The organism is Kangiella sediminilitoris (assembly GCF_001708405.1).
Classification (GTDB): Bacteria; Pseudomonadota; Gammaproteobacteria; order Enterobacterales; family Kangiellaceae; genus Kangiella; species Kangiella sediminilitoris.
Genome location: NZ_CP012418.1, coordinates 1,326,445 through 1,384,115, shown reverse-complemented (window position 1 = coordinate 1,384,115; position 57,671 = coordinate 1,326,445). Strand labels below are relative to the sequence as shown.

Below are 57,671 nucleotides of genomic sequence, written 5' to 3'. Positions count from 1 at the left end.
GTAGTATGGCTGTCAACAGTAGAAGGTTATACGCATAGGGAAATTTCTAATACCTTAGATATCAGTGAACAAAACTCTAGAGTGGTATTCAGTAGAGCCATGAAGTCCTTAAAGTCGTTAGCAAGTGACCAGCGCTACAGTGGTCATAAGGTAGGTAACAATTATGAACAATGATTCTGAACGAGAGTTACTTGACTGTCTAAAGCAAGAGTTTGATAAAGTGCCCGCTAAAAGCGTGGATCTTTCTCAAGATGCAACATTCCAGGCCCAGCTTGAAGAGCACTTTTCCGAACGAGAAGCAGGTAAACCTAGAACTGTAAAACAATGGTTTGCTGCTGCTGTGGTTTTAATAGTCATTGGCTTTTCTATTATTATAGGGTACCCAACTACCAGCACCACAGATAACATTGACCGGACGATTAAAAAGTTTATGGTGGAAGCTAATGCAATCGAGCAGGAAATAGCTGGGTTTGAAACCAATCAGTTGAGCTCTACTCAATATATTGAAGCCTTGAAACTTAGAGATGAGATAGGCTTGATTGATGAAAGTATTCAACAAATATACAGTGCAGGCCCAGGCGTTTCTATAGCTCAATTAGAACAGGTTTGGGAAGAAAAGTTGCGCGTAACCAAAAACCTTAAAGCTTTATACATTAACCAATATAAAGTGGCCCGAATTTAACATGAGACATTTATTGCTATTTATTGTCCTTTCCCTTTGCTGCAGTGTAAGTGCATTTCAGATCAAAGATGAGAAAAGCTATGCTCTACTGGAAGATATTAATTCTGATATCAGCCAGACCCTTTCGCGCGTGCTAGAACTGGAAACAGATGTGGGTGAGCATGGGTGGGCCGTATATTTATCAAGCCCAGACGAGGAATTAATCAGGGCAGGCGTAATAGTTGAACCTAAAAATCAACAGGTGCTATCTGTGTCTGCCGAAGGGGTCGCTCATAATCTCGGTTTATTGCCCGGTGATGTTATTAAACGTGTTCAGATTAATGATAAATCAGTCGATGGCAATTTTTCTGAATTGCACTTTAACGAAAATGATGAATTAAATGTTTTTGTTAATCGGCAAGGAGAGGATTTACAGCTTAAGCTCACTGTCTCAAAAGCTTTTACACCTAGATGGGAGTTATATTCAAAGTCTTCGGGCAACTTCCAGGATAATGTTACTTATATAAGAGACAGTGACGAGTTAAGCTCTAGCACCAGCCTGATATACCTTAACCAGTTACAAGAAAGAATCAATTTTAGATTAAGTAAAATTTATCAAATTGAAACTAACCTTGATAACTCTGATTTAAAAATTAGTGTTACTAAAAAAGCTCAAACTTTAGTAGAGCTTGGGCTTCTAATCGATGAAGAGAGTAGGGAAGTTTTGAGCGTTGTATCTGGTAGTAACGCAGATCGAATGGGTTTTGAAATTGGTGATATTATACAGGGCATTGCTGTTAATGGTGAGCTATTTGAGCAGCAATTATCCAGCTTACAACTTAAGACAGGTGATGAGTTAAAATTTAATATAGTAAGAAAAGGATCAGCTTTAGTTTTGTCTTCTACCATTGATAGTAGAGAGGTTCCCAGCTGGCACTTCTCTATTAAAAATGAACAGGACAATAACTCATGTGGTTATGTAACATTTTTGATTAACCCAAGTGAAGTTAGTGAAATATATAGAGTTGATGCAACAAAACTTAATGGTGAAACGGTCAGTCCCTACAAGGTAAATTATGAGTTGGAACCGGGCACTCATAAATTTAAACTTTATGATCACATCCCGGTTAATAAAATAACGCCAATAGTGAGTAAAAGAAGGCCGTTTTCCAGGAAAAGCAAAACGCTAGTCTTGAAGGTTGAGGCTAATAAACGTTATTTCCTGGGAGCACAATATAACCGTACTGACCGATATAAAATACATAAAGGTCTTTATTGGGAGCCTATCGTCACAAAAGTTGAGAATGCTGAATGCTCACTTGAGTAAAAGCACTCTCAGCTCTAATTCAACTCATGCTAGATAAGCTTTAGCCGTTTCAATTATTTTATTTTTTGATAAAAGGAAGTGGCGCTTTTTACCACCAACCTGATGCCATAATACGGCTGCTCTTATAGCTGATAATAGTAGAGCACGTATTTTGGCTTGGTTTGCACTTTGTTGCAGATATTGACTGTTTCCGGAAACCTGAATCTTTGTAGGGTAGGTTGAAATTGTGTCTTTGTATATGTGAGCCAGCTGCTCTATCAAATCTTGATCTATTTTTTCCTGATACTCATAAAGTCGCTTTGCTTGGGCGACCCTAGACCCCATAACTTTTTGCATATTGGCGTCATTTGAGAAGCGCTTTTGCAGACTCAGTATATTAACCAGGTAGCGGCTAAACTCTGCGTCTGTTCTTGGGCCTGATAACTGCTCAACTAGAAAGCGTAGGCCTGTAGTTAGATATTTATGATTTTTGTATATCTCTTCAGTACTATCAGCATCGGTTTTTAGGAGGCTCTCTATCATTATTTCCATATCGACCGGGTCAGTTTGGCCTTTGCGAGAAATATCTTTAACACAATAAATAGCTTGGCTAATAGCTGCCAAGGCAATAACTGAGTCTGAAAAATTATAATTAGTCATATTACCGTTGTATGCTTTCTATTATTCCGCCGCCAAGACATATATCGTCTTGATAAAATACAACTGATTGTCCAGGCGTTACGGCTCTTTGTTTATTGTTGAATTCGACTAACCACTCATCTAACCCCTGACGTTTTACGGTACAGGATACGTCAGCTTGTCGATAACGTGTTTTAGCAGTACAGGTGAATTCATCTGCCGGTGCTTCTCCTGCAACCCAGTCGAGCTGTTTGGTGATAAGCGACTTACTCATTAGCAAGGGGTGCTCATGTCCTTGTACAGCAATAAGGACATTTCGCTCAAGATCCTTTTCAGCAGCAAACCAAGGTTCTTCAGGTGCGTCTTTTAAACCACCAATACCAAGTCCTTTTCTTTGGCCCAGGGTGTGGTACATAAGTCCATTATGACGACCAATGACTTCTCCTTCCGGTGTTTCAATATTTCCTGGTTGCGCAGGTAGATATTGTTGCAGAAAGTCTGTGAATTTTCTTTCGCCAATGAAACATATACCAGTACTATCCTTTTTCTCAGCTGTTACGAAGCCTTGTTCCTCAGCAACTCTCCTAACCTCTGGTTTTTCTAATTCGCCAACTGGAAACAGTGTCTTGCCTATTTGTTCATGACCCACAGCATAAAGGAAATAAGATTGGTCTTTGTTGTTGTCCAGGCCCCTAAGTAGTGTTGCCTTTCCATTTTTCTCGCCGCGACGTACATAATGTCCTGTGGCTATGTAGTCTGCCCCTAGAAGTTTGGCATAATCGAGAAAGGCTTTAAACTTTATTTCCTTATTGCACATTATGTCTGGGTTAGGTGTACGGCCAGCCTTGTATTCAGCTAAAAAATGCTCAAATACATTATCCCAGTATTCTGCTGCAAAGTTTATGGTTCTTAGTTTGATACCAATCTTATCGCAAACGGCCTGTGCATCAGCTAAATCTTCTGCTGCTGAACAGTATTCAGTCCCATCGTCTTCTTCCCAGTTCTTCATAAACAGCCCTTCAACCTGATAACCCTGTTGTTTTAGCAGGTAGGCTGATACCGATGAGTCAACACCGCCGGACATGCCGACAATGACTCTCGTTTCTGAAATGGGTTTTTTACTGTCTAGTTTGCTCATAATTATCAAAGCTGCTGATTTAAAGATTTAATACTTTGCTTTTGCAAGTGAGTTTCATCATTGCTGTGATGAAGAGTGTCCAGAGAATACCTTTGGCCGTTAAGGTAGTCTTCTAGACATTTAACCGTTAGACCGCTTCGATGTAACTCCTGGCAAGCTAAAATTTCATCTAAAGTCATCCAATGGGCCGCTATAATATCAGGGTCCTGGGGTTTGGTTTCAAGGGTTCCCTCTATTTTCCCAGTGAAGCAAAAACGTTGATAATAACGGCCATTGCTCGCCGGGTTGAGTGTATATATTCCAACCAGACTTTCCGGAGTAAAATTCAGGCCCGTTTCTTCTAGAACTTCTCTTTTAACAGCGTGCTCCAGACTTTCGTCAGGGTCAAGGTGGCCTGCCGGTTGATTAAAACCGATACCGATAGATGTGTGCTCTTCGACCATCAGGTACTTACCATCATTTTCTATAACGGCAGCTACGGTGACGTGGACTGGAAGCATAAATATTACCTGTCAAAATAGTGTGCGTATGATAGCTTATTTACGCCCTTTGCTGAACCTTTTAATGCGTTTGGAGGTTGCCCTTTTATTAATCTTATTGGCTTTAGGAGATTCTATTTCCAGAGCCTTAAACTCTCCGGGGCCTAAACCCTCAAGTCCCCATTGGCCAACCTTGGCACGGATTAAACGGAGAGTAGGGAACCCAATAGATGCTGTCATCCTTCTAACCTGCCGATTCTTGCCTTCGCTGATAACAATCTCCAGCCAGCTATCCGGAACGGTTTTTCTCTCCCTTATAGGCGGGATTCGCTCCCAGACTCTTGGTGTATCAATAACTCTGACTTTTGCAGGTTTGGTTTTATATTTTTGAATTACCACACCTTCACGTAAGGGTTGTAAGTCCTCGTTATCGGGCGCGCCCTCTACTTGAACCCAGTAGGTTTTTTCCATCTTGTTTTTCGGGTCAGCAATTTGGTGTTGCAACTGTCCATCATCTGTCAACAGAAGTAGACCTTCAGAATCTTTATCAAGCCTGCCTGCCGGATAGACGTTTTTCACATTTATATAGTCTGCTAAAGTGGAGTCGCCGGCTTCTCCAGTGAACTGACATAATGTATTAAATGGCTTGTTGAATAATATTAGCTGACTCATGTTGATTAATAATTAATCACTCTTCTCGAAAGGTTGGCATTGTAACCTTAAATTTAAGAGTATGCATGGGTTGTTGTTAGTTTGCATAATTGAGAATGCAGGAAACGATGTTTTCGCGTATAATGTCGCGCACTTACAGCCGCTAGGACTCAAGAACCTCTCTGGCTTTCATTAGAATCTGTTTGGATAGCAAAAAGACTCTTAGGAAACAGTATGACAACATCGAAGATTATTTATACCCACACTGACGAAGCGCCAGCTCTGGCAACCAAATCATTTTTGCCAATCATCGAGGCTTTCACCAAAGCTGCTGGCATCAGTGTTGAGACAAGCGATATTTCCTTAGCAGGCCGCGTTATTGCGAACTTCCCTGAATACCTTAAAGAAGAACAGCGTATCCCGGATGCTTTAGGGCAACTTGGTGAAATGGTAAAGAAACCAGAAGCCAACATCATCAAGCTTCCTAACATCAGTGCTTCTATTCCTCAGCTTAAAGCGACAATCAAGGAGCTTCAGGATAAAGGATACGCTTTACCTGAATATCCTGACAGTCCTTCAACTGATGAAGAGCGAGATATCCGCGCTCGTTACGACAAAATTAAAGGTAGTGCGGTTAATCCGGTACTACGTGAAGGTAACTCGGATCGTCGTGCCCCTAAGGCCGTCAAAAATTTTGCGAAAAAGAACCCCCATAAAATGGGCGCCTGGAGCAAAGACTCCAAGTCTGATGTTGCCAGCATGGCTTCTGGTGACTTCCGTTCAAATGAGAAGTCACTAACTGTAGCTGAAGCAACCGATGTAAAAATTGAGTTTGTGGAAAGTAATGGTGACGTCACAGAGCTAAAGCCTGAATTTCCTATTCAAGCCGGTGAGGTTATTGATGCAACGGTCATGAACAAAAATGCATTGGTTAGCTTCTTGGAAGACCAGGTAGCAGAGGCAAGAGAACAGGACGTTTTATTCTCGTTGCACATGAAAGCGACCATGATGAAAGTCTCGGACCCAATTATTTTCGGTCATGCGGTAAAGGTGTTCTTTAAAGAAGTTTTCGCTAAACATGCGGCGACGCTAGAAAAAATTGGCGTAAACGTTAACAACGGCTTTGGCAATTTAGTCAGTAGCTTAGACAAGCTTTCTCAAGAGGAACGTGAAGATATAGAAGCAGATATTAAAGCTGTTTATGAGAAAAATCCTGAGCTGGCTATGGTTGATTCTGATAATGGTATTACTAACTTACACGTTCCAAGTGATGTCATTATCGATGCTTCTATGCCTGCGATGATTCGTAACTCAGGCCAGATGTGGGGTCCAGACGGCGGCACTAAAGATACTTTAGCTGTCATCCCTGACAGTAGCTATTCAGGAGTCTATAAAGCGACTATTGATTTCTGCAAGGAGAATGGGGCTTTTGACCCAACAACAATGGGTACGGTTCCTAACGTAGGCTTAATGGCGCAAAAGGCAGAAGAGTACGGCTCGCATGATAAGACGTTTGAAATCACTGGAAATGGCTCTGTACGCGTGGTTGATTCAGCGGGTAACACACTTCTTGAGCATCAGGTTGAAGAGGGTGACATCTGGAGAATGTGTCAGGTAAAAGACGCTCCGATTCAAGACTGGGTAAAACTTGCTGTTAACCGCGCTCGTCTTTCTGACACCCCTGCAGTGTTCTGGCTAGATAAAGATCGTGCTCATGATGCTGAGTTGATTAAGAAAGTTGAAACTTACTTAAAGGATCTTGATACAGATGGTCTTGAGCTTCACATCATGTCACCGATTGAAGCCACTCATTTCACCCTGAAGCGTGTTAAAGAAGGTAAAGACACAATTTCAGTGACTGGTAACGTATTGCGAGATTATCTGACTGATCTGTTCCCAATTCTTGAGCTGGGAACCAGTGCGAAAATGTTGTCTATTGTGCCTCTAATGAATGGCGGTGGTCTGTTCGAAACTGGTGCTGGTGGTTCTGCTCCAAAGCATGTGCAACAGTTCATGAAAGAGAACCATCTTCGCTGGGATTCACTGGGTGAGTTCTTGGCATTGGGTGTTTCTTTAGAACACATGCATGAGAAGAATGGCAACAAAAAAGCACAGGTTCTTGCCAACGCACTTGACGTTGCAACTGAAGCATTATTGCTTAATGGTAAATCCCCATCGCGTAAAGTGAATGAACTGGATAACCGTGGCAGCCATTTTTACCTGGCGATGTACTGGGCGCAAGAATTAGCCAAGCAAGATGAAGACGCGGACCTTAAAGCCCACTTTGCAGAGCTGGCTGAAGAGCTGACTAACAATGAGCAGGCAATTGTTGATGAACTGAATAAAGTTCAAGGTCAGCCGATGGACATTAATGGTTACTATTTCCCAGACGCAAAGTTGGCTTCTGACGCAATGCGTCCGAGCGCTTTGCTAAATAAAGCACTTGAGCTTATAAGCTAAAAGCTAATTAGTAAGGATGAAAAAGGCACCCTCGGGTGCCTTTTTTGCTTTAAAAGTCGTATCGATTTGACCGTGAGTCTTGGATAGACTATCCGTTTTTCTATCGCTAAGATAGCTTCTAATAATTATTCAAAAGAGTGTCCATAATGATTGACCTAAGAAGTGATACTGTAACGCAACCTACTGAAGCAATGCGTAAAAGAATGGCTGCAGCTGCAGTGGGTGATGATGTGTTTCAGGATGATCCGACAGTAAATAAGCTGGAAGAATTAATGGCTGAAATGTCGGGTAAGGCGGATGCCTTATTTGTACCCTCTGGAACCATGTCCAATCTCGTAGGGTTATTGGCTCATTGCCAACGAGGAGAAGAGTATATTGTGGGGCAGGGCTACCACACTTATTTATATGAGGCAGGCGGCGCTCCCGTTTTAGGAAGCATTGTGCCTCAGCCTGTAGAAGTAGAGCCCGATGGGACATTGGACTTAGCCAAAGTAGAGTCCGTTATAAAAAAAGACGATTATCATTTTGCTCGAACGAAACTGCTGTGTCTTGAGAACACCCATAACGGCAAAGTAATACCTCTAGATTATATGAGTAAAGCGTATGAGTTTGCTAAATCAAAGGGATTAGGTTTGCACCTTGATGGAGCTCGAGCATTTAACGCTGTCGTTGAGCTTGGCTGTGAGCTAAAAGACTTATCTCAATACGCAGACTCAGTATCTATCTGTCTTTCTAAAGGACTCGGGGCTCCGGTTGGTTCTGTTTTGTGTGCTGATAAGGATACTGTTAAATGGGCCCGTCGCTGGCGTAAAATGGTCGGGGGCGGTATGCGCCAGGCTGGTGTTCTCGCCGCTGCAGGGATATATGCGCTAGAAAACCATGTGGAACGTATGGCTCAAGATCATGCTCGGGCCAAAGTTTTAGCTAAACGTTTAGCAGATTTTCCTAAACTTAAGGTTAAACAGGAGCTAGTTCAAACCAATATGGTTTTTATTAAGACTGATATGGAGACAGCCGAGAGTCTTGCAGAGTTCTTATTAGAAAAGGGTATACGCATTATTCCTGGTGAAACCATGCGCTGGGTTTTGCATCTTGATGTCAACCAGGAGCAGCTTGATTATGTCTGTTCGCAGGTGAAAGCTTTCTTTAACTAGCTTCCTTAGAAGTATCTGTTTCCAGCTGTGCTGCTAGCTGTGCACCGAGTGTAATGTAGCGCAGCTGGAGAATTGTTCTTTCTTTTAACGCTTCTCGACCCTCTGGCTTCATATCCAGGGCTTCGGCACCGGCATTAAATACGATAGTGACCAAACCTTCCGCCAAAGTAAAAGCCTGGTCTGGTGCGTACATTGGTTCCTGTGCCAGGTACTCACTGAGCTCTTCTTTAAAGTGTTCTATTTCTCTGGCAATTGCCTCCCGAAATGCTGGTGAGATACCTGTACGTTCACGAAGTAGTAATCTGAATATGTTAGGGTTTCTTTCAACAAATTCCATAAATGTATCAACCGATGTTTTAATGATGCTACCTTTACGTTCGATACGGCTACGAGCCTTACGCATGAGTTCCCGTAAGGTAACACCTGATTCGTCTACAAGTGTCAGGCCAAGTTCTTCCATGTCATTAAAGTGTCGGTAGAAGGAGGTCGGGGCGATTCCTGCCTCTCTGGCAACTTCTCGCAGGCTCATGCTTGAAAAGCTATGATCAGCGGATAGATGGGCCAAGGCAGCATTGATAATTGCTTGGCGAGTCTTTTCTTTTTGCTGTGCGCGAGTGCCAGACATAATAGTGTTTTGTTGGTAATAGTATGCCTAGTATAGAAAACAATAGCTTAAGTGTACAGCTGTACGCTGGATTGCAAATTTTTGTCTTAGTCGTTATACTGTGCTCAGATTTAAGCGTACATGTGTACGCTGTTTTAGAGAGGTAAGTAAATGTCAGATGTTCAAAGTTATGCCAATGAACCTTCAAAAAAGAAAGGTGAGTTAATTTGGGCTAACATTATATTCTTCGGTCTCAGCTTTTTAGCGGCTGTGACATTGGTACCGTGGTACGGTATGGAATATGGCTATCACTGGTCTACATGGATGTGGGGAATTGGCTTATGGCTATTCTCAAGCACCTCAATATCAATGGGGTACCATCGCTTATGGTCTCATAGAGCATATGAGGCGAATGCATTTTTACGTGGGCTTTTAGCTTTTGGTGGCTGTCTGGCATTGCAGAATAGTGCACTTCACTGGTCATCCGATCATCGTATGCACCATAAACACGTTGATCACGATGAAAAAGATCCATACTCGGCCAGTCTGGGGTTTTGGCACTCGCATATTGGCTGGATTCTAAAACGTCGTGACAATGGCCGTTACAATGAGCAATACGATCGTTGTCCAGACCTGAAGCGACAGAAAATTGTTATGTTCCAGCACAAGTATTACTGGGTGCTGAGCATCGGCCTAAACGTAGCTGTTCCGGCTCTACTTGGACTTGCTTATGGTCATTTCTGGGAAATGATGCTGGTCGCTGGTGTGTTCCGCCTGGTATGGTCACATCACCTGACGTTCTTTATTAATTCACTGGCCCACATCTGGGGTTCTCGTCCATATACTGAAGAGAACTCTGCTCGTGATAATTTTATCCTGGCAGTTTTAACTGGCGGCGAAGGTTACCATAACTATCACCATAAATTTCAGCTTGATTACCGTAATGGCATCCGCTGGTGGCACTTTGACCCATCCAAGTGGTGGATTAAGTCTTTAAGTTGGATTGGTGTAACTAAAAACCTTAAAGTTGCACCAGCTCATAAGATTGAAAGGGCAAAGGCTGAGACGCTACTGCTGAAAGCTAAAGAGAAAACGGCGCATTTGCCGAATGCTGAAGAAATCATGCAGAAACTTCATGACGAATATGATCAGTTAGTTGCTCATATGGCAGAGTTCTATGAAGCGAAAAAGGCTTGGATAGAGTCTAAAAAGGCAGACCTGGCTCATGAAATTGCTGAGGAAAAAGCTCACCTTATTGAGAACTATGAGCAGTTCAAGCTTAAGCTCGAGGAGCAGAAGTTAAATTGGATGAAGCTTGCCAGGCAGTATGCTTAATATTTAGAGACGATATACAAAAAAGCCCTGCAATTGCAGGGCTTTTTTATGGAGATATTTCTTATTGGTCTAGAAACTTTTCTGCATCTAGAGCGGCCATACAGCCTGTACCTGCAGACGTAACCGCCTGACGGTAAACATTGTCAGATACGTCACCAGCGGCAAAGACTCCTTCTACTGAAGTAGCAGTAGCGTTTCCTTGAAGACCACTCTTAACTTGAATGTAACCATCTTTCATTTCAAGCTGACCTTCGAAAATATCTGTGTTCGGTTTATGGCCAATGGCAATGAAGACACCCTGTAACTCAATATCTTCTATTGTGTCATCCAGGGTGCTTTTAATACGCATACCTGTGACCCCCATATCATCACCAACTACTTCTTCCAGAGTGCGGTGCCAGTGAAGGATGATATTGCCGTTTTCAACTTTTTCAAAAAGCTTATCCTGAAGAATTTTTTCAGAGCGTAACTCGTCACGACGGTGTACCAGATGAACTTCGCTGGCTAGATTCGATAGGTAAAGCGCTTCTTCAACGGCTGTATTACCGCCACCAATAACTGCGACTTTTTGATTTTTATAGAAGAAACCATCACATGTAGCACAGGCTGAAACACCTTTACCCATAAAGGCTTCCTCTGATGGTAAACCTAGATATTTAGCAGAAGCACCTGTACAGATAATTAGAGCATCGCAGGTATATATGCCACTGTCACCTTTAAGAGTATAGGGTTTATTTTTTAGGTCGACTTCATTGATATGGTCGAAAATCATCTCCGTACCAAATCGCTCAGCATGCTTTTGCATTCGAACCATCAAATCAGGACCCTGAACACCTTCATGGTCCCCGGGCCAATTATCAACGTCCGTAGTCGTCGTCAGCTGCCCGCCTTGCTGAATACCAGTAATAATTGCTGGTTCAAGGTTGGCTCTCGCAGCATAAACCGCAGCACTGTAGCCTGCAGGGCCTGAGCCCAGAATTAAGCACTTAATGTGGCGCGTTTCGCTCATAGGTTATTTCTCCGAAATTCTTTTATAACTCTACCAATTTTGGCTAAATTGTAGGTATTTGTTAGCCATAAATAAACCTTTAATTGATATTCTTATTCTATGAGGTGATAGATTAATGATTCTTATCAGTGTAGCAATTAGCCTTTAATGCAGATATGCATTAAACTTAACCTATATTCTTAAGTTAAAGAATGAGGCAAGATTATGAGCACTAAATATTCTAGCGATAATGCCATGGAGGAGGCTAAAGAGATTGATGAGGTTATTAAGCAGGTAGCGAACGACGCAAGTCTCTATGGCCTTGATGCAAGCAAGGTTCAGGAAATATGGCTTGATGCCTTACTTAGACAAGTGGCCGATAACGAGCTTGATAAGAAAGCACATTGACAGCAAAGCTGGCCTCTTGTCGTCATTCAATTCATCTCACAAAAGATATAATTTTGTCATACATTAAATCGGAACATTGATAATCAACTTCGATCGGTACACTTTGTTCCTCAATTTCCAAGGTCAGTGAAGGGAAGCCTCTGAATGACAGAGAGCGATAAACCTGTATTTGACGCTGCAACTCATTATCGATTCTTTCAGAAACTATAGAGGTTTTAAAGCTCTCTATATTAAGTTTTAAATAATCAGCCAGAAAAACTAATGTATCGAGTTCGGAAGGATTCATGGCCCCTAAGTAATAAGCCTTTTGGATGGCTACTATCATCTCGCTTTCTTTACCTTGTTCTTTAGCAGCAATTACCGCTCGGCAGGCAGGATAAGTTGATCGCTTCGGCTGGCACTCTGTCCAAAAGTTATAATTGAATCGTGTCCCCAGCAGATTTTCGATTTTCTCCCAGTAACCCCGTATGGTTTTTTGCATGTAATGAGGCATTGGTTCGTTGCTATCAGGAGCTAAACCACCGAGTACATATTCAATATCAACAATATTCTTTAGACTTTGATTTAGCTGCTGCCAAGTAGGGGCAAATCCCCAGCACCAGCTACACATAGGATCATGAAAATAATAGAGTTTTGCAGCCATATTTAATAGATAACACTTACGTTAATATACAAAATAATGCTTTACTTCCCGCCAGTATATAGTATTCTGTTTCCGCTGGTTAAAATAACAGCTATACAAGGATACATAAGTTCGATGCTACACCAAGTTGGTCATTGAGATCACTTAATGTCGTACCCTCGCTATTTGTTATCTAAGTTAATGCCGTTTAGTTTTTATCTCAGTAGTACCGCTATCAATTTATCAATAGGTGATAATGAGGTGGCAAACATTAATTTTTAAGCATTTAGCTTTGGAGAAATATTATGTCTAAAATCACTGGTACAGTTAAGTGGTTCAACGAATCAAAAGGTTTTGGTTTCATCGAGCAAGAAGCGGGCGAAGACGTGTTTGTACACTACCGCGCGATTCAAGGTGACGGTTTCAAAACTTTAGCAGAAGGCCAACAGGTTGAGTTCGACATCGAGCAAGGCCCTAAAGGCGCGCAAGCTGCTAACGTTACTAAAGTATAATTTATACTTTAACAGCGTTACAAAAGGCCGCTCTCTGAGCGGCCTTTTTTATTGTCCTGAGTTTCTTTAATCTCAACCGTACTCTTAGAAATATAAAAAAACCGCTCGGTTGAGCGGCTTTTTTATTGTACAGATAAAGAGCTTATAGCGTATCGTAACTGATATCCAGTGCGGCTTTAGGGTCAACGTATTCAAACCCAAGGTTTTCTGCCACAGAGCGCTCTGTAACCTGACCTTTATAAACATTTAGACCATTCAAAAGGTGCGGGTCTTTTGCCAAGGCTTCTTTGTAACCCTTGTTGGCAATATTCAGAATGAAAGGCAACGTGACGTTGTTCAGTGCAAAGGTTGACGTACGTGGTACTGCGCCCGGCATGTTAGCAACGCAGTAGTGAACCACATCTTGTTTGATGAAAGTTGGTTCAGCATGAGTTGTTGCATGTGACGTTTCAAAGCAACCACCCTGGTCAATTGCTACGTCAACGAGAACTGCGCCTGGTTTCATTTGTTTGACCATCTCTTCAGTAACAAGCTTTGGAGCTGCAGCGCCTGGAATTAACACACCACCAATGACTAGGTCCGCACTGGTAACTTCCTGCTCTAAAGATTCTTGGCTAGAAAAAACGGTTTCTACCCTTGAGCCAAACTCTGCATTAATGCGACGTAAGACATCGACATTACGATCAAGTACGACAACACGAGCACCAAGTCCAACAGCCATTCTGATAGCGTTGCTTCCAACAACACCGCCGCCAATAACAACACACTTAGCTGGAGATACACCTGGAACCCCGCCTAATAACATACCTAGACCGCCGCGAGACTTTTCCAGACACTGAGCACCTGCCTGAATCGACATACGGCCAGCAACCTCTGACATCGGTGCCAGTAGGGGTAGGCCACCCTGACGGCCAGTTACAGTTTCATAGGCGATACAGATAGCACCTGAATTAACCAAATCCTGGGTTTGCGGCATATCTGGAGCAAGATGTAGGTAAGTAAATAAGATCTGGTCTTCGCGTAAACGCTTTCGCTCTTCAGCCAGAGGTTCTTTAACTTTAACAATCATCTCGGCTTTTGCGAATATTTCTTCCGCAGTATCCAGAATAGTGGCGCCCGCTGCGATATAATCTTCATCAGTGAAGCCAATACCAGCGCCGGCATTAGTTTCAACAATAACCTCATGACCGTGTGCGATTACTTCGCGAACACTGCCTGGGACCATACCTGCACGGTACTCATGATTCTTTATTTCTTTAGGTACACCGATCAACATATCTTTGCTCCAAATCGACGGTTTTGAGCCCGCTAGTCACTGTATAATAAATAAGCAATTATACACTAGGAAAAGGCTTTTTTGGGGTCAGTAAAAATCGCTATTATAGTGTGCTTTTAGCAGTTTTATTTGCTAAAGTTTGTCTTTTTGTAGTATAAATAACTTTAAATATGATTTTTACTGCGAATATATTCTGTGAAAGTAAAAAGTGCGAGCAAACAAATTTTGGACCGTATTGATCGCCGGATTCTTCGTGAATTGCAGTCAAATGGTCGGATCTCTAACGTTGAATTAGCTAAAGTTGTGGGCTTAAGTGCCACCCCCTGCCTTGAGCGGGTCAGACGTTTGGAGAATGATGGTTTTATTGAGGGGTACTTAGCCAAGCTGAACCCTAAGAAATTATCAGCTTCGCTATTGGTTTTTATTGAAATTCGTTTATTACACACCTCACCTAATGTATTTACAGAATTCAACCAGGCAGTTGCTACAATCCAAGAAATATTGGAATGTCATCTGGTGTCAGGAGAGTTTGATTATTTATTGAAGGCTAGGGTGGGTGACATGCAGGAATACCGGAAGTTACTTGGGGATACACTTTTAACATTACCTGGTGTCAGCGCATCTCGCTCTTACATGGTAATGGAGGAGGTCAAGGAAACCAGTATCCTGCCAGTATCAGACAAACAGGGGACGGATTAGTAACATAATGCTAATCTAGTGACCCTTTTACCGTTTTTGTGTATCACGCTTGAGATAGCTGAAAGTTCAATTAGAATGGTAAGCGAGAAAAATAGGACACAATTTTGAGCAAAACTAAAACAAAACAGGCTGCAACCAAAAAGAAAGATACCCAGTTAGACTCTAAAGCAATTTTGCGTAAGCGTTTAAGCGAAGGCGGAATGATTATTCTTGTCACGATTGCTCTGTTTCTTCTTTTGGCGTTGTTAAGTTATAACCCCAATGACCCGGGCTCGTTCACTAACGGTAGTGGCGCGCCTGTGCAAAATGCTGCGGGTACCGGGGGAGCATGGTTTGCAGACTTTTTCCTACACTTATTTGGGTATCTGGCTTATCTGATTCCTGTCGTTGTCGCCTATTTTGGATACCTTCTTTATAGCGAGAGAACTGAAGAGCATCAGCATCCTAAAAGTTTCTGGCTAATTAAAAGTCTTGGTCTTTTAATGGCGATTGTTGCCGGTGCCGGCCTCCTGTATCAACATTTCGGTGATCGTTGTATCAGCGGGATTCAAGCGTGTCATCAGCAGTCCGAAATAGTTTACTTTTCTGGTGGAATACTGGGTAAGGCAATTATTGGGATGATGATAGGTACTCTAGGATTATATGGCACTACCCTTATTTTACTGGCTTTATTTTTATCAGGCGTAACCTTATTTACTGGTATTTCATGGTTAAAGATTATGGACTCTGTGGGGACCTGGACAATTGATAGTATCAATAAAGTTGTTTACTGGTATCAATCATTTAAGGAACGTAAAAAAGAAGAAAAGGAAGTTAAACAAGTCGTTGTAAAGCGTAAAGAAGCGATAAAACAAGATAAGGTTAAACGGGAAAGCAAAAAGCCAGTAAAAATTGAACCTAAAGTAACTTCAATTCCGCCGAGCCCCAAAGTTGAAAAGAAAACACGGCAAAAGCCTTTGTTCGAAGGGGCAGGTGAGGGGCCTTTGCCACGTATGGAGTTACTTGATGAACCAGAGCCTCCAAAGAACCATTATTCTGAGGAGTCACTTGAGGCAATGTCGAGGCTGGTTGAAATCAAATTGAAAGACTTTAATGTGGATGCTCAGGTGATGGAAGTTCATCCAGGGCCCGTCATTACTCGATTTGAACTGGAGTTAGCCCCGGGAGTCAAGGTCAGTAAAATCTCTAACCTGGCAAAAGACTTAGCTCGCTCATTATCAACTATTTCAGTTCGCGTGGTAGAAGTTATTCCCGGTAAAACTTATATCGGCATTGAAATACCAAACGAGTCACGTGAAATTGTTCGTTTGAGAGAGGTTCTGGCTTGTGATGAATTTGAAAAGTCCAAGTCCCCTCTAAGTATGGCCTTAGGTAAGGATATTGCTGGGCGTCCGGTAGTGGTTAACATGGCTAAAATGCCTCACTTATTGGTGGCTGGTACGACTGGGTCCGGTAAGTCGGTTGGTGTTAATGCCATGATCATCAGTATGCTATATAAGTCTTCCCCTGAAGATCTTCGTATGATCATGATCGATCCCAAAATGCTTGAGCTGAGTGTTTACGAGGGGATCCCACATCTTCTTTGTGAAGTGGTGACGGATATGAAAGACGCTGCCAATGCACTACGCTGGTCGGTCGGTGAAATGGAACGTCGTTACCGCTTAATGTCCGCTTTAGGAGTAAGAAATTTGTCGGGCTTTAATAAAAAAGTTACCGATGCTATTAAGGCTGGTGAGCCGATCAAAGATCCTTTATGGCAGCCGACCGATGGACTTGAAGAGGAGCCACCAATTCTGGAAAAACTGCCTTCCATAGTCATTGTTATTGATGAGCTTGCGGACATGATGATGATTGTCGGCAAGAAAGTTGAAGAGCTTATCGCTCGAATTGCACAAAAAGCTCGTGCTGCAGGAATCCATTTGATTTTGGCGACACAAAGACCTTCTGTTGATGTTATTACCGGCTTAATTAAGGCAAACATCCCTTCGCGTATAGGATTCCAGGTTTCATCAAAAATAGATTCTAGAACCGTTTTAGATCAAACGGGTGCTGAACAGCTACTGGGTATGGGTGATATGCTTTACTTGCCTGGCGGCAGTAATATCCCAACCCGTGTACACGGGGCTTTTGTCGATGATGATGAAGTACATCGTGTGGTTGAAGACTGGAAGCAGAGAGGGGAGCCTGATTATATCGAAGAGGTAATCAGTGGAACCAGCGAAGTTCCTGTTCCTGGTATGCCTGGAATGGATGGTGGTGACAGCGAGCAGGATGAGCTTTTTGATCAGGCCGTAGCTATCGTCACCGAGACCCGTCGCGCGTCTATTTCGGGTATCCAACGTCGTCTTAAAATTGGCTACAACCGCGCTGCAAGAATGGTAGAGGCCATGGAGGCTGCTGGTATTGTATCGGAAATGGGCAGTAATGGAGCAAGAGAAGTATTAGCACCACCACCACCTAAAGATTAAGTCTTTTTTGTTAAGTCCAAATTCAGTCTATGGGCTGTATAACGGTAGATAGTTAATACAGCCGAAAGGTATAGTTATGAAGTTTTTATATCAACAAACAGCAAAAATTATTGTGTTATGTTTTTCTATCATTTTCAGTAGCATGAACGCCTATGCTGACGCAGCTCACAAGCTGGAGGATAAACTGTCCAACATTAACAGTTATAGAGCTAACTTTACCCAGGAAATTCGAGACGAATTTAATACAGTTCTTGACTCATCGTCAGGTTACTTTGAATTGCAGCGTCCAAAACTTTTTCGATGGGTTGTCAGCGATCCATATGAGCAGGAGATCGTAGCAGACGGTCAAAATCTGTGGCAATTCGATCGTGATATAGAACAAATTAATGTGTCAGACTTGGATGAAAGTCTTGAGACGACCCCGGCCGCTATTTTAACTAAAGAGAAAGTGGACATTGTTGATAATTACAATGTCGCGGAAGTCGCTACCGGTAAGGATGATATAACAGCTTTTCAATTGAGCTCTAGAGACGAGCAAGCATTATTTGAGCGGTTACTGATTGAGTTCAACGGTGACGATCTGGTGGCATTGAAGGTTAGTGATAATCTGGGACAAACTACGATTATCGACTTCTCCGAAATAAACCTGTCGCCCGGTTTTGATGAAAAGCACTTCCAGTTTGAAGCACCTAACGGGGTTGATATTATTGATAATCGTAAAAAAGTGGCGGACAATGCTCCACAAGAAGCGATGTAATCCAGATTATTAATGAGTCAACAAAACCAACTATTTGACGATAACCATGTCTACGTACCACTAGCTGATAGGATGCGCCCGCAGCAGCTTGACGATTATGTTGGGCAGGAGCACCTGCTAGCTAGTGGTAAGCCATTATACCAGGCCATCGAGACTCAGAAGCCTTTCTCCATGATCTTTTGGGGACCGCCCGGTACAGGTAAAACAACACTGGCAAGACTCATAGCAAAGACCTCTAACGCACACTTCATTACTATTTCTGCGGTTCTGGCCGGCGTTAAAGATATTCGGGCTGCTGTCGAAGAAGCAAAGCAATACCAGGCTCAAGGCAAACAGACACTGCTGTTTGTAGATGAGGTTCATCGTTTCAACAAAGCGCAACAGGATGCTTTTTTGCCTTACGTAGAAAATGGAACCGTAACTTTCATTGGGGCTACAACAGAAAACCCATCCTTTGAGTTGAATAACGCACTTTTATCTCGGGCAAGAGTATTCGTACTCAAGGATTTATCCAATCAAGCTTTACGTCAATTGGTCAAGAGAGCTATAAACGATAAAGACAAAGGGCTGGGAAATTTAAATTTAACTGTTCAGGAAGATGCTCTGGATGTGTTGGTCCAGGCCGCAGATGGCGATGGCCGTCGCCTGTTAAATTTTCTGGAATTGGCTTCTGAGCTCGCGTTAGCAGAAAATGACGAGAATCCAGTTATTAATAATAAAGTTCTTGAAGAAACTCTTACCCAGTCCCTCAGGCGTTTCGACAAAGGGGGAGAGCACTTTTACGATCAAATTTCCGCCTTACATAAGTCGGTAAGGGGTAGTGATCCAGATGCAGCGCTGTACTGGTACTGCCGAATGCTTGATGGAGGCTGTGATCCACTCTACGTGGCACGAAGAGTGGTCCGAATGGCGAGTGAAGATATCGGTAATGCTGATCCAAGGGGATTGACGCTGGCATTAAATGCCTGGGATGTTCAAGAGCGCCTGGGTAGCCCCGAAGGGGAGCTAACTATTGCTCAGGCTATTATATACCTTGCTTGTGCACCTAAAAGTAACGCAGTCTATAAAGCTTATAACCAAGCACGTAAAGACGTCAGTAATGAACCCACTTATGATGTTCCGATGCACATACGCAATGCACCAACAAGTTTAATGAAAGATTTAGAATATGGGCAGGGCTATAGATATGATCATGATCAGCCGGATGCTTTCTCGGCGGGTCAGACTTATTTTCCCGAAGCTAAACAACCTGAAAGCTATTATCGTCCAGTGGATAGAGGACTTGAGAAAAAAATAGCTCAAAAAATGCAGTGGCTGAAACAGCGTACATTAGAAGCAAGTGATGATAAGTGAGATGATATGAACTGGGCGGTAATCAGTGCGATTGGTATCGGTGGTGCATTTGGTGCAATAGCAAGATTTAAAATTAGACATCTTTCGGAATGGCTTTTAGGAGAGCAGTTTCTATACGGGACTCTGATGGCTAATGTGGTAGGTTGTTTCATCGCAGGTTTTTTGATCACATATTGGCAGAATGCTAACGTTTCTATGACGCTTAAAGAAGGAGTCATGATTGGGTTTCTGGGTGCTTTTACCACCTTTTCAACTTTTTCACTGGAAACCATGTATCTCCTGCAACAGCAGGTATGGCTCAAAGCGGGTATGAATATTCTTGGAAATTTAGTACTTTGCATGCTTTTCGTGTTTGTTGGGGCCTGGCTTGGTGGTAGAATGTCCGGCTAATTATCCATTAACTCCAAATATAGTAATGCTTGATCCTAAATTATTACGTAATGACATTGACGCTGTAGCGACTAACCTGGCTAAAAGAGGTTTTGAGTTAGATATAGCTACTTATCAGAAACTGGAAGATGAGCGTAAAACTCTACAAATTGAAACTCAAGAGTTACAGAGTAAGCGTAACTCAAGTTCAAAGTCGATCGGACAGGCAAAGGCTCGCGGAGAGGATATCCAACCATTATTAGACGAGGTGGCCGATCTCGGTAAAAAGCTTGATGAGGCGAAAGATCGTCTAAGTCAGGTAATGATGGAGTTGGATGACATCCAGTATGGCATTCCTAACTTGCTCGATGACTCAGTTCCTGAAGGTAAAGATGAAAGCGACAACGTCGAAGTGCGTCGCTGGGGTAAGCCAAGAGAGTTTAGTTTCGAGCCTAAAGATCATGTGGAAATCGGAGAAAACCTTGGTGGCATTGATTTCGCCAGTGCAGCAAAAATCTCAGCCAGCCGTTTTGTTGTAAAAAAAGGACTTGTAGCTAAATTACATAGAGCTTTGATACAGTTAATGTTGGATCTTCATAGTAGAGAACATGGCTATGAAGAAATTTATGTGCCATATATGGTCAACTCTGAGAGCTTGATGGGAACAGGCCAATTGCCAAAGTTTGAGGAAGATTTATTTAAAGCCCAAGGCAAAAACCAGGATGGCAAGCAACTTTATATGATTCCAACCGCAGAAGTTCCGGTTACCAACATGGTACGAGACGAGATTATTGAAGCCGATCAGCTACCGTTAAAATTTACTGCACACACACCATGCTTCCGAAGTGAAGCAGGTTCTTATGGACGTGATGTCCGTGGTCTTATTCGTTTACATCAATTCGAAAAAGTTGAGCTGGTACATATGACTAAGCCTGATGACTCGATGAAGGCACTTGATGAGCTTGTTGGTCACGCAGAAAAAGTTTTACAGTTGTTGGACCTACCATATCGTGTTGTTAATCTATGCTCTGGGGATATTGGTTTTGGAGCCACAAAAACATACGATATTGAAGTTTGGCTACCTAGTCAGGACACTTATCGAGAAATATCCTCCTGCAGCAATACTGGGGACTTTCAGGCAAGACGTATGCAAGCCCGTTGGAGAAACCCAGAGACAGGAAAGCCAGAACTACTTCATACCTTGAATGGTTCTGGGCTGGCAGTGGGGCGTACACTAGTCGCGATTTTGGAAAATTACCAAAATGAAGATGGTACAGTTGATATTCCTGATGTGCTGAAGCCTTACTTAAATTAAAAATAAAAGCTGCTTTTTAGCAGCTTTTTTTATACCCAGGAGATTTTCAGTATAAATTTTGATACTTTTTCCTATTTACAATCGACGACAATCATTCTTTTGGTACACTAGTGACAAGATGACCATTAAATAAACAGGGCCACTATAATCCTTACTATGAAGAATTCCACGCTGACTCAACTTCTTTTGTTGTTTTGCCTTACCTTTACGCTTGGCCTCAATCCGGCTCATTCAGCGAGTAGTAATGATCCGCTAAACCTGTTGAAAGAAGAAAAAGAATCAGATGGTCCAGAGGTGCCCAACATCAAGGACATGAGTAGTCGTTGGTGGAATCAATATGCTGAGATAGAAGAAGCTGCTAGTTTTGAAAAACATTTCACTAAGTTCATTGATAAATTAGATCAGGAAGTGCAGGCCGTAGAGGTGACCCGCAAGGGAGAATTCCTGGAACGAATTGCTATAATTCGCAATCTTGCGCAGGAGTATAAAAAGCTTCACTACAAAGCCAAAGAGTATTTTGACGTTCCAGAGGCTGCCATATCTCAAGAAAATTATAATGTAGATGAGTTTTTGGAAATTAATCAGCTGCGTCGACAGGTAGCATTTTTACGTGAACAGACTTTAGAAGAAATCAAGCGTGTTAATCAAAGCATCCAGCAAACCACGAATACTATTGATGTTCTAAAAGTATCCTATCTGAATAGTGAAGAAGGAAGTAATGAGCAACTTGCGATTGTTCTTAATTGGGTAAATAGTCAGCTAAGTAAGGCTATTGAGAATCAGTTATTGTCAAACTTGGAGGCTAGAGAGAACAGCCTTCGGACTGAACTTGATTCGCTGCTTAATACGCTGGATCAAGCTAAGGGAAGAATTAACTTCGAGCCTTTTGCGGAGAAAAAGAGACAGCAGTTAGAAAATCAGAAGTCTGATCTGGAAGAGCAGTTAAAACAATTAAACTTAAAGCTTAGTCGCGATATTTCAGAGACCAGTATTGGTTTCACCAGCTATGAAATTTTAAAGTTAGATCTTTCGTTAACTCTTCTTGCCTACCGTGAAGTTTTATTGAAACTCCAAAGAGCTAAACAACAAGATAAGTTAGCCGAAATAGAGAGTTTAGAATCCCGAGCGATGGCGGATATTGATGAAGTTCGTACCGTTATTGAGGAGTCGCTTGATGTGGTACAGCTCGCTGAGAAAGAGATATCCAAGGCAGAAGCGCTGGCTCGCGATACATTGTTATCCTCTGATATCAACCTGCAGCAACAAGGTGCTGAGACTAATAGGGATTTACAAAAACTTTCTGAGGAACGACGGAAAAAAGCGCAACAATTATTAAAGTCTATGTCTGATGTTCGTGCAAACATTAGTGACAATCAGTTGCTCCTGTCAATATTGAGGGATGTAGAAGATATACAACAGTCAGGCCTCAATAAGACCTGGGACTCCATCAAGGAAGTTACCTTGGATATTTGGGATGCTACAGTAGCTTTAGTAAACCGCCCTCTATTCAGCATTAACGAGCGCCCGATCACGCTGTTACCTTTGATTCAACTATGCTTTATTATTTTAATAGGTTTTCTGGTTTCAAAACTGGTTAGCTTCCTTGTCCACCGTTTTGAAAAAAAACATAAGGTTAAAAATAACTCATCCCTATACCTGTTACACCGACTGATACATTATTTAATTATATTTATTGCTGCGGTTGCCGGCTTTAGCGCCCTGGGACTGAATTTGAGCAACCTAACGCTTATTGCCGGTGCCTTATCAGTTGGTATCGGTTTCGGTTTACAAAACCTCGTCAGTAATTTCGTTTCGGGTTTAACCATCATGTTTGAAAAAACACTGAAGGTTGGTGACTATATCGAACTTGAAGATGGAACAACTGGTCAAGTAAAGGAAATTAAAACTCGAAGTACCAGAATTAATACTAATGACAATATTGATGTCATTATTCCGAACTCTTATATGGTGACGAACATAGTCACTAACTGGACCCTTAAAGAGTCTACGCGCCGTGTCAGAATTCCATTTGGTGTTGCCTACGGTACTGATAAAGAAATTGTCAGAAAAGCCGCGATTGAAGCAGCTAACAACGTGCAGTACACATTGAAAAATATCCCAGGTAAAGAGCCTGATGTATGGCTAACAGACTTTGGTGACAACAGCGTTAACTTCTTAATGTTGGTCTGGGTGGCTCATTATGGAGTACGCCGTCCCACAAGAATTCAGAGTATCTATATGTGGGAGTTGGATACCGCGCTTAAAAAATACGGTATTGAGATACCTTTCCCACAACGGGATGTCCACCTTAATATTGTTAAAGATGAAGATAAGCATACATTACCCTTACAGTCAGTAACAGGGGAGTCATTGCCACTGGATGATGATGAGAAAACTAAAGGAAGCGAATCAAAAAAATAAAGTGAGGTTTTATGTCACGATTCATTTATGCGTTTCTTATGGTCCTATCGGGATTATTAAGCTTTAGTAGTCAGGCTAATGAGTTAAAAGCTTTTGCCGGTGGTACTTTGGTCGATGGTACTGGCGGAAATGTAATTTATGATAGTGTTATTCTTGTAGAGAATGACCGCATCGTAGCCGTTGGAACAGAGAGCAGCCTTGATATTCCAAGTGAATACGAAGTCATTTCAACTGAAGGCATGACGGTTCTTCCTGGTTTGTGGGATATGCATGTACATTTGATGATCAATGGACATTCGGACTATAAACATTGGGATAAAGCTTATATTGACAAGCTTGGAACCGAAATTATGCCAGCATCTGCAGAGCAGCTACTATTGGCAGGTGTAACTAGCGCCAGAGATCTGGGCGCACCTTTAAAGGAATCAAAAGAAATTAAGGATAAAATTCAATCGGGAGAATTAAGCGGGCCTCGAATGTTTATGTCTGGTCCCTTTATTCAGCATAAGCCATATCCGGGAACGGAAGCGTTCCGATGGGGCGTTGAAAGCGAGAGTGATGCTAAACGAAAAGTTCGCCAGTTAAAAGAAGCTGGAATGGATGTGGTTAAACTGATTGATCATGATGTAATGCCGCTTGAGCATGCTAAAGCTGTTGTGGATGAAGCTCACAGGCTTGGTATGAAGGTTGTTGGACACTCCCACAAACCGGACGAAATTCGTATAGGCCTGAAGATTGGAATTGATAATTTTGAGCATACTGGATTAACAACTGCTCCCGAGTACCCAGAGGATATTATGATCCAGCTCAAAGAGAGAACCGCAAAGGGTAGGATCAGTGGTGGCCCTTTATATTGGACTCCGACGGTAGAGGGTTTATGGAATTACGAGTATGTCAGAGAAAATCACGAGGCATTGGACAACAAATGCTGGAAACGCGGTTTGACCAAAGAAACTGTAAAGGATATTAAGCAGTCCATACAGCATCCCGAGCGTATTAGTTACATGCAGCTTACTCCAAAACGTAAGCCTACATTAAAGACTAAATTTAATCAGCTTAGAAAGTCTGGAGCGATCCTCTTGGTAGGTACTGATAGTGGCATTCCAATGAAGTTTCATTGTCAGTCAACCTGGAATGAACTGGATGTATGGGTCAGAGAGTTTGATGTTCCAGTTATGGAGGCAATACAGGCCGCAACTCTTTGGCCTGCAAAGTTTATGGGTGTGGATAAAGACTTGGGAACAGTAGTACCGGGTAAATATGCCGATATCATCGCTGTAAAAGGGGATGTGCTGAAATACATTAACTTACTGCAAGATGTTGATTTAGTCGTTAAAGGTGGTGTTATCTATAAACGGGATGGCAAACCAAACGAAAAAAATCTGACCCGTAAATATCCTGAATGATCCCAAGAGGGAAGAGTAGCCCGCAAGTTTTTTGCGGGCTAATTTAGGCAATGCATACTTCATACTTGAGATTAAGAGCTGCCAGCTCTTATTTCTTTACAGCATAATTACCTTGGTAGCTATGTTGCCTGAATTAATAGCTCTGATAATGAACTTGTCCATCCTCATCACTGTAATTTCTTGCTGAATATAGGTATCCTGTCTCCAAGTACTGTTATCCCTCTATTACTATGACTATATTTTATTACATAGCCTCAATTATTACTTTTGCTTTGGCAGTGTATGCCGTTTATTTACTTTTAAAGGTAAGGAGTCAAAAGCAAAAACTTGAAGAATTGAAAAACTCTATTGAGTTACAAGAGCGAGATAAAATTGCTTCTGTCGTCAGCAGCATTGTTGATATATCTAAAGCCATGCAACAGGAGCAATGCCCGACAATTGAGGGCTGTATACGCTTAAAAGTATTAATCGATCAGCTCAGACTTGATGAAGCTAGCCGAAAGCCTTTTGAAATCTTCTATACCGTTTATGATAAGACCGAGCATATCCCCACCCATCAAGCATGGGCTGACTTAGAAAAACGTGAAAAAATGAGTTTTACAAGGGACATGATGTTAATTGAAGGTGAGCATCAGGATGAAATTAAAGCAGCGGTTGATATAACAGTTGAGCACTTTAAAGGCGCCTCTGAAAACTCTAAGTTTGATTTAGGAAAGGCTATCTAACACTTATTGAATGGCGCACCCGGCAGGAGTTGAACCTACGGCCTTCGCCTCCGGAGCGCTAAGAGTTGGATTTTAAAGGACCGTGTGGAACTGAGTTCTTGTGCTCATTCTACGGCCTCTTTCAATGCGCCAGCTTATTGTGAGGCCACAGATTTTATATCCTCCAGCATCATGTACAGACACGGTACCAGGATCAGAATAATGGCTGTCGAGAAAACAATCCCGAAGCCTAGGGAAATAGCCATAGGGATGAGATATTGCGCTTGTAGAGATGTTTCAAGCAAGATGGGAGACAGTCCACCAAAAGTCGTTAAAGTCGTAAGAATTATAGGCCTAAAACGGCGCAGGCCCGCCTGTTTGATAGCATCATACGGTGTTGTTCTGTTGCTCTGGCTCCGTAATTTGTTCGCATAATCAACCATAATCAGGGATGCATTCAACACAACGCCGGACAATGCGACAAAGCCCATCTTAGAGATGAGGGAAATATCGTAGCCCATGATGATATGCCCGATGACAGCGCCTATGATGCCGAATGGAATCGCGCTCAGGACAATAAAGGGCTGGAAATAGCTACGAAACACGACAGCCAAAAGGGCGTAAATGATGATAAGCGCTAGGCCAAAATAACCGTAAAGCTGCTGCGTTGACTCACGCATCTCGGCGTTCGACCCTTGAAAGGTCCATGTCAGCCCCGGGAAATCCGCACGCAGCTCGGGCAGAACCTCCTGATTAAGTGCATTCACCACCTGCACAATCTCACGTTTGGGCTCAACATCTGTGGACACTGTAACAACACGCATTCCGTTACGGCGGTTGATGGATGAGAACGCTTCGGTATATTCGAACTCTGTCACTTCAAACAAGGGTACTTCCGCACCGTTTGGGGTGCGAATGACAAGATCTTCCAGATAGGATAAATCCTCCCGTTGGCTTTCTGGTAGCTTGACACGGACTTCGGTTTCGTTATTGCCGCGCAACTGGCGGACAGCCAAGGAGCCGAAAAACGCAGCGCGTAATTGCTCCCCGACATATTCCGGTGTGAGACCCAAAGCGCGTCCCTCCGGAAGAAGACGAAAATCAATGCGCTTTTTGCCTTTATCGAAATCGTCATTAATGTCAGCCGTATTGGTAAATGTCTCCAATTCGGCAATTAGGCGTTGGCTGGCCTGCTCTAAAATATCGATATTGTTGTGGCTGAGATCAACACTAATATCAGGTCGCCAACCACCGGGACCACGCTCGGCTTCGAAAGTGATTTGATCCACGCCCTGAATATCGCCGATCTCATCACGCCAGAGCTGAATAATTTCGCGGGCGGTCATATCGCGCTCTTCGGGCGGGCGCAGAACAATTTCAACATCAATAAAACCCTGCCCACGGACATTGGTTTTTATCCCTTCCGCCACTAAGTCTAGATTGTTTTCTTCATACATACGCACCGTAGCATCAGTGAGTTTTATCGCCATCGCCCCAGCTTGTGCAGGCGTCGTACCAGCCGGCATGGAGACGCCAGCCTCGATCTCATCGGCGGCGACTTCCGGCATATTAATAATGCCCATATGCGCACTATTCATATACGAAAAGGAAACAAACAAAAGCGCCAGCGCTGCTGAAATCGTGATGTATCGCGCGCGCAGACAAAGATCGAGAAAACTTTTATACGGCCCTTGCACGAAAGCATCAAACTTAGCAGCAAATTTTACCTGTACATTTTTGATCGGACGCAGGATTGCATTTTCATTGGCGCTTTTTTTCACATGCCCCAAATGGGCTGGCAGAATGTAAAGTGCTTCAAAAAGCGACAAAGCGAGCACTGTCATCACCACAACGGGCAAAGGCCACCAGAAAAGTCCCGTTTCTCCAGGCATAAAGAGCAAAGGCACGAAGGCAATGAGGGTTGTAATGATCGAAAACGTTACGGGCGTTGCAACACTCTTCGTGCCCTCAATCGCGGCCTTCAGGGGATCGTTATGGTTTTTGCGCTCCTCAAACACATTCTCTCCGACCACAATCGCATCATCGACAACAAGGCCGAGTGCTACGAGAAATCCAAAGAGGGAGACCATATTGATACTGACGCCAAAGGCTGGTAGAAACATCACCGATCCGACATAGGAAATTGTCATACCCATCATTACCCAGAATGCCAGCTTCGACGCTAGAAAAAGCGAAAGGATCGTCAGAACAATCAAAACAGACGCTACACCGTTTTCAAGTATCAATCCAAGACGTTCACGAAAATCCTGAGCATTGTTACTGTCAATCCGCCACTCCACGCCGGGTGGTAGTGTGCGCTCAAAATCCTCCATAATTTCGTATACCGTTTGTTCAATATCGAGAGGGGATTCATTGCCTGTCCTGAAAATATTCACTTCAACAGATGGCACGCCATTAAACTGCGAGTGAAAATTACCTTCCTCAAAGCCGTCTTCGATTTTTGCGATGTCGCCCAGTTTAATGGTTGCTCCGTTCTCGCCAGAAATAATATCTATATCGGCAAATTCCTCTGCCCAGACTTTTCGCTCCTGTATACGCAGTAAAATTTCACCATCAAAAGTTCTGACGGCCCCGGCTGGAATATCTTGCGAGGACTGACTGATGATTCGTGCAATATCGGGTAAAGTCAGCCCATATTCGCGCAGCGTATCGGCGCTTATTTCAACATGTGTGATGTAATCCGGAACATTGCCGAGCTCAACAAGCGTCATATTCGGATCGCTCAACAAGCGATCCCGTAAGCGTTCGGCCAGAATACGCAATGTCCAGACATCTACGGAACCAAAAAGGCCAATTTCCATCGCCTCGCGCTGCTGTGCTTCAAGACTTACTTCCGGCTGATCAGCTTCTTCCGGGAAGGTGCGAATACGTGCAATTGCCTGGTCAATATCCTGGAAGGCTTTCATGCGATCAGCACCAGAGACAAGCTCAATCTCTACATTTCCGCTGCCTTCACGGGCGCGAGCTGTGATTTCACGAATACCTTCAAGGCCACGTACCGCTTCCTCTACAGGTTGTAAAACACCAGTTTCCACTTCGCTAGGGGCTGCGCCGGGATAGCCAACACTCACATTAACAATATCCAGTTGAAACTGGGGGAAGACTTCTTTTTGAATATTGAGCGCTGTAAAAATCCCGCCCAAAAGCAGGATTATCATCAACAAATTCGCGGCGACAGGGTTCTGCGCCATCCATGTTATTGCGCCTTTGCCATATTTCGTTTTGGGTTCGCTCATTCTTGCGTCTCCGCTTCGGCCTCTGTTCGCAGGCCAATCCCCTCAGCCACAGCCGCCAGATTGCTAATCACAAGTAAGTCACCATCCTCCATGCCTTCGGAGATATAGGCATAGTCTTTATCTTTGAAAACGACTTTAGCCTCTGTAATGGTTAACTTTCCATCGCGTTTGAGCCAGAGTCGGTCGTCTTCACGCAGGAAATCACGGCCAATGCGAAAAACATTTTCTAGTTCGCGTCCTGCAATCTCGGCCTGAACAATCGCGCCAACTAGCATTTGCGGACCTTGCGTTTCAGGATTAAGGGCAAGCGGGTCTTTCACGCTAACCAGCACGCGCGCTAAACGTGTTTGTGCATCCAACGCGCCGATTAACCGCATAACCTCACCTTTACGGCTCGTGCCAGCCGGCCAGGCTGTTCGGTTGCGAATAATGACCCGCGCGCCAGGTTGTCCTTTTTCAGGGAAAGTAATCCGGTCAAGTCTTGCTACCGGTACGCTCACAGTCACCCAATATTCATCAACCCCGACAAGCCGCGCCAATTCCGTATTGGTATCAATCTCTGAACCTACATTGGCATTTCTGGATAAAATTTGAGCATCAAACGGTGCACGAACATATGTACGCTCGAGTTCCAGCTTGGCTTGGTTCAGCATACTTTCAGCCGATTTTAAATTGGCCTCGGTCGCAGCCAGTTGCGGTTTCCTTAAGACAAGAGATTTGTTCTTTTCATCAATATCTTGCCTGAGCAGATTATACTCTTTTCTTGCAAGATTCTGGCGGCCAAGTTCTAAATCCATTTCTGAGCGAGCTTGTGTATATGCGCTTTCCCTTTGAACGAGCGCATTCTCATAGTCGGCAGGATCAATCCGAAGTAATACCTCATCTTTTTTGACAAAACCGCCGGGAATAAAATTCTCGGTAACTTCAATGACACGGCCGTCGACACGCGGACTGAGAATAATATCTTCAGCAGCTTCCACAGTTCCAAGCCCTTCAATAAGCGGATTATAATTGTCACGGCGAACTTCTTGAACATCCACCAGCATCGCTGTTCTTTTGGTCGCTACCTCACGCTGCGCCTCCGGTTCAGTAGAGTTAATGATAAAAAACAGAAAAGCGGCAATAACCGCGATGGCCCCAATTGTAATGGCTGTAAAAGTTTTGCTTTTTATCATCTCTTATCCATCCTTCTTATCCTCACTTTAACTCTTGCTCTCTGGGCGTTGCAAATCCGCCGGGCAAGGCGCGGTAAGGGGGCTATACGAAATTCTAACAATGTCCACCTCACCGTGAGCAAATCACGCTCGACTTCCTGCAGTTCAGTTTGCGCCCTTAGCATAGAAATAAATTAACTTGCCCCGTTAAAATAGCCAAGTTCAATTTGTTCAAAGGCTTCACGCCACGTTATAGTTCTAGCCATATTTAAATGCTCCAACGCAGCAGCTAATGTAAAATTGTTCTCTAAAGCGGGTTCAATATGCGTGTTGAGGTTTTCATCTTCTAGATATCGCCACCATTTATAATAAATAGGGTATTGCCCTGATGGTGAAAAAGAGACTTCATCTTGATCTGGTAAGTTATAACTATTGTAACTAGCACATGATGCGCAAAGCAAAATCACAACTCCTAAGAACAAAGGGTTGTTTCCAGACCTGATTTTTGAATTTAATGAAAACATCTTATCTCTTATTCCGTCTAAATTCAGAAATCATCCTAACATAGTATCTTAAGATATGTGTTATGACTTAAATTTGACATAGGTCTTTGATGTAAAAGGACAAGAACAGCTAACTAAGAATGTTGGAAAGGATGCATTATTAATGGAGCAGAGATTAATGGTGTCAGAGTACAGTAATCTTTAGACTACAGAGAGAAATGGCGCACCCGGCAGGAGTCGAACCTGCGGCCTTCGCCTCCGGAGGGCGACGCTCTATCCAACTGAGCTACGGGTGCGTAATTTATTTTGCTACTTCTTAAAAAAGCTCTCAGCCTGTTTAACTAGTCTTTGGAACTTCGTTCCATCCAACTGTACCCCATGGGGCAGACCCAGCTACGAGTGCGTAATTTAGCTTTATAATTTCAATAACACATCGGGTTACCGGTAATTATTTGGAGCTTAGCTCCGTCCAACTGTACCTAAGCGTCAAATCCAGCAACGGATGTTAAGTGGCCGGTATTTTTGCAATTCTTTCGGTTTTAATCAAGTTAAAATGAGCATGGTGCTCTAGCTGTTATGGGCTTGCCTGACGTTGGGTGTTTTATAGTCAGACTTTCCGCGTGCAGCAAGAGGCGAGATGCTTTATTTTCGGATCCATTTTTATGGTACAGGTTACAGCCGAGGATAGGGTGGCCGAGTTCGTAACAGTGTAAACGCAGTTGGTGACTACGACCTGTAATCGGAACCAGCTTCAATCTCGTACGTTGGTTTTCTTCATCTCGTTCGAGAACCTGCCATTCAGTTACCGCTTTTTTACCCTGTTCAAAATCGATTTTCTGTTTCGGGCGATTCGGCCAGTCAGCAATCATGGGCAGGTCAATAACACCTTCATCTTCTTGCACGATGCCGTCGACAACGGCTATATAATGCTTTTGAGTTTCTCTATGCTCAAACTGACGGCTTATTTCGCGATGTGCCATTTTACTCAGTGCCACCACCATAATACCTGACGTTGCCATATCCAGCCGATGAACAACAGTTGCCGTTTTTGATTTGTGGTGGTTTTGCAGGCGAGTAATCAGGCAGTCCTTGTTTTCCTCTCTGCGACCGGGAATGGTTAATAAACCTGCTGGCTTGGCCACAAATAAAAAATGCTTATTAGGTTTTACAATGCGAACCGGAGAAGGGCAAAAAGGCACCACATGATAATTATCTTTATTTTCGTCAGCCATCTTATTTCTTACTCTTTCTAAGCGGCTTTTGTGCAATCATAAAGGCACGTTTAGGTGCTGGGTAGCCTTCAATGGTCAATGTTTTGTCTTGTGGATCGAGATAATCCTCCAGTGACTGAAAGGTCATCCAGTCAGTAGCGCGCTGTTCTTCGATACTAGTAGTTGAAACGTTTGCCACCTGAACATTTTCAAGTCCACACTTGCTCATCCAATGTTTTAGCATGCCTGTTGTAGGAATAAACCAAACGTTATTCATCTGGGCATACCGGTCTTTAGGTATCAGGCATTGGTCGTCATCACCATCTATTACAAGAGTTTCAAGAACAAGTTCCCCACCAGGCTTTAACAAGTTTTTTAAGTGTAAAATATGATCGATTGGAGAGCGGCGGTGATACAGCACTCCCATAGAGAAAATAGTATCAAAACCCTGTTTATCAAGATTCTGGGGCAGGTACTCCAGCCCGACAGGCAAAAAGTGAACCGGGTATTGATGGAGGTACTTTTGCATTATGGCAAACTGCATCAAGAAAAGCTGTGAAGGATCAATCCCCAGAACCAACTTTGGGTTTTGAGCAGCCATTCGCCAGCAATGGTAGCCGTTACCACAGCCAACATCCAATACTATACGGTCGTCTAGAGGGGTAAAATGATCCTTTATTCGATCCCATTTCCAGTCAGAGCGCCACTCCGTATCTATGTGTTGGCCAAATAAGTGGAAGGGACCTTTACGCCATGGGTGAAACTTTTTTAATAACTCTTCAAGCTCTTTAAATTCGCTATCCGATAATTGATCCCGAGAACCAATTGCTACCTTATTTATGATATCAATTGAGTCTGGTTCTACTTGCGGTAATTGTTTAAGGAGCTCTATCCATTGGGTTATATTGCCGTGAGTGTAGTCACCCATGCGGTTATGCACGGCATTTTTAAAATCATCCAACCATGGATGCAGGCGAGTGTTAGCTATGGCGTCATAGGTGTCATTAAAACTAATCATAATTATTTAACGGCTATTTTACAGCAATTAATGAGGCAAAGTTGTAATGTTGGAACCAGGTGTCATATTGACTGAAGCCTGCCGATTTAAAACGCTTGTAATGTTCATCTCGTGTGTCCGGAATCAGAACATTTTCCAAAGCTGCTCTTTTTTGGGCAATTTCCATGTCACTATAGCCATTCTTCTTTTTAAAGTTATGGTGGATATCAATGATATTTTCATCAATTTCCTTAAAACCCATAGTCAGCTTCTCAGACAGAATTAAAGCGCCGCCCTCTATTAACCCTTGGTAGATCTTATCCATCAGTTCCTGTCTTTGTCCTCTGGGTAAAAACTGCAATGTGAAATTGAGCACAACAAAGCTAGCATTTTCAAAGACCATATCATTAATGTCCGTTTCCTGAACTGTTACAGGCATTTCAAAGTTATAGCTAGATTGTATTAACTGACAACGCTCTATCATCGCTTCAGAATTATCGACAGCAATAATTTCGCATGAGGAATCGTTTACTGCCTGTCTGATTGACAGTGTTGCGGCCCCAAGGGAACACCCAAGATCATAAATACGAGTCTCTGGCTTCACATATTTTTGTGCCAGTTCACCAATACCGTCAATAATAGTGGTATAGCCCGGCACCGATCGCTTAATCATGTCAGGGAATACTTCAACTACCTGCTGATCAAAGCGAAAAGATTCTACCTCACCAATGGGATTAGCATATATATTGTCAGTTTTACTCATCAGAACGTAACGAATTGAACATCTTTGGCGTAATTCTACTATAATAAATTCAGGTTACCACGACTTATTGTTCCCAAGGTTAGTTATGTATTCTATAGATTCTGTTCGTGAGCAAATTGATCAGCTGGATGAGCAGCTCGTGAAGTTGATTGAGCTCAGAGCTGAGCTGGTTCATAAATTGATTACTCACAAAAAAGAGCAGGGGATGAGTGCCCGCCAGCCGGAGAGAGAGAAAGCAATTATATCTGCTTTATATCAAAAGCACGGTAATCATTTTACTTTTGAAGAGTTAGAGGAAATATACCGTCCAATTTTCGACGCCTGTGTAAGAATGCAGTTAACAGACTGATTTATAATAAAAAAGCCCCCAAAATGGGGGCTTGAAATTGCGTCTCAAAATGAGAAGGAGTTATTTTGAGATGCGAGTGTACGGTTAGGGGGTAAGATAACCGTTACACTCTATGAAGTACTTTAAATGACACTTTTCTCTTTGGCTATTGGCTAATTGTAACAGTTTGTAACAATCCTGAGTTACATTTACCTATCTATAACTATAGTTCGCCTAGATCTGCCAGGCGTTTTTTAATATGCTTACTAGCAAATTCTGACAGTAAAGAGATTACAATGAAAAAAATCCTACTTTTCATAGGGTTGGCGATTTTTTCTTCAACAGCTACTATTTCGTCTATGGCTGCTGATAAAAAAGGGCTGACACTTGAAGATATAGCAAAAATTGAATCAGTTAACTCCGTAAATGTTTCTCCTGATGGCAAATGGATTGCTTATACTCAAAGCAATAAGCGTGAGCCATATGTAGATGATGACGGTCCTGCGTGGTCAGAGCTATACGTTAAGCCTGTGGGTGGTGAAGCAAAGCCTTTTATCACCGGTAAGGTGAATATCGCCTCGGTTCACTGGTCAAAAGACAGTAAGCGTATTTATTATATAGCCATGCGAAATGATGATACTTTCGCCGGTATATACAGTATTGCCGTTGACGGCGGAGAGTCACAAAAAGTGGTAGGCGTAAAAAGCAATATTTCTACCTATACTCTGAATAAGGCAGGTGACAAGCTTGTTTTTGTGGCACCTGAAGAGCAACCAGAACACACTGAGAAATTAGTCCAAAAAGGCTTTCAGGCTAAGGTTTATGAAGAAGACATCAAGAATACCCATGCCTGGCTATATCCACTGAGTGAGGATGATGCGAAGCCTGCAAAGATTGATATTGAAGGCAGCGTTCTGAGCGCTCAATTCAGTCCGGTCAATGACCAGCTCCTAATCCAAACGTCTCCTACACCACTCATTGATGATATTTACATGAAGAAGACGCTTCAAATCATTGAGTTAGATGGCGATGTTGTTACTGAATTTAAAACTGAAGGAAAGCAGGGCAAAGCTATCTGGTCAACTGACGGCAAAGATGTAGCATTCCTGGGAGCTAATGATTACAACGATCCAACGGCCGGTGCGGTATATGTTGGTAATGTTGATAGCGGTGATATTTTCAAAAAAGTAAAAAACACTGATAGCCACGTCATGGATATTGCATGGCATGACGATGATTTGATTTACATCGAGCACAAGGGACTGGAAAGCAGAGTGGTGAAATCAGCAGTAAAGCGTCGAATTGCGGATCGTGTTGTGGTTGATTATGGTCAAGCCATTCAACGTGGAATGAGCGTTGCCAATAATGGTGCCATCTATGTTCTTGCCGATACGGCTAAACATCCTCGAGAACTGTTTGCAGTGACAGCGGCAGGAATGCAGCGTCTTACTAACTCTAACCCATGGCTTGATGATGTTGAGCTGGCTAAACAGGAGGCGTTCGAGTACGAAGCTCGTGACGGACTCAAAATTCAGGGGGTTTTGGTATACCCACTGGATTATGACGACGATGACCGTTACCCAATGATTGCTTACATCCATGGTGGTCCTGAAGCTCACCGCTCAAATGGCTGGAATACTGGTTACTCTTCACCAATTCAGGCAATGTCAGCTCAAGGCTACTTTGCTTTTATTCCAAACTATCGAGGAAGCACGGGTAGAGGTGATGAGTTCGCGCGTCTTGACCAGAATGCATATGCAGATCCAGAGTTTACAGATATCCTGGACGGTAAATTGGCCTTGGTTGAAAAAGGGATGGTGGACTCAGATAAAGTAGGTATTACTGGTGGCTCCTATGGCGGTTATGCTACAGCATGGTCGGCGACAAAGCTTTCTGAGCACTATGCTGCGGCGGTTATGTTCGTTGGCATTTCTAACCAGCTATCAAAGTTCGGTACTACCGATATACCAAATGAGATGCATGCAGTTCATGCTCGTGCATGGCCATGGGATGATTATCAGTGGATGCTTGAAACTAGTCCTATTTATCACGTCAAAAATGCTAATACTCCGTTATTGATTATGCATGGTGATTCAGACACTCGCGTTCACCCATCACAGTCTATGGAGCTATACCGTTACGTAAAAACACTGGGACAGGCTCCTGTTCGATTAGTGCTGTACCCTGGTGAAGGTCATGGTAATAAAAAAGCTGCGGGGCAATACGATTACTCTTTGCGTATGGAGCGCTGGATGAATCATTACCTCAAAGGTGATGGTGGTGAACCACCTGCATATGACCTAAATCACGAAGAAAAGCTTGAAGAGGAAAAGGGCGAGGAAGGTTCTAAAGATTAGTCCGGACCTCTCTTTTAAAGTGATAATGATAGTCCTGCAACTTGCCTGAGTTGCAGGATTTTTTTTGGAGGCTGTTATGAGTATAAGTGATTTATCCGTTCTCTTATCCGATCTTAAACCTGAGCTCATACCGGGTAACTATGTATTTTGCTTCACTAAGAATAGTATTCCTACAGGTATTTCACCGTTAGGAACCTTTAAGGAGCCTGAAGGATTAACAGTAATTTGTCGGAAGGAAGAGGCCGACGTGGCTGGGCTCAGCTATAGCCTGGTTATGAGGCTAATTACTTTGAAGGTGCATTCAAGCTTAAGTGCGGTTGGTATGACAGCAGCTATCACTAAAATATTAACTGAAGCAGATATTAGTGCTAACGTTGTTGCGGCTTATCATCACGATCATATTTTTGTTCCTTCTGAGAGGGCTGAAGAAGCTCTCCATCTGTTAACAAAGGTGACTTAAGTCCCTCTGATTGCTGTTCTTTTACCAGATCAAATATTGATATTTTCGGGCTGGGACGGAAGAAGTTACCGGAAGCAAGAAAGTTAGCTATATGATTTTTAACGCTGGTTTTATTCATGATGAATGTGTGGCCGTGAGGGACTTTAATCATTTCTGTCATTTCGGGTAATTTAGCTCCTTCAACTGAAACCTTACCGTCATGAGCGTATTGAAATACATGATTAAACCAGGGATCTGAGGATTTTATTCCGGCAATGATTCCAACTTCAGTTTTGAGGGGTTTCATATCCCTCAAAAGTCGATTGTTGGTTTGTTGTAACTGTTGTCCTGGTACTCCGGTTATCCATTTATACCAAAACTTCTCCTGATACCGTTCGGCTACCTCTGAACCTTGATTAGGTGGCGCTAACATCACCACTCGACCAAGTTTTTTTATTTGATGATTAGACAGGAAATAACGCACAAGCAGTCCACCTAAGCTATGAGTTACAAAGTGGACTTTGGATATATTCTCGTGGGCAAGAGTTGCAAGTGCTGAATTTATATAATGCACAGCAGACCTCTCTACGTTAGCCACAGTAGAAGGATAGCTACGGTTATAGGTAATGTAGCCCTTTGATTTTAAAAAGGTTTCGAGCTTTCTCATTGAGCGATGGGTTCTTCCCATACCGTGAATGAGTATAACTGCTTCTTTTTGCAAGAAATTTCCTGTGATAGGTTGATTTATCTGGTCTGAGTTCAGTCTATCAGCTTGCTATTATTCGTTAAAGGTTAAGTTGCAATAAAGTATTGTTAATTTAATTAAGTAATTAGTCGATAATTAGTTACATTGTTCTTATTTATGATACATTTAGGCTAATAATCTTCTTTTTTGTGGGGGTGAGATGATAAAATCATCACAAGGTACGCTAGATACTGTCGATAAAAAGATTTTAAATCTTTTACAACTGGAAGGACGTTTGAGTAACTCCGAGTTGGCTAAACGAATAAACTTATCACCTCCGGCAACGCACGCTCGTGTGAAACGTCTGGAGCAAGAAGGTTTCATTCATCAGTATGCGGCTTTGGTTGATAGGCATAGGCTGGGTTTTGATAACTTATGCTTTGTTGAGTTCAGTCTGCAGCTCCATAACTCGGAACAAATCCAGACAGTACTGGCTACAGTTAAATCATGGCCTGAGGTATTGGAATGTCATAACGTGACCGGCGAGTATGACTATTTGCTTAAAGTCGCTGTTCGCAATACCCAGTCTTTAGAAAGCTTTGTCTCCGAGAAAATGATACCACTTGAGGGTGTTGCTCGAATTCATACAAGCCTCGTGCTAAAAGAAGTAAAAACAACGACGGCTATCATACTCGAAGACTAAGCTTATATTCATTATAAGTGAGGTTTGTAAGTATGAGTTCTTCTAAAAGTCATTTTAATAATATTGAAACCCGGGCAATTCATGCAGGAAGAGTGGGTGACCCTAGCTTTGGTTCCCTCGCTACACCAATACACCAAACTTCTACCTTTATCTTTGACAATGTGCAGCAAGGTGCAAATCGATTTGCTGGTGAAGAGCAAGGCTATATTTACAGTCGTTTAGGAAACCCAACGGTTCGTGAACTTGAGCAAAAAATGGCTGCTCTTGAAAATACCGAAGATGCCGCAGCGTTTGGCTCAGGCATGGGAGCTGTATCAGCAACGCTTTTGGCTAACCTGAAACAAGGCGATCATCTTGTTGCTTCTTCGGCGCTATATGGATGTAGTTTTGCATTAATTAACCATAAATTTGCCGATTTTGGTATTGAAGTAACGTTTGTCGATATTACCGATTTGTCGGAAGTAGAAGATGCAGTCAAAGAGAATACAAAACTTATTTATTTTGAAACACCGATCAATCCAAATATGGTTTGCGCGGATATGGAAGGTATCAATCAAATTGCTAAAAAGCATGATTTATTAACGGTCATGGATAACACCTTTATGTCTCCGGTCCTTCAGCAACCTAGCGACTTTGGAATGGATTTAATTATTCACAGTGCTACTAAGTATCTTAATGGACATGGTGACGTCATTGGTGGGATTGTATGTGGTTCGGCCGAGCAAATCGAGCATATTAAGATGACCACGCAGAAGGATATGGGCGCAACTATGAGCCCAAATGATGCATGGTTAATCTGTCGTGGGCTTAAAACATTATCCGTACGTGTCGAGCGACATTGTGACAACGCTGAAAAACTGGCGGACTACCTGAGCGCTCACCCTGATATTGAAGCCGTTTATTATCCGGGGCTTAAAAGTCACCCTGCGAATCATTTGATTGGTAAGCAGATGAAAAGAGCTGGTGGAGTCATTGCATTTGAAGTCAGTGGTGGATTCGATGATGCGGTGCGCTTTATGAATCAGCTTGAGCTTTGTCATATCGCTGTTAGTTTAGGTGACGCTGAAACTTTAATTCAGCATCCAGCTTCGATGACGCACTCCACCTATACTCCTGAGGAAAGAGCAGAGGCAGGCATCAGTGAAACATTAATTCGTATTTCTGTAGGCCTGGAACATGCCGATGATATTATTGGTGACCTCGAGCAGGCGTTGCAAAAGATGAAAATTAAAGTCGCTTAATAATTAACTCATGAAATAAAAAGCCCAGCTAATTGCTGGGCTTTTTTATTGAGCAAGATACTATTGTAACTTATTTAGCGTGGAACTTGCTTTCAGTTACGATACCAGAATCTTTAATATCGAAAGTACCTTTGATTGTACCGTCTGCTTTCTTAAGTTCAGCGAAAACTTCTTTTTGCTCTTCTAGCATAGTTTTGCTCTCACCATTCGCTTCTTCTGCTGCTGAAGCCATGGCTTGCTCCATGAGAGACATATACTTTTTGAAGTCCATAGTGAAGCTCATTAAGCCATTTTTCTCCATGCTGTCATTGCTGGTAAGTTTACCTGCAAGTGCATCAGTGTTACCCATCATCATGATTAGATCATGGCCACGAAGAGCAATTTTAGTTTCAGAGCCCATTCCCATTGGCAATGTCTGAGGTTCGCCGCCATCTTCTAACTTCAGCTGAGCTAGCTCAGGAGCATACATGCCTAGAGACTGTAGAAGGTTTTGTGGCTTTTCTGCAGTAATCGTTACCATGACTTGGCTGTTTTGCATAAATGCCATTGGGTTGCTATCAACGTTAGAAAGAGCACTTTCGTCCATTTCAACAACACTGAAACCTGCGCCTTTAATGCCAGCAACCATACCTGACATCATGCCAAGCATCATCGGATTAGACTGACGCAAGCCTGCTTGCATTTCAGCTAGAGGAGGGCATGAGAAATCTTCTTTGGTTAAACCTTCCCATACAGTTGTAATCACAGGAACGATTTGATCCATATCTAAACCTAGACCAAAGCTCATAACATAATCTTGATTAGAAATGTTGTTAGAGATGTGGCCACGAAGCTTTCCTAATGTGTCCATTAATTCAAGGTTAGTGCCTTTCAGGACCATTTTGTAGCTTGCGTTGCTGTCATCAAACTCAGTGTAACCAGCTGAAAGTAGAGGCCAGTTTTTAGTAAGTCCTGTTAGCTCTGTATTACATGCTTCTGTTTGGATGTCAGCCATTTCGTTAGCTGCACCATATGCACCCATCAAATCTTGAAGGCCTTTACCGAAAGAGTTTGCAGTTGGCTTAGTAATGCCATCCACAATAGCAAGGTTATCAAGCATAAAAATTGAGTATCCTAAGTAACCATTATCAGAAGCAACTTCGTTTAATGCACCACCATCAAGGATATTCGTAGTAGGCTTTTCACTTAGAGTAACCTGCAAATCTTTTGCGTCATCCAAAAGAGTGTTAACTGTGATAATCGCCTGGTTGTCGTGACTCGCGATGATTAGCTGGAAAGGAACTTCTTCAGCGCCGTCATTCATGCTGTATTCGCGGTATTCAACACCATTTACGGTGTTAACTGTTGGCTTAACATTCTGATCTGTTTCGATGTTTTCAAGCGCCTTTGTGAACGCATCAGTGCCATCAAGTTCAAAACGAATAACTGGTAATGCGCCTACTGTATAGAAAGCCATGTTAAGTTCATTGCGGAAGCCTAACTCTTTAATTGACTTTGCTTTTACAGCGCTAAGGTATTTTCCGTACAAGCTAACTAACATACGAGCAGCGTCAGGTGCGTTTTCAATGTCAGCCTGAATTTCTTCAAAGCCTGAGCCCATCATTGCTGATGTATCGAAGCCCATTTTCGTGCTCATTTCTAGCGCTTTAGTGAACTCCATAGGTTCTACGCTGCCTGCAAAAAGAACTGTGTCCGCTGGGACATATTCAAGAACAGGGTTATCAGACGGTAATGCACCGCCAGTTAGACCATCGATCTTGCCCCCTTTATAAAAATAAATCCCTGCTGCAATAGCAACTGCTATTACGATAATAATGAGTAGTTTTTTCATAATAATCCTTCTGTATAGTTGTGATAACAGCACGAATTATATGTGATCAAAGTGATTAGACCAATGAATTTTATGTTTCTTTAGCCTAGAATGGGTAAAAAAATGTTTCAGAGGTAATAGTTATGACAAATACGGATAATACGAATATGGCATTAACATCTAAAATTAATGATTTGGTTCAACTAATTGAATCTGAAAAAGAATTTAACGACACGGAGAGAGAAGCTCTGGCTCGTTTGGAATTATTGATTGAAGCTCGACTATTTCAGCAAGATGCTGAAGAGAATCCAGAGGAATACTTATTAGAGCGCTTCCAGGAGCGTCTGTATAACTTTGAACGAGAATACCCCTCATTGAGCAGTTTTATAAGAAGGATTTCTAATAGCCTGAGCAATATCGGCGTTTAAGCGCTGTATATAAAGCGTTATAGAGAGGTTCGGCTTTGGCCGCATTTACATTTTGTTACTCTATAGCGCTTCTTTTCACATTAATTAACTAAACCTTTTTAGGGAATTCCCTCATCTTATAAGTGTACCAACAGTTATTTGATAAAGGAGTTCTCTATGATTCAGTCTATAAAATCTACAGTAATCGCCGTTGGAATGGTGTTTACCGCATCCACTGCGTCTGCATATTCCAATGATGTTACGTGTAATGCCGATTTCGCTTATGATATTGAAATTAAGGGCGATAAACTGACATTTTCCAGTGAAGACCAGCAAAAAGTATTAATAACCAGTAACGACAGCCTTTACCTTGATGGTGAAAAGCAAATTCTATCACCGCAGCAGCTAACCCTTTTACAGCAATACAATGAGCAGGTTCGGGACTTACTGCCGGCAGCATCAGGCGTTGCTGAAGAGGCGAGCGCTATAGCGATTGAAGCCGTTGGTATGATTACGGCTGCTCTGATGCAGGATCAGCCTGAAAAAGCTGAAGAGTTTATGGCTAAAGTTGAAACTATTTCTTCAGATCTGAGAAAACATATTAGCCAAAATCATTTTCGTCCCAAAGGTTTGGAAAGCTACCTGGAGAGCTCAGATTTTGAAGCTGAGTTTGAAGCTTTGATTGAGACAGCGGTGACAGACTTTGTTGAAGGTCATGTCGGTGAAATGATCGTAGCTGCAATGAGTGGCAACGAGGAAAAGGTTAAAGCCTTTGAGCAAAGAATGGAAGCTTTTGGTAAAGAAATGGAAGCTACCATGGAAGCAAGGGCAGAAAAGCTTGAACAGCAGGCAGAAGAATTATGTATGCTAGTTCAGAAGGTGGATCAAAAAGAAGCTGACTTGGTCAAAGCATTTGACAAATTTGATAGCTATCAGCTAATCACCGATTAGACAATATAAAGTGAACTAAGCCCAGCCTGATGCTGGGCTTTTATCGTATTTACTGGTAAAACATAAACTTCATCAAACAAAGGACTACAGGTATGAGAAAACAAATAACCATTTCTGCGATTGCCATAAGTGTGATGCTGGCAGTATCCGGCTGCAGCGATGACAGTGAATCCCAAAAAACACCTGAGCAGCTAGAACAGACAAATAATCAACAGCAAGTGTCTAACGATAAAGCTGATGATACTCAGGAGAGTAAAGCAGAAAAAAATGTTGTGGAGCCAGCCGTTACCTACAATATTTACAATAAGGAAGATCAGGCTGGCTTTGTAGAAGTAGAGCAGGATGGAAATACTATAAAGGCTCATATGGAACTGGGTTGGAATAACCGACGAGTTAACATTGATGAAACAACTGTCGTTGGTGAAAGTGGCTATATAATCAGTCAGGAAATTAAAGGGATTTCCGCTTTTGGTGCTCCGATTGAAGAGTCTTTTAGTATGAAGGACGGTAGCGCTCAATGGAAAAGTCTTAATGAGCAGGGAAGTGCCGAAGTAGATTCTGCAAAATTTTATATAGCCAGTGATGGAACTGGTATTTCACAGAGCCTACTAGTTAAACGACTGCTAGAAGCAGAGGATGGAAAAGTAGAGCTTTTACCCAGCGGCACAGCCTCTTTAATTGAGCTGGAAACAGTTACTTTAACTCAGGGAGAGGAAGAGAAAACAGTTCGTCTACTTGGCGTAGTTGGTTTGGGTTTTACCCCTGAATTTGGCTGGTACGATGAAGATAACAATTTCTTTGCCACCGACAGTGGTGGCTGGTTTGGCGTAATAGCTAAAGGCTGGGGACGCAGCAACCTTGAGAAACTTCAAAAGCTTCAAAAAGACGCTGAAAACCAGTATCTGACAGACTTAGCCAAAAAGTTAACTCATACCTCTGAGAAACCTATTCTGGTCACAAACGCCAATTATGTTGATGTTGAAAGTGGTGAGCTAGTTGAGAATCAATCAATTCTGGTTGAGGATGGAAAGATTTCAAAAATTGGCGACATCGAAGCAAGTGATAATTACACCTTGGTGGATGCCAAGGGCAAGACAGTCATTCCTGGGCTCTGGGATATGCATGGCCATCTAACTAAGTCGAATGGTTTGCTGAACATTCCAGCCGGTGTTACTAACGTTCGTGATATGGGTAATACCCATGACAATATTACCGCTATCGATGAACTCAGTCGTGGTGGCGATATTATCGGTGGCGACGTTTATCGTGCTGGGTTTATGGATCGTGAAAGCCCCTATGCCATGAAGATGGGTAAGACCGTGAGCTCTCTTGAAGAAGCCAAAGCTGCAGTCGACTGGTATGCTGATCGTGGTTATATACAGATCAAAACATACAGTTCGATGGAGCCTGAGTGGGTTAAGCCTTTAGCAGAGCATGTGCATAGCAAAGGGTTACGTTTGAGTGGTCACATTCCTGCCTTCATGACAGCGGAGGAAGCTGTGGATGCTGGCTTTGACGAAATTCAGCATATCAATATGTTATTCCTAAACTTCCTGGGTAAGGGTGTCGATACTCGTAAACGATTACGTTTTTCTTTAGTTGGTGAAAAAGCCGGTGAGCTGGACCTGGATAGTAAAGAAGTTAATGACTTCATTGCTAAGTTAAAGGAGAAGGGTATTGAGGTTGACGCTACTGTATCGACTTTTAACAGCCTGTTCCGTAAATCAGGAGTTGTTGATCCGGAAATCGCACCAGTGTACGAACACTTGCCAGCTAACGTTGCTCGTGGCTACACGAAACCTGTTATGGACATTAGTTCTGAAGAGCGTGATGCCTATGATGCTTCAATTAAAGCGATGTCTGCCATGGTTAAAAAGCTTCATGACAACGGTGTTCCAGTCGTACCAGGTACCGATGCAATCGCTGGTTTTACACTGCATCGTGAGTTGGAGCTGTATGCTGATGCCGGTATCTCTAACGCCGATGTTTTAAAGCTAGCCACCATAGGCTCTGCAAAGGTAGTGGGTAATGAAGAAAACGTTGGCTCGATAACTGAAGGAAAGCAGGCTGATCTGGTCTTTGTGGATGGCAATCCTTTGGAAGACATGAGCGATCTACGTCAGATTGCATTAGTGATTAAGGGACAGCGTCTATACAAACCAGATGAAATCTATGAGTCAATTGGTGTAAAACCATTTACATCTTCCATTGATTTCTAATCGGTTGCTATCGTAGAGTGCTGCAAAAGCTTGCAGCACTCTTTTCTATTTCTTCCTTCCCTCTTTACTTCTAGTTTTGACAGCGTCATCAACTATTCCACTTAAGTTTAACTTTACTAAGTAAAGCTCTTTATATATGGTTATGCGTATATTCATATGTTGAGATGCAGGTTTGTAATATTTCATGATTAATCCTACTCAATTCTTTAAATCCTTATCCGATGAGACTCGGCTTAAGACACTTCTTCTCATTGTTAAAGAAGAGGAGCTTTGCGTCTGTGAGTTAACTGAAGCAATTGATGAGTCACAGCCAAAGGTATCGCGTCATTTAGCTCAGTTGAAGAATCAGGGTATATTGGCTACACGCAGACAAAGCCAGTGGGTGTATTATCGGTTGAGTGAGGATTTGCCAGAGTGGGCTTTATCTGTGCTGTTTACCACGTTAGACGCCCAGATATCCTTTATACAGCCTTATCTCGATAATCTTTCTAATATGGACGATCGTCCAAATTGTTGTAATTAGTTTTCAGGAGACGCTGATGTCTATTAAAGTTGGTATTAATGGTTTCGGGCGCATGGGAAGATTAACCATGCGAGCGCTTTGGGGCGCGCCCGGTATGGAAGTTGTTCAGATTAATGACCCAGCCGGCGACGCTAAAACCTTTGCTCATCTACTTAACTTCGATTCTGTTCATGGCCGTTGGGGTTATGAAGCAGAGGAAACGAATGGCCAGATTATTATTGATGATGCCACTATTTCATTCAGCCAGAACCGAACAATAGCTGATACCGATTGGTCGGGTTGCGACCTGGTGATTGAAGCATCCGGTAAATTTAAAACTCAGGAAGAACTGAATGAGTATTTAAGTCAGGGTGTAAAACGTGTCGTGGTTACTGCTCCGGTAAAAGAAGAGGGCGTTTTGAACGTTGTCATGGGGGTAAACCATGATTTATACGACAAAGAGCGATACCCAATAGTCACCGCCGCTTCCTGCACGACCAACTGCTTAGCACCTGCGGTTAAAGTAATACATGAAAACCTCGGTATTAAGCATGGCAGTATGACCACGATCCATGACATTACCAACACACAGACCATTTTGGATGGTGCGCATAAAGATCTTCGCCGTGCCCGTGCCTGTGGCATGAATCTGATACCGACCACTACCGGTTCGGCGACAGCAATTACTCATATCTTCCCAGAGCTAAAAGGTAAGCTTAATGGCCACGCGGTTCGCGTTCCTTTGGCTAATGCTTCTATTACTGACTGTGTGTTTGAAGTCGAAGAAGAAACCACCGAAGAAGAGGTCAATGCACTGTTCAAAGCGGCCGCCGAAGGCGAGCTCAAAGATATTCTGGGTTATGAAGAACGACCTTTAGTATCGGTTGATTATAAAACGGACCCACGTTCGACCATAGTCGATGCCTTATCGACTATGGTGGTGAATGGCACACAGGTTAAGTTATATCTGTGGTATGACAATGAATGGGGTTACGCCAATCGTACCGCCGAGCTGGTTAAGTTAGTTGTCGAAAAGGGCGTAGACTAGTTTATGTCGTTTATATCGGATTCACTGCGTAATCTGTCTGAAGAGGTGCGTCAGTACATTATTGTTACTGGTAACTATTGGGCGTTTACCCTGACTGACGGTGCGCTCAGAATGCTGGTGGTATTACACTTCCACCAGCTTGGCTACAGTCCTCTGCAAATCGCCATGCTGTTTCTGTTTTATGAATTTTTCGGTGTGGTTACCAATCTTATTGGTGGCTGGCTTGGCGCGCGCCTTGGGCTTAATAAAACCATGAACATAGGACTCATGTTACAGGTTGTTGCCCTGAGCCTACTCTTAGTACCTAGTGCCTTATTGACCGTACCCTGGGTGATGTCGGCACAGGCTCTTTCAGGGATTGCAAAAGATCTGAACAAGATGAGCGCCAAGAGCGCCATTAAAACATTGGTCGCAAAAGGCGAGGACAATAAGCTCTACCGTTGGGTGGCATTACTGACCGGATCGAAAAACACGCTAAAAGGCGTTGGCTTTTTTATGGGCGGGTTGTTGCTGGCCGTTATGGGCTTCCAGGGTGCTATCCTTTTCATGGCCAGTATGCTGCTTTTGGTGTGGATATTCAGTCTTATAAGGCTCAAAAAAAATCTAGGTAGAAGTAAGTCCAAACCGAAGTTTTCTCACCTGTTCTCAAAAAGTGCGTCGATAAACTATTTGTCTGCCGCCAGAATGTTTTTATTCGGTTCGCGTGATGTCTGGTTTGTGGTTGCCTTACCGGTGTATCTATCCAGTCAGTTTAACTGGTCACATACATTTGTTGGTGGCTTCCTGGCTTTATGGATTATCGGCTATGGCGTTATACAAACCCTCGCCCCAAAAATAACTGGGCGCGAACAAGGCCACGTTCCCAGCGGCTTTACGGCTTTTGCCTGGGCCATGATCCTGGCATTGATTCCAGCAGCGATTGCGGCCGGTCTATACTTCAATTTATCTCCTGAAGTGTCTTTGATAGCCGGGCTGCTAATTTTCGGTATCATTTTCGCCATCAACTCGTCACTACACAGTTTCCTGATCGTACAAATGGCGACAGATGACGGCGTGTCTTTGGACGTTGGATTTTATTATATGGCTAACGCCATGGGACGTTTGATTGGCACAGTTTTGTCGGGCTGGGTTTATCAGGCCTATGGTCTGGTGATGTGTCTAGTTATCTCCACCGTATTTGTTGTTTTAGCCGCGGTGCTATCGCTTTTGATTCCAAAACATCATGCTGTGAGTGAGTAGTAAAGTAGGTACGGATAGGCGATACAAAAAAGCCCTCTGCTGAGGGCTCTTTACTTAACTATTTTTCCAGCAGTTCGAACTTGCCTTCTTTGCCATCCCATTCGGCCGCGTCCGGTAGCGGATCCTTTTGCTCCGTGATGTTAGGCCATTCTTCAGATAGCTCAGCGTTGAGCTCAATGAAGTGCTCTTGGCCTGCTGGCACATCATCTTCTTCGTATATCGCTTCTGCTGGGCATTCAGGTTCGCATAATGCACAGTCAATACACTCATCAGGGTTGATCACCAGAAAGTTCGGCCCTTCGTAAAAGCAGTCCACCGGACAGACTTCAACGCAGTCAGTGTATTTACATTTGATGCAGTTTTCGGTTACTACGAACGCCATGAATGTCTCCTAAATCTTCTTTGGTTTTGCTAACCGCAGCGTTATTTTAGCGATTCTTTTAACTTATACAATAGTTCGAGCGCTTCACGTGGCGATAAATCATCCGGTGATATGCTTTCCAGAAGTTCCAGAGCTTCGCTTGATACTTCATCGTTTGTATCTGCTTCCTCCAGTAAATCAAGCTGCGGCATCACTTCTTCGTTACCGCTACCATCGGACTCATGAGTACCATGCTGCTCGAAGTAGTGCAGTAATGCTTTAGCATTCTGGATGACAGCTTTAGGTAATCCAGCCAGCTGGGCAACCTGAATACCATAACTTTGATTTGCATGGCCTTCAGCAATCTGGTGTGAAAAGACTAGCTTGGTAGAGCCGGACTGTTTTGATTCATACTCGGTGGCCCCAAAGTGAACATTGGCGCAAGCGTCCCATTCCTGAATTTGCTGGGTCAGCTCGAAGTAGTGAGTGGCGAACAAGGTAAGAGAGTTGAGCTTCTCATGAATATAGCGCATGGTTGCTGATGCCAGTGCTAAACCATCAAAGGTACTGGTACCGCGGCCAATTTCGTCCAGCAGGACCAGGCTGTTTGCCGTGGCGTTATTCAGAATATTAGCCGTTTCAGACATTTCTACCATAAAGGTAGAGCGACCGCTGGCGAGATCATCTGATGCACCGATTCGAGTAAAGATTCTATCGACAGGACCAATATTCGTACTGTCAGCTGGGACAAACGAGCCAGTGTAGGCCAGCAATGTGATCAGCGCTGCCTGACGCATGTAAGTGGATTTACCGCCCATGTTGGGGCCGGTAATAATTAAAGAGCGTCTGTTCGGGGACAGCTCCAGATCATTGGGTATAAACGGCTCCTTGCTATGGAACTCTACGACCGGGTGTCGCCCTGCGGTAATTTTAATACCTGGCTGCTCAGAAAAGTCGGGCTTGGCGAAGTTCAGGTTCTCAGCGCGCTCGGCGAAGCAGGCAAGCACATCCAGTTCGGCAATAGCCGCTGCTGTTTGCTGAATACTCGGCACAAATTCCTGGAGTTCAGTAATGAGTCCGTCATAAAGCTTTTTCTCAAGACTAAGCGCCCGGGTTTTACTGCTGAGTACTTTCTCTTCGTACTCTTTAAGCTCTGGCGTGATAAAACGCTCGGCATTTTTCAGAGTCTGGCGACGAACGTATTCGGCAGGAGCCTGGTCGCTTTGTGCTCGTGAAATCTCAATATAGAAACCATGCACCTTGTTATAGCCGACCTTCAGCGTATTGATGCCCGAGCGTTCTTTCTCGCGTTGCTCCAGTTGCAGCATAAAGTCGCTGGCGTCGTTGGCCAGATTACGCAGTTCATCCAGTTCGCTATGGTAGCCTTCAGCAATAACACCACCGTCACGAATCACCATGGGCGGTTGCTCAATAATGGCTCTGTTCAAGAGTTCCTGAACTGGCGGTAACGGCTCAATCGAGTCGGTTAAGGGCAGAGAAACCTGATGCTGTTTTAGATAATCTTTGATCTCGGCTGACTTGGTTAAACCCACCTCCAGGCGTTTTAAGTCTCTAGGGTTGGCGCTACCCAGAGCAAGTCGCGTTACGATACGCTCGATATCAGCAATTTCATTAAGGTGTGACTGTAAGTCGCTGTAAACTAAGTCTTGTTTTAGTGCTGATACGGCTTGAAGACGTTTTTCAACCGATGTTTTTTTGCTCAACGGGCTGTGCAGCCAACGCTTCAGTAGTCGTCCACCCATCACCGTTTGCGTACTGTTCATCACTTCGAACAGCGTATTATGAGACTGGCCCTGAATATTCTCAGTTAGCTCCAGATTTTTTCGTGTTGCGGGATCAAGTACCAAGTGGTCCGCATCCGACAGGCGTTGCAACATACGGATATGCGGCAGGGCATTCAGCTGGGTTTTCTTGGCATATTCTAAAACCACACCAGCCGCTGATACGGCTAAGCGGTAGTCCTCACAGCCAAAGGACGACAAGCTATTAACTTTGAAATGTTGGAGCAGCTTGTCGTGGTTCTGCTCATAATCATACTCCCAGTCTGGTTGCCATTGAATGGAGCTTTTGACTAACTGGCTTAAGTTCTGCTGATTATCGGCGAGTATTAGTTCCGCGGGCTTAACGCGATGTAACTCGGCCTGCAATGCCAGCTCATTATCGAACTCGGATAACCAGAAACGACCACTGGCCATATCCAGACAGGCGAGGCCGTAGTGATTATTCTTTTTATAGACTGAGGCAAGAATGTTTTCAGAGAGAGCGTCTAACAGGTTTTCATCATAAAGCGTTCCGGGTGTTACGATACGAACGACTTTTCGCTCGACTGGGCCTTTACTGGTCGCCGGGTCGCCGACCTGTTCGCAGATAGCCACTGATTCACCCAGCTTAACGATTCGAGCGAGGTAAGAGTCCACCGCATGAAACGGCACACCCGCCATTGGAATTGGTTCGCCCGCCGAAGAGCCACGTTTCGTTAGAGTGATGTCTAATAGTTCGGCAGCACGTTTGGCATCATCGTAAAACAATTCATAGAAATCACCCATACGATAAAACAGTAGATAATCCTTATGGTCCTGCTTTAGACGCCAGTACTGACGCATCATCGGAGTGTGGTGTTGTAGTGCTTCGTCGTTAATAATTTCCGCTTTAGACATGCTTATTGTTATCAGTAGCTTTTCGGTTGAATGATGAGTTAAGAGCAATGACCATTGCCATTAAGCTCATGAGCGCCTATTCTTAGTGCTGAAAAGAGCCAAGTTTTACTACGCTCAAACTAAGCCCATAGCTTAACGGATTTCGATCAAAAGAGGTAGATTAAGATTGCCCAATTCCAGAAAAAATACAGGGACTTCTGTCTTAGAAAGTGACTTAGAAAGCTTATTAAAAGAGCTATCTAACTTATTAATAAAAAAAGATTTAATGCTGGTCACGGCTGAGTCTTGCACCGGTGGCTTAATTGCAGCATCCTGTACCGAAATCCCCGGCAGCTCACAGTGGTTTGATCGCGGTTATGTCACTTACACTAACCAGGCGAAACACGATATGCTCGACGTTCCGCTGGAGTTGATAGAAAAACATGGGGCTGTTTCAAAAGAAGTGGTAGAAGCCATGGCTCTTGGTGCTTTCCAAAAGTCAGGCGGTAAAAATCGAATCGCCATATCGGTTAGCGGTATCGCCGGTCCCGACGGCGGAACCCCAGAGAAGCCTGTGGGAACTGTCTGGGTTGGGTTTGCCGATGACAAAGGTGTCGAAAGCAAGCTACTACAGCTTGAAGGCTCAAGAGCTGATATTCGTCAACAAACGGTAGAATATTCTGTAGGGTGGATATTGACCCATCTTGAGTAGATATTATATGGTGCGTCACGACGCAGTTTCTGCCCCCTGTGGAGCTCCACGTTTACTAACCTTAATGGAATCTTAAAATTAATTGGAATGTTTATGAAAAGATCATTATTTTTACTTTTTCTCGCATGTTCACTTCCAGTTTCTGCATATGCAATTGGCAAAAAAGTTACTGTGGGTTACATAAATTTATTAATACTAGAGACGGCTGAAGCATTAGAGAACAAGGTAGAGCCTGGTGGCGTTGTTATGAAGTCATTTAGATTAAAGCCTGGAAGTATTTTAATGGTTAGAGTCGCTCCAAAAGAACAAAAACTAAACCTTAATCAGCGTGAAATGTTCAGAGAACAGTTTTCTGCACAACTAAAAAGCCGAGATGGAGTTACAAATTTTAAATCTGAAGTATTGAATATTGATGGTTGTGCCGTTGATTATTACTTATATGAGGAGATATCCGACTTGGGGACTGGTTATGCAAGTGACTATGTGACTTGGTGTGATGGGCGAATGGGTCTTATTTCTTTTGCGGACATGAATAAGCACACTTTCAAAGTATATAATAGGCTTATTCAGGAAATGGAGCTTATTGCCGAGTAATGAGTACTCCATGAATAGAATAGTAATAAAAAATAAGACTCAGGATCACTTGACCAAAAGCTGGTCATTCATTTTTATGTTTAATTTTGGTTCCACAGTAGGTAAAGAGCAAAGTTAATTCAAACCTCAAACGCCTTTAAAATCGCGCAAGGTTTATTTTGTCCTCTAGACTCACATTGGTGGAACAGGTTTTTCAGGCGGTCTCTGGCTTGTTGCATTTCTTCGATCTTGTCATCGAGTTCTTTAATCCTGGCGCTGGCGAGTTCCTGAGCGCGCTGATGGTCATGGCTGGTATCCAGCGCTAATAGCTCTTTAATTTCGTTAAGGGTGAATCCCGCTTTCTGTGCTTCCTTAATAAACTTCAGTCGTCGTAGATCCTCTTCGCTGTATTTCCTAAAGCCTTCGGTTTTACTTGGAACATTGATGAGCTCTTTGCGCTGGTAATAGCGTACTGTTTCTACGCCTATGTTGGCTGCTTTTGCCAGTTTTCCAATGGTTAGCATGGTTTCTACCTCTCGTTAAACAGAATGCCTTGACTCTGTACCATGGTACAGAGTTTATAGTGGCATCATCACTTGAATCAAGGAGTACTTTTTTATGAGTGCGACTAACAAGAAAAAAGCTACGCTATACCGTATGTCTACAGACAAACATACCTGTCCCTTTGGTTTAAAGTCTAAGGATTTATTAAAGCGCGAAGGTTATGAGGTGGAGGACCGTATCTTAGCGAACCGTGAAGAAACGGATGCTTTTAAGGAAAAGCATGACGTCAAAACCACACCGCAAACCTTTATAGGTGGTGAGCGGATAGGTGGTTATGAAGATTTACGAAAACACCTGGGTAAAAAAGTTAAGGACCCCAATAAAAAGACCTATCGCCCGGTGATAGTGCTATTTGTGATGGCTGCTTTGACCGCAATGGCAGCGAGTTTCGCCAGTTCGGGACATGAGCTGGGTAATGCTTTTACCGTGCAAACAATTGAGTGGTTTGTCAGTTTCGCCATGGTATTACTTGCGATGTTGAAGCTGCAGGACGTCGAGAAGTTTTCCACCATGTTCTTAAACTATGATCTGCTAGCAAAACGTTGGGTGCCTTACGGCTATGTGTATCCTTTTGCCGAAGGGCTGGCGGGTGTCTTAATGGTTTCCGGTGCATTAACCTGGCTATCAGCTCCCATAGCGCTGTTTATCGGTACGATTGGCGCGGTATCCGTCTTTAAAGCGGTGTATATCGATAAACGTGAGCTGAAGTGTGCCTGTGTTGGTGGTGGTAATAACGTACCGCTGGGTTTTATATCGCTTACTGAGAACTTGATGATGATCGCTATGGGACTCTATATGGGTAGTAAGTTGTTCTAGATGGTCAGACAGGCTGGGGGTTTAAGCCCAGCCTTTATTCTGCTGTCTTGATTATCAATTGTTTACCGTGGTTAACTGGTTTCGATTCCGCCGACATCGCTCAGAACAATAGACAACATCTTCCCAACAGTTCTTCCATTTCTTCCGCCAATTAAAAGGCCGCTGGCATACTGGGCAGGTTTTTGAGGGCAAGTGTGACTTCTTATGCATGTTAATCCTGTCTTGGTCTGACATGACGTTTAAGAATTCTAGCGGATTCTTTTTTGACGTCGTCGCGTTTGCGATAGCCCCACAGCAGATCACGAACCTGTTTGCCTGACTCTTTTAAATCGACGATAGGAGCAGGGTAGTCGATATCATAGAGCTGCTGCTCCATGGGTGTGATAAGCCAGGGCTCATGAATCACATCATTGTCCAGTTTGAAAAGTTCCGGGCACCATTGTCGAATAAAGTCACCGTCGGGATCATGCTCCTTAGACTGTTTAATGGGGTTGTACATTCGGATGGTGTTGATGCCAGTAACCCCGGCCTGCATCTGAATCTGTGGGTAATGGATACCGGGCTCGAAGTCCAAAAAGAGTTGAGCCAGATAATGACCAACCCAGCGCCAGTCGATAAGCAGGTAATGACAGGCAAAACTGACCAGCATGGCACGCATTCGGAAGTTGATATAGCCGGTGTATCGCAAACAGCGCATGCAGGCATCAACCAGTGGGTAACCGGTTTTGCCCTGTCGCCACGCATTGAAATCATCCTTGGCCGACTGGTCATAGCGATAGGGAAAATCTTCGTAGCCACGATTAAGCGTTCGAAACTCCATGTCGGTTTCACTCTCGAATTTCTGAATAAAGTGACAATGCCAATGAAGTCGTGATGACAAGGCCGACAGAGAGCGTCTCCAGCCCTGACGTGACCAGTTAGCTAATAGCTCCTGATACACTTCGCGTAGGCTAAGATTTCCCCAGGCGAGGTAGGGTGAAAGCCTTGAGCAGTGTTCTCGGCTGGCCTTAGGTTTCGAAATAAACTTGTTGTAGCTTTTGCCTCGTTGGTCGAAGAAGTCCTCTAGAACGGATTTTGCAACCGTTGGCCCACCAGGCTGAAATGAAGTATTGGCTTCCTCCCATGCACTGGAATCTATGTGGGCTATAGGTAGTTCGTTGTTATACCAGCGTGGCTTTAGCAGTTCTGGAGTGGCAACGGGCGCACGCATGACTTTTTTCCAATGTTTATCCCAGTCGTGTCGGCTGGTTGCCCCTCGAATGACGGCGCCATAGGCTGTTTCTGTCCATGGGATTTGCTGTTGCTGGCACCATGACTGGATATCTCGGTCGCGCTCAAAGGTTTTATTGATGCCGACTTCTTGATGTGAAAACAATCGCTTGATATTGACCTGCTGCTGGATAGAGCTCAATACGGCTTTGGCCTCTCCATAGGCGATATGAAGTTTTCCGCCAAGCTCCATGAGCTGCATTTGGATGTCCTGCAGGGATTCCCAGACAAAACGCCAGTGTCTTGGAGAATAGTGTTGATCCCCGATCAGCGATGGCTCAAAGATATAAAGTAGTAACAGGGGCTCATCCTGCTTACAGGCCAGGGCGAGCGGTTCATGATCGGTCAGTCGCAAGTCACGTTTTAACCAGACAAGATTAACGCTTTCCATCGGTTAGAAATAGTTATTAACATGGTTTCTAGCCTAATGAGTCAGGTGTGATTGAGATGTGAAGCTAGTTAGTTGTAATACTCTAACTGTAATACCGATCAATGATCGGATTCATCACCTTTTTCCATAAAGGCGGCACCAGTGCTAATAAAGTCATGGTGGCGTATCCCGCAGGCAGTTGTGGGCTATCCTCATGGTGGCGCAGTACTTGATAGCGTCGTTTAGGGTAGGCGTGATGATCGGAGTGTCGCTGCAGGTGAATTAGCAGAATGTTGGTCAGGAAAAAATTGGAGTTCCACGAGTGGTGGTGCGTAACATATTCATACTTGCCATTATCAAGCTTTGTACGCCGTAAGCCATAATGCTCAATATAATTAATGATTTCCAGCAGGGTAAATGCAACAAAGCTTTGCGCCAGGAAGAGTACTAAACCTATCCAGCCAAAGAAGACAAAAGAAAGCGCTGCCCATAATGCGCTGAGAGCATACCAGGTAAATAGTTCGTTTTTAAAACTCCATCGAGATAAGCCTTTTCTATTTAAACGAATCGACTCCAATTTCCATGCATTGGTAATGTTGTGCCAGTAAGCTCTGGGTAGGAAATGATAAATCGATTGGTTGTAATCAGCGGAGGAGGGATCCTCCGGTGTCGAAACATTGACGTGATGACCGCGCACATGTTCCACCTTAAAGCCGCCATAACAGACCAGACTCAGCAGAAGGCCTCCACAAAAGCGCTCAAACTTACTGTTCTTGTGGACCAGCTCATGTGCCACATTAATGGCAAGCACACCACTGACTATGCCAATATTCAGTATCCAGCCCAGTTTGCCCCAGTTGTTTAAACTGGCTTGGCTGACTTGAAAGAGCCCCACAATCATAACGGCGAACATCGCAGGAACCGTCAGTAAGGTTAGCCATTTGTAAAACGATTGGTTCGATACCTCAGAGCTTAGCTCTTCGGGCACGTTCAAGGACTCCTTGCCCAGCAACCAGTCGAGTATTGGAATAACACCAAAGAAAAACACCACAGCAAAGTAGGGAGCGACAGGTTCTGTGACCAGGTTTGCCTCTGCCAGCCACAAAGAAATAAAGGGAACTGCGGCTGAAATCAGGAAAAATGAATAGGCATATTTTTTCAGGGTAACGGCAAACGGAGTTTTCAATTTACTGATGGTATTCATAATGTAATCAAATAATAACGTATTTCCATTATTTATCGGAAGTGTGTAAATTGCAAAGAATGGAGCATTAAATTCAGTTGGGTGATGTATGGAAATTGGACAAATTGCGATAACGGTTTCTAACGTTGATTCCGCTTTATCTTTTTATCGTGATGCGCTGGGGCTGGAGTTTCTATTTGCACCAAGCGATGACCTAGCTTTTCTTCAGTCCGGTCAGACCCGAATCATGTTGACTTCCCCCCAGGGAGCAGGGCAGGTTGGTAAAAACTCGATTTTGTATTTCAATGCAGAAGATATTGAGTCGTGTTATAAAGATATACTATCCAAAGGTGGCAGCGGTGAGAGACAACCAGAACTCGCCGCTAAAATGCCTGATCACGAACTCTGGATTGGATTCCTTAAAGATCCGGATGGCAATCTGGTTGGCCTGATGGAAGAGAAAAGATAGCTCAACAACCTTCTTCAGCTTAAAAATCGTACAGTATTTTCCTATCATCAATAGCTTACCGCTATCGAGGGCATTTTCTTACTGTGGATCAAGAAATCACAGGTTACTTTTCCTAGCGGTTTGTGGAATAATCAGTCTAATTTTCTCATTCTTATAAACAATTCAGTCAGTAGGTAATTTTGATGGATGACAACAAAAAGAAGGCACTCGGTGCTGCTTTAGGCCAAATCGAGCGCCAATTTGGTAAAGGTTCTATTATGCGCCTTGGCGACGGTTCAGCAGCCAAAGGCATCGAAGCAATTTCAACAGGCTCACTGGGCTTGGATATTGCGCTGGGTATCGGCGGTTTCCCTAAGGGGCGTATTGCTGAAATCTATGGCCCAGAGTCTTCTGGTAAGACAACCCTGGCTTTGCAGGCTATTGCCAGCTGTCAGGCAGATGGTGGAACGGCTGCATTCGTCGACGCTGAACATGCATTAGATCCGATCTATGCTGAAAAGCTAGGCGTTAACCTTGATGAATTGATCGTCTCCCAGCCAGATACTGGTGAGCAGGCGCTTGAAATTACTGACATGCTAGTTCGTTCTGGTGCGGTTGATATCGTGGTTGTCGATTCGGTTGCAGCTTTAACACCTAAAGCTGAAATCGAAGGTGAAATGGGCGACTCGCATATGGGTCTTCAGGCTCGCTTGATGTCACAGGCGTTACGTAAGTTAACGGCTAACATCAAACGTTCTAATACCTTGTGTATCTTCATTAACCAGATTCGTATGAAGATAGGTGTTATGTTCGGTTCGCCAGAAACAACCACGGGTGGTAACGCGCTTAAATTCTACTCTTCGGTTCGTTTGGATATTCGTCGTATCGGCCAGATTAAGCAGGGTGATGAAATCATCGGTAACGAGACTCGTGTCAAAGTCGTTAAAAACAAAGTCGCGCCTCCGTTCAAGCAAACAGAGTTCCAAATTCTTTATGGAGAGGGTACTTCACTTGAAGGTGAGATACTGGACTGGGGTGTTAAAGAAGGCCTGGTCGAGAAATCTGGTGCCTGGTACTCATATCAGGGTAATAAGATTGGTCAAGGTAAACAGAACGTTATTCAGTTCTTGAAAGAAAATATCGAGATCAAAGAAGAAATTGAAAAGAGTCTTCGTGACA

At 43.4% G+C, this 57,671-nt stretch carries 55 protein-coding genes and 1 tRNA gene (2 of these 56 only partly in view); 33 read left to right on the top strand and 23 right to left on the bottom strand.

What is annotated here, in order from left to right:
* The 3 genes in view from KS2013_RS06380 to KS2013_RS06370 are tightly spaced (at most 1 nt apart) and all read left to right on the top strand, a layout consistent with a single transcriptional unit that may run on beyond the window.
* Positions 1-174 carry the 3' portion of an RNA polymerase sigma factor gene (locus KS2013_RS06380; RefSeq protein ID WP_068991318.1) on the top strand. It extends 402 nt beyond the left edge of the window, so 174 of the gene's 576 nt are visible here — the last part of the coding sequence; the start codon falls outside the window, past its left edge; its stop codon occupies positions 172-174.
* The gene (locus KS2013_RS06375) at positions 164-682 is read left to right on the top strand and encodes a hypothetical protein (protein WP_068991316.1); all 519 of its coding nucleotides are present in this window, start codon (positions 164-166) and stop codon (positions 680-682) included. The genes KS2013_RS06380 and KS2013_RS06375 overlap by 11 nt, the downstream gene beginning before the upstream one ends.
* Position 683: 1 nt before the next feature.
* Positions 684-1,988, top strand: coding sequence for a hypothetical protein (locus KS2013_RS06370; RefSeq protein ID WP_068991313.1), 1,305 nt, complete (start codon positions 684-686; stop codon positions 1,986-1,988).
* Between the two features lie 24 nt (positions 1,989-2,012).
* Here KS2013_RS06370 and hflD read toward each other — a convergent pair whose 3' ends face one another.
* Genes hflD through KS2013_RS06350 form a run of 4 tightly spaced genes read right to left on the bottom strand, consistent with a single transcriptional unit; the run spans position 2,013 to position 4,895 of the window.
* On the bottom strand, positions 2,013-2,627 hold the full coding sequence (gene hflD, locus KS2013_RS06365; RefSeq protein WP_068991311.1) for a high frequency lysogenization protein HflD: 615 nt from the start codon (positions 2,625-2,627) through the stop codon (positions 2,013-2,015).
* 1 nt (position 2,628) lies between these two features.
* Positions 2,629-3,744: a tRNA 2-thiouridine(34) synthase MnmA gene (gene mnmA, locus KS2013_RS06360; RefSeq protein WP_068991308.1), complete on the bottom strand. Its 1,116-nt coding sequence runs from the start codon at positions 3,742-3,744 to the stop codon at positions 2,629-2,631.
* A 5-nt stretch (positions 3,745-3,749) separates the two neighbouring features.
* On the bottom strand, positions 3,750-4,244 hold the full coding sequence (locus KS2013_RS06355) for an NUDIX hydrolase (RefSeq protein ID WP_068991305.1): 495 nt from the start codon (positions 4,242-4,244) through the stop codon (positions 3,750-3,752).
* Between the two features lie 36 nt (positions 4,245-4,280).
* Positions 4,281-4,895, bottom strand: coding sequence for a pseudouridine synthase (locus tag KS2013_RS06350; protein WP_068991303.1), 615 nt, complete (start codon positions 4,893-4,895; stop codon positions 4,281-4,283).
* 213 nt (positions 4,896-5,108) lie between these two features.
* On the opposite strand from KS2013_RS06350, the gene KS2013_RS06345 reads away from it, so the two are divergent.
* Together KS2013_RS06345 and ltaE are read left to right on the top strand one after the other, a co-directional pair.
* On the top strand, positions 5,109-7,334 hold the full coding sequence (locus tag KS2013_RS06345; RefSeq protein ID WP_068991300.1) for an NADP-dependent isocitrate dehydrogenase: 2,226 nt from the start codon (positions 5,109-5,111) through the stop codon (positions 7,332-7,334).
* A gap of 146 nt (positions 7,335-7,480) precedes the next feature.
* The gene (ltaE, locus tag KS2013_RS06340) at positions 7,481-8,488 is read left to right on the top strand and encodes a low-specificity L-threonine aldolase (protein WP_068991296.1); all 1,008 of its coding nucleotides are present in this window, start codon (positions 7,481-7,483) and stop codon (positions 8,486-8,488) included.
* Here ltaE and fabR read toward each other — a convergent pair.
* Entirely contained in the window at positions 8,481-9,113 is a 633-nt protein-coding gene (fabR, locus tag KS2013_RS06335; RefSeq protein WP_068991294.1) for an HTH-type transcriptional repressor FabR, read from the bottom strand. The genes ltaE and fabR overlap by 8 nt on opposite strands.
* A 150-nt stretch (positions 9,114-9,263) precedes the next feature.
* On the opposite strand from fabR, the gene KS2013_RS06330 reads away from it, so the two are divergent.
* The gene (locus KS2013_RS06330; protein WP_068991291.1) at positions 9,264-10,427 is read left to right on the top strand and encodes an acyl-CoA desaturase; all 1,164 of its coding nucleotides are present in this window, start codon (positions 9,264-9,266) and stop codon (positions 10,425-10,427) included.
* A gap of 61 nt (positions 10,428-10,488) precedes the next feature.
* On the opposite strand, the gene trxB is transcribed toward KS2013_RS06330, so the two are convergent.
* Positions 10,489-11,436 (bottom strand): thioredoxin-disulfide reductase, encoded by a 948-nt coding sequence (gene trxB / locus KS2013_RS06325; protein ID WP_068991290.1) that lies wholly within the window; start codon positions 11,434-11,436, stop codon positions 10,489-10,491.
* Positions 11,437-11,640: 204 nt separating this feature from the next.
* Between trxB and KS2013_RS06320 the strand changes: the two genes are divergently transcribed.
* On the top strand, positions 11,641-11,823 hold the full coding sequence (locus KS2013_RS06320; protein WP_068991289.1) for a hypothetical protein: 183 nt from the start codon (positions 11,641-11,643) through the stop codon (positions 11,821-11,823).
* Positions 11,824-11,854: 31 nt separating this feature from the next.
* Here KS2013_RS06320 and KS2013_RS06315 read toward each other — a convergent pair whose 3' ends face one another.
* Positions 11,855-12,466 carry a DsbA family protein gene (locus tag KS2013_RS06315; protein ID WP_068991288.1) on the bottom strand — a complete coding sequence of 204 codons (612 nt, stop codon included), beginning with the start codon at positions 12,464-12,466 and terminating at the stop codon, positions 11,855-11,857.
* 284 nt (positions 12,467-12,750) lie between these two features.
* Here KS2013_RS06315 and KS2013_RS06310 point away from each other — a divergent pair, with 284 nt between their 5' ends.
* Positions 12,751-12,957, top strand: a complete 207-nt coding sequence (locus KS2013_RS06310; protein ID WP_068991282.1) for a cold-shock protein — start codon at positions 12,751-12,753, stop codon at positions 12,955-12,957.
* 142 nt (positions 12,958-13,099) lie between these two features.
* Here the strand turns inward: KS2013_RS06310 and ald are convergent, their stop codons facing one another.
* Entirely contained in the window at positions 13,100-14,233 is a 1,134-nt protein-coding gene (gene ald / locus KS2013_RS06305; protein WP_068991279.1) for an alanine dehydrogenase, read from the bottom strand.
* A gap of 195 nt (positions 14,234-14,428) precedes the next feature.
* Between ald and lrp the strand changes: the two genes are divergently transcribed.
* The 9 genes from lrp (at position 14,429) to KS2013_RS06260 (ending at position 25,746) form a co-directional block, all read left to right on the top strand.
* Positions 14,429-14,932 (top strand): leucine-responsive transcriptional regulator Lrp, encoded by a 504-nt coding sequence (gene lrp, locus KS2013_RS06300; RefSeq protein ID WP_068991276.1) that lies wholly within the window; start codon positions 14,429-14,431, stop codon positions 14,930-14,932.
* 104 nt (positions 14,933-15,036) lie between these two features.
* Positions 15,037-17,400 carry a DNA translocase FtsK gene (locus tag KS2013_RS12050; RefSeq protein ID WP_083217802.1) on the top strand — a complete coding sequence of 788 codons (2,364 nt, stop codon included), beginning with the start codon at positions 15,037-15,039 and terminating at the stop codon, positions 17,398-17,400.
* A gap of 76 nt (positions 17,401-17,476) precedes the next feature.
* Positions 17,477-18,157: an outer membrane lipoprotein chaperone LolA gene (gene lolA, locus KS2013_RS06290; RefSeq protein ID WP_068991273.1), complete on the top strand. Its 681-nt coding sequence runs from the start codon at positions 17,477-17,479 to the stop codon at positions 18,155-18,157.
* A 12-nt stretch (positions 18,158-18,169) separates the two neighbouring features.
* Positions 18,170-19,510 carry a replication-associated recombination protein A gene (locus KS2013_RS06285; protein WP_068991270.1) on the top strand — a complete coding sequence of 447 codons (1,341 nt, stop codon included), beginning with the start codon at positions 18,170-18,172 and terminating at the stop codon, positions 19,508-19,510.
* Positions 19,511-19,516: 6 nt separating this feature from the next.
* Complete coding sequence (gene crcB, locus KS2013_RS06280) at positions 19,517-19,900, top strand: fluoride efflux transporter CrcB (RefSeq protein ID WP_068991267.1); 384 nt, start codon at positions 19,517-19,519, stop codon at positions 19,898-19,900.
* A 25-nt stretch (positions 19,901-19,925) separates the two neighbouring features.
* Positions 19,926-21,194, top strand: a complete 1,269-nt coding sequence (gene serS, locus KS2013_RS06275; RefSeq protein WP_068994447.1) for a serine--tRNA ligase — start codon at positions 19,926-19,928, stop codon at positions 21,192-21,194.
* Between the two features lie 156 nt (positions 21,195-21,350).
* Positions 21,351-23,615 (top strand): mechanosensitive ion channel domain-containing protein, encoded by a 2,265-nt coding sequence (locus tag KS2013_RS11905; RefSeq protein WP_083217801.1) that lies wholly within the window; start codon positions 21,351-21,353, stop codon positions 23,613-23,615.
* An 11-nt stretch (positions 23,616-23,626) separates the two neighbouring features.
* Positions 23,627-25,021 carry an amidohydrolase family protein gene (locus tag KS2013_RS06265; RefSeq protein WP_068991263.1) on the top strand — a complete coding sequence of 465 codons (1,395 nt, stop codon included), beginning with the start codon at positions 23,627-23,629 and terminating at the stop codon, positions 25,019-25,021.
* Positions 25,022-25,251: 230 nt separating this feature from the next.
* The gene (locus KS2013_RS06260) at positions 25,252-25,746 is read left to right on the top strand and encodes a DUF2489 domain-containing protein (RefSeq protein WP_068991260.1); all 495 of its coding nucleotides are present in this window, start codon (positions 25,252-25,254) and stop codon (positions 25,744-25,746) included.
* 134 nt (positions 25,747-25,880) lie between these two features.
* Here the strand turns inward: KS2013_RS06260 and KS2013_RS06255 are convergent, their stop codons facing one another.
* The 7 genes from KS2013_RS06255 to cmoA all read right to left on the bottom strand — a co-directional run bounded on the left by KS2013_RS06255 (position 25,881) and on the right by cmoA (position 33,610).
* Positions 25,881-28,982: an efflux RND transporter permease subunit gene (locus KS2013_RS06255; RefSeq protein WP_068991257.1), complete on the bottom strand. Its 3,102-nt coding sequence runs from the start codon at positions 28,980-28,982 to the stop codon at positions 25,881-25,883.
* Positions 28,979-30,157 carry an efflux RND transporter periplasmic adaptor subunit gene (locus KS2013_RS06250; RefSeq protein ID WP_068991254.1) on the bottom strand — a complete coding sequence of 393 codons (1,179 nt, stop codon included), beginning with the start codon at positions 30,155-30,157 and terminating at the stop codon, positions 28,979-28,981. Before KS2013_RS06250 ends, KS2013_RS06255 begins: the two co-directional genes overlap by 4 nt.
* Before the next feature lie 173 nt (positions 30,158-30,330).
* A complete protein-coding gene (locus KS2013_RS06245) occupies positions 30,331-30,660 on the bottom strand; it encodes a hypothetical protein (protein ID WP_068991252.1) in 330 nt (109 codons plus the stop codon).
* A 198-nt stretch (positions 30,661-30,858) separates the two neighbouring features.
* Positions 30,859-30,935, bottom strand: a tRNA-Arg gene (locus KS2013_RS06240).
* Positions 30,936-31,187: 252 nt separating this feature from the next.
* Positions 31,188-31,871, bottom strand: a complete 684-nt coding sequence (locus tag KS2013_RS06235) for a pseudouridine synthase (protein ID WP_068991249.1) — start codon at positions 31,869-31,871, stop codon at positions 31,188-31,190.
* A 1-nt stretch (position 31,872) separates the two neighbouring features.
* Positions 31,873-32,868 carry a tRNA 5-methoxyuridine(34)/uridine 5-oxyacetic acid(34) synthase CmoB gene (gene cmoB, locus KS2013_RS06230; RefSeq protein ID WP_068991246.1) on the bottom strand — a complete coding sequence of 332 codons (996 nt, stop codon included), beginning with the start codon at positions 32,866-32,868 and terminating at the stop codon, positions 31,873-31,875.
* 13 nt (positions 32,869-32,881) lie between these two features.
* Positions 32,882-33,610, bottom strand: a complete 729-nt coding sequence (gene cmoA / locus KS2013_RS06225; RefSeq protein WP_068991243.1) for a carboxy-S-adenosyl-L-methionine synthase CmoA — start codon at positions 33,608-33,610, stop codon at positions 32,882-32,884.
* An 85-nt stretch (positions 33,611-33,695) separates the two neighbouring features.
* Here cmoA and KS2013_RS06220 point away from each other — a divergent pair, with 85 nt between their 5' ends.
* From KS2013_RS06220 to KS2013_RS11845, 3 genes are all read left to right on the top strand, one after another.
* Positions 33,696-33,959 carry a chorismate mutase gene (locus KS2013_RS06220; protein WP_068991240.1) on the top strand — a complete coding sequence of 88 codons (264 nt, stop codon included), beginning with the start codon at positions 33,696-33,698 and terminating at the stop codon, positions 33,957-33,959.
* A 275-nt stretch (positions 33,960-34,234) separates the two neighbouring features.
* Positions 34,235-36,295, top strand: coding sequence for a S9 family peptidase (locus KS2013_RS06215; RefSeq protein WP_068991238.1), 2,061 nt, complete (start codon positions 34,235-34,237; stop codon positions 36,293-36,295).
* Positions 36,296-36,371: 76 nt separating this feature from the next.
* Positions 36,372-36,755, top strand: coding sequence for an ACT domain-containing protein (locus KS2013_RS11845; protein ID WP_071890143.1), 384 nt, complete (start codon positions 36,372-36,374; stop codon positions 36,753-36,755).
* Here the strand turns inward: KS2013_RS11845 and KS2013_RS06210 are convergent.
* Entirely contained in the window at positions 36,664-37,455 is a 792-nt protein-coding gene (locus tag KS2013_RS06210) for an alpha/beta fold hydrolase (RefSeq protein ID WP_068991235.1), read from the bottom strand. The genes KS2013_RS11845 and KS2013_RS06210 overlap by 92 nt on opposite strands.
* 184 nt (positions 37,456-37,639) lie before the next feature.
* Here KS2013_RS06210 and KS2013_RS06205 point away from each other — a divergent pair, with 184 nt between their 5' ends.
* Together KS2013_RS06205 and megL are read left to right on the top strand one after the other, a co-directional pair.
* On the top strand, positions 37,640-38,122 hold the full coding sequence (locus KS2013_RS06205; protein WP_068991232.1) for an Lrp/AsnC family transcriptional regulator: 483 nt from the start codon (positions 37,640-37,642) through the stop codon (positions 38,120-38,122).
* Between the two features lie 32 nt (positions 38,123-38,154).
* Positions 38,155-39,363: a methionine gamma-lyase gene (gene megL, locus KS2013_RS06200; RefSeq protein ID WP_068991229.1), complete on the top strand. Its 1,209-nt coding sequence runs from the start codon at positions 38,155-38,157 to the stop codon at positions 39,361-39,363.
* Between the two features lie 70 nt (positions 39,364-39,433).
* Here the strand turns inward: megL and KS2013_RS06195 are convergent, their stop codons facing one another.
* The gene (locus KS2013_RS06195) at positions 39,434-41,194 is read right to left on the bottom strand and encodes a hypothetical protein (protein ID WP_068991224.1); all 1,761 of its coding nucleotides are present in this window, start codon (positions 41,192-41,194) and stop codon (positions 39,434-39,436) included.
* Positions 41,195-41,316: 122 nt separating this feature from the next.
* Between KS2013_RS06195 and KS2013_RS06190 the strand changes: the two genes are divergently transcribed.
* The 6 genes from KS2013_RS06190 to arsJ all read left to right on the top strand — a co-directional run bounded on the left by KS2013_RS06190 (position 41,317) and on the right by arsJ (position 47,539).
* Complete coding sequence (locus tag KS2013_RS06190) at positions 41,317-41,601, top strand: DUF4404 family protein (RefSeq protein ID WP_068991221.1); 285 nt, start codon at positions 41,317-41,319, stop codon at positions 41,599-41,601.
* A gap of 156 nt (positions 41,602-41,757) precedes the next feature.
* Positions 41,758-42,531, top strand: a complete 774-nt coding sequence (locus KS2013_RS06185) for a DUF2884 family protein (protein WP_068991218.1) — start codon at positions 41,758-41,760, stop codon at positions 42,529-42,531.
* A 92-nt stretch (positions 42,532-42,623) separates the two neighbouring features.
* Positions 42,624-44,750 carry an amidohydrolase family protein gene (locus KS2013_RS06180; protein WP_068991215.1) on the top strand — a complete coding sequence of 709 codons (2,127 nt, stop codon included), beginning with the start codon at positions 42,624-42,626 and terminating at the stop codon, positions 44,748-44,750.
* Positions 44,751-44,934: 184 nt separating this feature from the next.
* A complete protein-coding gene (locus KS2013_RS06175) occupies positions 44,935-45,273 on the top strand; it encodes a metalloregulator ArsR/SmtB family transcription factor (protein ID WP_068991212.1) in 339 nt (112 codons plus the stop codon).
* 16 nt (positions 45,274-45,289) lie between these two features.
* Complete coding sequence (locus KS2013_RS06170; RefSeq protein ID WP_068991209.1) at positions 45,290-46,300, top strand: ArsJ-associated glyceraldehyde-3-phosphate dehydrogenase; 1,011 nt, start codon at positions 45,290-45,292, stop codon at positions 46,298-46,300.
* A gap of 3 nt (positions 46,301-46,303) precedes the next feature.
* Entirely contained in the window at positions 46,304-47,539 is a 1,236-nt protein-coding gene (gene arsJ / locus KS2013_RS06165) for an organoarsenical effux MFS transporter ArsJ (protein WP_068991206.1), read from the top strand.
* 58 nt (positions 47,540-47,597) lie between these two features.
* On the opposite strand, the gene fdxA is transcribed toward arsJ, so the two are convergent.
* Positions 47,598-47,921, bottom strand: a complete 324-nt coding sequence (gene fdxA, locus KS2013_RS06160; RefSeq protein ID WP_068991203.1) for a ferredoxin FdxA — start codon at positions 47,919-47,921, stop codon at positions 47,598-47,600.
* A 41-nt stretch (positions 47,922-47,962) separates the two neighbouring features.
* On the bottom strand, positions 47,963-50,578 hold the full coding sequence (mutS, locus tag KS2013_RS06155) for a DNA mismatch repair protein MutS (RefSeq protein WP_228703635.1): 2,616 nt from the start codon (positions 50,576-50,578) through the stop codon (positions 47,963-47,965).
* 166 nt (positions 50,579-50,744) lie between these two features.
* Here mutS and KS2013_RS06150 point away from each other — a divergent pair, with 166 nt between their 5' ends.
* Positions 50,745-51,269, top strand: a complete 525-nt coding sequence (locus KS2013_RS06150) for a CinA family protein (RefSeq protein ID WP_071890140.1) — start codon at positions 50,745-50,747, stop codon at positions 51,267-51,269.
* Positions 51,270-51,362: 93 nt separating this feature from the next.
* Positions 51,363-51,863 carry a hypothetical protein gene (locus KS2013_RS06145; RefSeq protein WP_068991200.1) on the top strand — a complete coding sequence of 167 codons (501 nt, stop codon included), beginning with the start codon at positions 51,363-51,365 and terminating at the stop codon, positions 51,861-51,863.
* Between the two features lie 119 nt (positions 51,864-51,982).
* Here KS2013_RS06145 and KS2013_RS06140 read toward each other — a convergent pair whose 3' ends face one another.
* The gene (locus KS2013_RS06140) at positions 51,983-52,366 is read right to left on the bottom strand and encodes a MerR family transcriptional regulator (protein ID WP_068991196.1); all 384 of its coding nucleotides are present in this window, start codon (positions 52,364-52,366) and stop codon (positions 51,983-51,985) included.
* A gap of 94 nt (positions 52,367-52,460) precedes the next feature.
* On the opposite strand from KS2013_RS06140, the gene KS2013_RS06135 reads away from it, so the two are divergent.
* Complete coding sequence (locus KS2013_RS06135) at positions 52,461-53,222, top strand: MauE/DoxX family redox-associated membrane protein (RefSeq protein ID WP_068991193.1); 762 nt, start codon at positions 52,461-52,463, stop codon at positions 53,220-53,222.
* Between the two features lie 54 nt (positions 53,223-53,276).
* On the opposite strand, the gene KS2013_RS12150 is transcribed toward KS2013_RS06135, so the two are convergent.
* From KS2013_RS12150 to KS2013_RS06125, 3 genes are all read right to left on the bottom strand, one after another.
* Complete coding sequence (locus KS2013_RS12150) at positions 53,277-53,432, bottom strand: DUF2256 domain-containing protein (RefSeq protein WP_071890137.1); 156 nt, start codon at positions 53,430-53,432, stop codon at positions 53,277-53,279.
* A gap of 1 nt (position 53,433) precedes the next feature.
* Positions 53,434-54,882 (bottom strand): FAD-binding domain-containing protein, encoded by a 1,449-nt coding sequence (locus KS2013_RS06130; RefSeq protein WP_068991191.1) that lies wholly within the window; start codon positions 54,880-54,882, stop codon positions 53,434-53,436.
* Between the two features lie 82 nt (positions 54,883-54,964).
* Positions 54,965-56,065 (bottom strand): alkane 1-monooxygenase, encoded by a 1,101-nt coding sequence (locus KS2013_RS06125; RefSeq protein ID WP_068991188.1) that lies wholly within the window; start codon positions 56,063-56,065, stop codon positions 54,965-54,967.
* 88 nt (positions 56,066-56,153) lie between these two features.
* On the opposite strand from KS2013_RS06125, the gene KS2013_RS06120 reads away from it, so the two are divergent.
* Both KS2013_RS06120 and recA read left to right on the top strand, forming a co-directional pair.
* Positions 56,154-56,513, top strand: a complete 360-nt coding sequence (locus tag KS2013_RS06120) for a VOC family protein (protein ID WP_068991185.1) — start codon at positions 56,154-56,156, stop codon at positions 56,511-56,513.
* Positions 56,514-56,695: 182 nt separating this feature from the next.
* A protein-coding gene (recA, locus tag KS2013_RS06115; RefSeq protein ID WP_068991180.1) for a recombinase RecA crosses the window boundary here: on the top strand, positions 56,696-57,671 show its 5' portion. 56 nt of this gene lie beyond the right edge of the window; the window shows 976 of its 1,032 coding nt (coding positions 1-976); its start codon is at positions 56,696-56,698; the stop codon falls past the right edge of the window.

Coding starts and splice junctions, on each gene's coding strand:
- KS2013_RS06375 (WP_068991316.1), top strand. CDS start 164: ATGAACAATGATTCTGAACGAGAGTTACTTGACTGTCTAAAGCAAGAG.
- KS2013_RS06370 (WP_068991313.1), top strand. CDS start 684: ATGAGACATTTATTGCTATTTATTGTCCTTTCCCTTTGCTGCAGTGTA.
- hflD (WP_068991311.1), bottom strand. CDS start 2,627: ATGACTAATTATAATTTTTCAGACTCAGTTATTGCCTTGGCAGCTATT.
- mnmA (WP_068991308.1), bottom strand. CDS start 3,744: ATGAGCAAACTAGACAGTAAAAAACCCATTTCAGAAACGAGAGTCATT.
- KS2013_RS06355 (WP_068991305.1), bottom strand. CDS start 4,244: ATGCTTCCAGTCCACGTCACCGTAGCTGCCGTTATAGAAAATGATGGT.
- KS2013_RS06350 (WP_068991303.1), bottom strand. CDS start 4,895: ATGAGTCAGCTAATATTATTCAACAAGCCATTTAATACATTATGTCAG.
- KS2013_RS06345 (WP_068991300.1), top strand. CDS start 5,109: ATGACAACATCGAAGATTATTTATACCCACACTGACGAAGCGCCAGCT.
- ltaE (WP_068991296.1), top strand. CDS start 7,481: ATGATTGACCTAAGAAGTGATACTGTAACGCAACCTACTGAAGCAATG.
- fabR (WP_068991294.1), bottom strand. CDS start 9,113: ATGTCTGGCACTCGCGCACAGCAAAAAGAAAAGACTCGCCAAGCAATT.
- KS2013_RS06330 (WP_068991291.1), top strand. CDS start 9,264: ATGTCAGATGTTCAAAGTTATGCCAATGAACCTTCAAAAAAGAAAGGT.
- trxB (WP_068991290.1), bottom strand. CDS start 11,436: ATGAGCGAAACGCGCCACATTAAGTGCTTAATTCTGGGCTCAGGCCCT.
- KS2013_RS06320 (WP_068991289.1), top strand. CDS start 11,641: ATGAGCACTAAATATTCTAGCGATAATGCCATGGAGGAGGCTAAAGAG.
- KS2013_RS06315 (WP_068991288.1), bottom strand. CDS start 12,466: ATGGCTGCAAAACTCTATTATTTTCATGATCCTATGTGTAGCTGGTGC.
- KS2013_RS06310 (WP_068991282.1), top strand. CDS start 12,751: ATGTCTAAAATCACTGGTACAGTTAAGTGGTTCAACGAATCAAAAGGT.
- ald (WP_068991279.1), bottom strand. CDS start 14,233: ATGTTGATCGGTGTACCTAAAGAAATAAAGAATCATGAGTACCGTGCA.
- lolA (WP_068991273.1), top strand. CDS start 17,477: ATGAAGTTTTTATATCAACAAACAGCAAAAATTATTGTGTTATGTTTT.
- KS2013_RS06285 (WP_068991270.1), top strand. CDS start 18,170: ATGAGTCAACAAAACCAACTATTTGACGATAACCATGTCTACGTACCA.
- crcB (WP_068991267.1), top strand. CDS start 19,517: ATGAACTGGGCGGTAATCAGTGCGATTGGTATCGGTGGTGCATTTGGT.
- serS (WP_068994447.1), top strand. CDS start 19,926: ATGCTTGATCCTAAATTATTACGTAATGACATTGACGCTGTAGCGACT.
- KS2013_RS11905 (WP_083217801.1), top strand. CDS start 21,351: ATGAAGAATTCCACGCTGACTCAACTTCTTTTGTTGTTTTGCCTTACC.
- KS2013_RS06265 (WP_068991263.1), top strand. CDS start 23,627: ATGTCACGATTCATTTATGCGTTTCTTATGGTCCTATCGGGATTATTA.
- KS2013_RS06260 (WP_068991260.1), top strand. CDS start 25,252: ATGACTATATTTTATTACATAGCCTCAATTATTACTTTTGCTTTGGCA.
- KS2013_RS06255 (WP_068991257.1), bottom strand. CDS start 28,982: ATGAGCGAACCCAAAACGAAATATGGCAAAGGCGCAATAACATGGATG.
- KS2013_RS06250 (WP_068991254.1), bottom strand. CDS start 30,157: ATGATAAAAAGCAAAACTTTTACAGCCATTACAATTGGGGCCATCGCG.
- KS2013_RS06245 (WP_068991252.1), bottom strand. CDS start 30,660: ATGTTTTCATTAAATTCAAAAATCAGGTCTGGAAACAACCCTTTGTTC.
- KS2013_RS06235 (WP_068991249.1), bottom strand. CDS start 31,871: ATGGCTGACGAAAATAAAGATAATTATCATGTGGTGCCTTTTTGCCCT.
- cmoB (WP_068991246.1), bottom strand. CDS start 32,868: ATGATTAGTTTTAATGACACCTATGACGCCATAGCTAACACTCGCCTG.
- cmoA (WP_068991243.1), bottom strand. CDS start 33,610: ATGAGTAAAACTGACAATATATATGCTAATCCCATTGGTGAGGTAGAA.
- KS2013_RS06220 (WP_068991240.1), top strand. CDS start 33,696: ATGTATTCTATAGATTCTGTTCGTGAGCAAATTGATCAGCTGGATGAG.
- KS2013_RS06215 (WP_068991238.1), top strand. CDS start 34,235: ATGAAAAAAATCCTACTTTTCATAGGGTTGGCGATTTTTTCTTCAACA.
- KS2013_RS11845 (WP_071890143.1), top strand. CDS start 36,372: ATGAGTATAAGTGATTTATCCGTTCTCTTATCCGATCTTAAACCTGAG.
- KS2013_RS06205 (WP_068991232.1), top strand. CDS start 37,640: ATGATAAAATCATCACAAGGTACGCTAGATACTGTCGATAAAAAGATT.
- megL (WP_068991229.1), top strand. CDS start 38,155: ATGAGTTCTTCTAAAAGTCATTTTAATAATATTGAAACCCGGGCAATT.
- KS2013_RS06195 (WP_068991224.1), bottom strand. CDS start 41,194: ATGAAAAAACTACTCATTATTATCGTAATAGCAGTTGCTATTGCAGCA.
- KS2013_RS06190 (WP_068991221.1), top strand. CDS start 41,317: ATGACAAATACGGATAATACGAATATGGCATTAACATCTAAAATTAAT.
- KS2013_RS06185 (WP_068991218.1), top strand. CDS start 41,758: ATGATTCAGTCTATAAAATCTACAGTAATCGCCGTTGGAATGGTGTTT.
- KS2013_RS06180 (WP_068991215.1), top strand. CDS start 42,624: ATGAGAAAACAAATAACCATTTCTGCGATTGCCATAAGTGTGATGCTG.
- KS2013_RS06175 (WP_068991212.1), top strand. CDS start 44,935: ATGATTAATCCTACTCAATTCTTTAAATCCTTATCCGATGAGACTCGG.
- KS2013_RS06170 (WP_068991209.1), top strand. CDS start 45,290: ATGTCTATTAAAGTTGGTATTAATGGTTTCGGGCGCATGGGAAGATTA.
- arsJ (WP_068991206.1), top strand. CDS start 46,304: ATGTCGTTTATATCGGATTCACTGCGTAATCTGTCTGAAGAGGTGCGT.
- fdxA (WP_068991203.1), bottom strand. CDS start 47,921: ATGGCGTTCGTAGTAACCGAAAACTGCATCAAATGTAAATACACTGAC.
- mutS (WP_228703635.1), bottom strand. CDS start 50,578: ATGTCTAAAGCGGAAATTATTAACGACGAAGCACTACAACACCACACT.
- KS2013_RS06145 (WP_068991200.1), top strand. CDS start 51,363: ATGAAAAGATCATTATTTTTACTTTTTCTCGCATGTTCACTTCCAGTT.
- KS2013_RS06140 (WP_068991196.1), bottom strand. CDS start 52,366: ATGCTAACCATTGGAAAACTGGCAAAAGCAGCCAACATAGGCGTAGAA.
- KS2013_RS06135 (WP_068991193.1), top strand. CDS start 52,461: ATGAGTGCGACTAACAAGAAAAAAGCTACGCTATACCGTATGTCTACA.
- KS2013_RS12150 (WP_071890137.1), bottom strand. CDS start 53,432: ATGCATAAGAAGTCACACTTGCCCTCAAAAACCTGCCCAGTATGCCAG.
- KS2013_RS06130 (WP_068991191.1), bottom strand. CDS start 54,882: ATGGAAAGCGTTAATCTTGTCTGGTTAAAACGTGACTTGCGACTGACC.
- KS2013_RS06125 (WP_068991188.1), bottom strand. CDS start 56,065: ATGAATACCATCAGTAAATTGAAAACTCCGTTTGCCGTTACCCTGAAA.
- KS2013_RS06120 (WP_068991185.1), top strand. CDS start 56,154: ATGGAAATTGGACAAATTGCGATAACGGTTTCTAACGTTGATTCCGCT.